The organism is Streptomyces yokosukanensis (assembly GCF_001514035.1).
Classification (GTDB): Bacteria; Actinomycetota; Actinomycetes; order Streptomycetales; family Streptomycetaceae; genus Streptomyces; species Streptomyces yokosukanensis.
Genome location: NZ_KQ948207.1, coordinates 513131 through 569415 on the forward strand (window position 1 = coordinate 513131; position 56285 = coordinate 569415).

Consider the following 56285-nt stretch of genomic DNA (forward strand, 5'->3'; position numbering starts at 1 on the left):
ATTTCCTCCTCATGTGACCACGGTGTGTAGCGCGACGCTTCCGTACGGTAGACCGTAGTGGGGGCTGGAGTCTGGCGAATCCCGTCGTTCGACACCGGGACCGGTCAAAGGCGTCCGTCGGCCCCCGGAGCCGGGTGGCCGTCCGGCGTGCCCGACCGACACCGATCGATGGCAGGCACCTGGTCGAGGTCGGTTTCGCGCATGATGCGCCGCACGGTCTCCGGCAAGGAGCTGCCTGCGTCGATGACCGTCTCGATCCCGCTGGGGAGCAGGTCCCGCTCGCGGTACCAGTCACCCAGGTGCTGGTCGGTGACCTGAGTCAGGTATGTCGGGTCGGGCTTCGTCCTGTGCCGGGCGAGGGTCTCCTGAAGGGGCACGTTCCTCAGGGCCGTCGGGACGTCGGCGCGGCGAGGTAGTCGCCGTGTTCTATGTCGTCGAGCAGTGACGGGTGAGTGGGTGACCAGTCGAGCAGCTCTTGGGTGTGGGAGGCGGAGACGGGGCCGTCGAAGCCGTAGAACGTCGAAAGGGAGGGGCTGGGGAAGTGGGCGGCGGCCTCGTCGGGGGTCAGTGAGACCGTGGGCAGGTCGAGGCCGCGGGCGATCGTCTCCGCGATGGACTTGAAGGGGACGCCGCTTTCGGCTGCTCCGTGCAGCACGCTGCCCGCCGGAGCCTTCTCCAGTGCCAGGCGGAACAGGACGGCTGCGTCGAGCCGATGGACCGCGGGCCACCGGTTGCCGCCGTCGGCCACGTAGGCGGACACGCCGGTCTGGCGTGCGGTGGCTGTCAGCATGCCGATGAAGCCGTGGTCACCAGGACCGTGGACCGTGGGAGCGAGTCGGACCACGCTCGCGCGTACGCCTTGCGGGGCGAAGCTCAGGCATGCTCGCTCGCCCGGGATCCGGAAGCCGGCGACCCCGGCGGGATCGGGATCGTCGGCTTCGCCGCTCACTCGGCCTGCGGGCATGACCAGGGTGCCCGAGGTGCTGATGAACGGCCGGTCCGAGTGCTCCAGCGCGTGGCCGAGGGCCTCGATCGCGGTGCGGTCGCGCCTCATCATGTCGTCGGGGTCGGCGAAATCGCCGCCGAAGGCCATGTGCACGACGCCGTCCGCGGCTTCGGCGCCGTTGTGCAGGCTGTCGAGGTCGTCGAGAGAGCCGCGGTGAGGTGTGGCGCCCAGTGACTCCAGCCGTGCGGCGGCGGTGTCCGAGCGTGCGAGGCCGGTGACGGTGTGGCCGGCCGCGAGGAGTTCGGCGACGACGGCGGGGCCGGTCAGGCCGGAGCCGCCGGTGACGAAGACATGCATGCGGCACTCTCCTTCTACGTCAGTGGATGGCGCTACTTAGTGCCATTCACTGACGGTAAGTAATGTCAGTCACTGGCGTCAAGTAGTGTCGGTCACTGGCATATGGGATATCCTCAGGAGGTGCCACGTAGCGGAGCAGAAGCGCGCCGCCGCCTCCAGCAGGCGGCCTTGGAGCTGTATCGGGAGCAGGGGTTCGACCGGACCACCGCGGCTGAGATCGCCGCCCGGGCCGGTGTCAACGAGCGAACGTTCTTCCGGCACTTCCCGGACAAGCGCGAGGTGCTCTTCGACGGCGAAGCCGACCTGCGCGCGGCCCTGACGCAGGCGGTGGCCGAAGCGCCCGCTCCGCTGCAGCCCCTCGACACGCTGCTCTGGGCCTTCCGGAAGGCCGGACGGATCCTTGAGGACAACCGCCCGTTCTCCGAACCGCGACTGGCAGTCATCGCGGTGACACCGGCGCTCCGTGAACGCGAGTTGGCCAAGCACGCGTCGCTCATCGAAGCCGTGGCGGAGGCGCTGCGGCAGCGAGACGTCCCCGACCGGCTGGCCGGCCTGGCCGCTCAGACCGGCTGGGCGGCCTTTCACCACGCCGCCCAAGCCTGGATCGACGACCCCGCACGGAGTCTGGACGCGCACCTCTCGCGAGCCTTCGACGATCTGCGCGCCCTCTCCGGAACCGCCCAGGAGGCGAAGTACGCGGCGAGGGCCGACTAGGTCGCGGGACGTGAGGGCCAGCGCTGGTGGGGGCGCTGGTCAGGGCGCACGCGAGGGTTCCGGCGGGTCGCGTCTGCGGCCGGTTCGACGAAGAGCACGAGCGGCCCGGACCGTGGACGAGTGCCGCGGTCCGGGCCGGCTCACGCCTGATGTCAGACGCTGTGGCGGTCGACGCAGGTGGTGGGGGGTCAGGGAAGCAGGACGGCCTTGCCGTGGTTGCGATGGGCTTCCAGGTCGGCGTGGGCCTGCGCCGCGTCCGCCAGGGGATAGGAACGCCAGATCGGCACGGTGAGCTTGCCGACGGCGGCCAACTGCACCAGCTCCTGGAGGGATTGCCCGGCCTGGTCGCCGCCGCCCGCGCTGAAGCGGACACCGTGCTCAGCGGCGGACATGTCGGCGATGGTGATGACATGTGCGCTGTCGCCGGTCAGGGCGACGGAGTCCGCGAGCACGCCGACACCGGAGGCGTCGAAGACGAGGTCGACTCCCTGGGGGGCGGCGGCTTTCACTCGCTCCAGCCATCCGTCGCCGTAGCGGACCGCGGTGGCTCCGAGTGCGGTGACGCGCTCGATGTCGTGCTCACCGGCGGTTCCGACGACGGTGATGCCGCGGGCTGTGGCCAACTGCACGGCGATGGTGCCCACGCTGCCGCCGGCGCCGTGGACGAGGAGGGTCCGACCCGCTCGTGCCCCCAGCTGGTCGAGGACGCGGGACGCGGTCCGGCCGACCGTGACCAGTGAGGCCGCGACCTCCCACGACAGGGCCTCGGGTTTGGCCACCGGCTGGTCGAGCAGGGCGTACTCGCCGTAGCTGCCGCCGACGGCGGAACCGAGAACCTCGTCTCCCACGGCCGCGTCGACTCCCTCGCCGACGGCGTCGACGACACCGGCGGCGTCCAGGCCGGGAGTCACGGGGAAGCGGGCCGGGATCGCACGGGCCATCAGACCGGACCGGATCTTCAGGTCGAGGGGGTTCACGGAGGCGGCCCGCACTCGGATCCGGACCTGGCCGGGTCCGGGGTCCGGTGCGGTGACCTCGGACAGCTGCAGTACCTCGGGCGCGCCGTACTCGGAGAATGTGATCGCTTTGGGCATCAGGAACTCCCTGGTAGGAGGGGTGGGAGGGGAGGGGGGCCGTACGTGCCGTGCTGCACTGCGCGGCCGTGACAGAGGGCTGCGTCGCTCAGCCGGTGAGGGTGGGGTAGTCGGTGTAGCCGCGGTGGTCGCCGCCGTAGAAGGTGGCCTGGTCCGGGGTGTTGAACGGACCGCCGTTCGCGAGGCGGCGGGGCAGGTCGGGGTTGGCCAGGAACAGGGCCCCGTAGGAGATCATGTCCGCGCTCCCGTCCTCGATCAGCTTCAGCGCGTCGGGGCCGGTGGCGTCGGGGTGGGTGAAGGGGTTGAGGACGAACGTGCCGGGCCAGGCGTTGCGCAGCCGTGCGGTCAGGTCGCGGTCGGGACCCTCCAGCAGGTGCAGGTAGGCGAGGTCCAGGTCGACGAGTCGGTTCAGCAGGGCGGGGTAGACCTCGCGCGGGTTGTCCTCGGAGATGTCGTTGTACGGGTTTCCGGGTGAGATCCGCAGGCCCACGCGGCGGCCGCCGATCGCCTCGGCCACGGCGGCGACGACCTCCACGGCGAAGCGGATCAGGCCTTCGGTGGTGCCGCCCCAGGCGTCGGTGCGCTGGTTGGTGCCGGGCGCGAGGAACTGGTGGATCAGGTAGCCGTTGGCGCCGTGGATCTCCACCCCGTCGAATCCGGCCTCGACGGCGTTGCGAGCGGCGTCGGCGAAGTCGGCGATCGTCCGGCGGATCTCCGCTTCGCTCAGTTCCCTCGGCGTCACGAACTCCTTCGGCCCGGCAGGGGTGAAGACCTGGCCCTTGGCGGCCACCGCCGACGGTCCCACCGGCAGCAGACCGTCGGGCAGCAGGCTCGGGTGGCCGATCCGGCCGGTGTGCATCAGCTGGGCGAAGATCGCGCCGCCCTCGCGGTGCACGGCGTCGGTCACGGCCTTCCAGGCCTGCACCTGCCCGGCCGTGTGCAGACCGGGGGTGTCGGGGTAGCCCTGCCCGACCGGCGAGGGCTGGATGCCCTCGGTGACGATCAGCCCGGCGCCGGCGCGCTGTGCGTAGTACGTCGCCATCAGCTCGGTCGGCTCGGCGTTGGGCCCGAAGGCACGGCTGCGGGTCATCGGCGCCATCGCGACGCGGTTGGCCAGGCGCTTGCCGCCCAGCTCGATCGGATCGAAAGCAGTGGTCATGGCCTCTTCCTCGGGTTGCGTGCTGTTGCGCGGTCCGGTCGTTCCGTCGCCCGCACCGCGGAAATTACCTGTCCGAACAAGTAAATCACCTGTCCGAACAGGTAAATGCTGATGATTCATTCCTGGCATGAATGTGAGGTACGTCACGTGCCTCGACATGGCCCTCTGTGGACGGCCCCTCCGTCGAAGCTTGGGGACTCCTTGGGGGCGGCCTACCGAGAGGTAGGATGAACTTGCTCGGGCAGGAAAGTGAGGGAAGAGATGGCGCAGTCCACACCGGAGGGTGGATCCGGATGGGGTCCCCCGGGGGCAGGGCAGGAGGTCACCGTCCCGGTGCCGGCCGCGGCCGGCAGTGGTCCGATCAGTCACGCGATCTTCCGCCTGGCGCGTCTGCATCGCATGTTCGCGGGACAGCTGCTGCGGCGCATCGGCCTTCATCCGGGCCAGGAGCTGGTCATGATGCACCTGTGGGAGCTCGGCCCCCAGCGTCAGGCCGACCTGGTGCGCCTGATGGACTCCGACGCCGCCACGATGACGCGCACCGTCCGGCGCCTGGAGCAGGCCGGTTTCGTCCGCCGCCGCCCCTCACCCACCGACAAGCGCGCCTCGCTCATCGAACCCACAGCGGCCAGCCATGCCCTGCGCCGCGAGGTGGAGCAGGTCTGGAGCCAGCTCGAGGATCTCTCGACGGCGGGCCTCTCGGACGACGAGTGCACCGCGGCTCTGCGGACCCTGGAGCGCCTGGAACGCAACCTCGTACAGGCCGCCGCCGATTCCACCGGAGCGAACAGGGAGCGTTGACGCGGGTCTGGACGCTGCTGGACCTGGTGCACCACCTGATGGGGGTGCACCGGCGCTCGGCCGCCATCGTCGCCGCAGACCTGTGTGCCGTCGCCCGGTACCAGCTCCAGGAGGTCGCGGTGCACACCTGCGCGCTCCCGAGGGGATCGAAGCCATCGCGGAAGTGATCCGCCATCACCGCAGCGCGACCGGCCGAACGAGCGAGCCGGCTCCCTCCGATCGGCTGACATGAATCCGTTCGGCGCTGCCCCCTGATGCCGACGGGGCTGGGCATCCGTACTTTCTGTCGCGTGAAACTGACGAACAGTCACCGGCGTGCGGGCGTGAGGGTCCGGCGTCTTGTCGTGACTCTCACCGCGCCACTGGTCATGCTGCTGGCGGCGGTGCCGGCGGCTGTCTCTGCCCCGGCGGGGCCCGCGCCGGTGTCCCCGCGGCAGGTGGAACTGCACCGTTCTGCCACGTACAACATGCGCTACAAGTGGGAACGTTGGCAGCATGGAGTCTTTCCGCTGGCCAGGCAGGCGGAGATCCTGGCCCTCCAGGAGGTCCCGGACAGTCTGCCCCCGGACACGGAGCCGGCGGACGGGAGGCACGTGGGCGCGCTGACGCCCATGCCCAACGGGTTCACCGTCGAGCGCTATCGCTGGGTGAACTGCCGTCCGCCCAACCCGCAGAGCCCCTGCATCATCTACCGGATCGTGACGCAGCGCCGCAACCGCTCGATCGCCATTGTGGTCAACCAGCCGGACGACGACGTCGTCGCCGTCAACGTCGTCCCACCCCAGGCCCCGGAGGACGACGCCAAACCCGCGCTCGGGATCCAGCTGTCGGACGGGACCTGGTTCTACTCCGTGCACGCACGGAACAGGGTGGGCGTCCGCCAGGACAACGACGCCCCTGACCTGGTGGCCGCGATCGACCGGGTGGCGGGCGCCCACTGGGCGGTCTTGGGCGACTTCAACCGCACGCCGGACTCGTGGGAACGGCGACAGCTGGCCCCGGGTATCGGGATCAACCGCACGGACCTCGCCACCTACCCGGTGCCGGCGCCCAGGTCCGAACTCGACTACATGGTCTACAGGGGCCTCTCGTCACTCGCGGCGTACAGCGCCCACCGCCTGACCTATGTCGACGGCTCCGACCACTACCCGGTCGGCTTCTGGTACAGCCCGAACGGCAATGTCGAGTACCCCTGCGATCCCGGCGACGCCCAGCTGCGCGCGGCCCGGGCCAGGTGCGCGCCGAAGACGGCGATCGTGTCGATGGGCGACAGCTACATCTCCGGCGAAGCCGGCCGCTGGGCGGGCAACGCCAACACCACCCCGGCGGGGACGGACTGGGGCACGGACCGCGCCGCGACCAACTGCGTCAACGAGACGAGATGCCAGACCGACCTCGACCGGGTCTACGGCCTCACCTCGTACGCCGAGGGCGGCAACCGCTGCGACCGATCCGACACCGCGCCGATCCTCGCCGCCTCCTATCCCTTCTCCGAGTGGCGGCACTTCAATCTGGCCTGCTCCGGGGCCACGACGGACGAGATCAGCCGGCCGTTCTCCGAGAAGGGCCAGCCCGCCCAGATCGATCAGCTGAAGGCGGTGGCCTCGGCGTACCGGGTGGCAGAGATCGTCGTCTCGATCGGCGGCAACGACCTGGGGTTCGAGGACATCATCAGCTCATGCGCCAGAGACTTCCTCTTGTCCCCGCCGTTCTACTCGCACTACTGCAAGAAGGGGTGGGGCGACCAGAGCACGGAGCTCGACACCGTCGGAAACAAGGTGACGCGGTCCCTGAAGGACATCCAGGAATCGATGTCCGAGGCGGGCTATGCCCCCTGGGAATACCGACTGGTCGTCCAGAACTACCCGCAGCCGCTCCCGCCGGGCAACGCCTACCGGTACCCCGAGACCAACGCCGCGCGCTACGGCAAAGGCGGCTGTCCATTCTTCGACGCGGACACGGACTGGGCCCGCGACACCATCGTGACCGGGATGACCAGGGAACTCCAGCAGGCTGCCGAACGGGTCGGCGCCACATTCCTGGACGTGCAGGACGCCCTCGCCGGGCACGAGCTGTGCAACAAGAACGCCCAGCAAGCCACGAGCGCCAACACTGCTGCCCAGCCGCTGAATTCACAGTCGGCCGAATGGGTACGCTGGGTCTCCTACCTCAAATTCCAGAGTGCGCTCTGGTCCTCGCAAGGAGCCAAGCAGGAGGCGATCCACCCGAACTTCTTCGGTCAGCTGGCGCTGGGCGGCTGCCTCACCGAGCTGGGCACACGGCCGGCCTCGGGCTTCTACTCCTCGTGGGTCTGCACCAATGACGGCCTGCACGGTATCGACGGCATGCAGGTCCACAGGGCATAGCCGACGGCCGGAACCCTGCATTGCGCGCCGGAGCACCACCGGCGGTGCTCCGGCCGCCGACGGGGGTGACCGGGATGGGGTACGTCTCGTGCACCAGCGCGTGCGGAACCCACGATGAAGAGGACCCAACACCTGATGTCCATATGGCCTTCCGTCGTCGCCGTACTCGGTACCCTCGCCGGTACCCTGACCGCCGGGCTCCTCCAGCACCGCTCGGCACGCACCGCACGCGCCGAGGAGCGCGCCGACAGCCACCGCCAGGACCAACTCGGTGCCGTCACCGACTTCGCGGCCGCCCTGGACGCGCACCGCTCGGCGATCTTCCATCGGGAGCGTCTGGCCCTGACCGAGGCAGGCACCGAGCACCAGTTGGAGGCCCAGACGAGGTCCCACGACACCCGGACGGCGATCACCGCGCCGCACATCCGACTTCAGGTCCTGGTCCCCGAGCTGGCCGGACCCGCCCAGCAGGCCGCAGACGCCACGTACGCGCTGCGCAAGGCCACCGACCGGGCCGAGTTGGACGCCCAGCGGCATGCGGCCAAGGAAGCGTCCGTCGCCTTCATCGCCGCGGCCGCCACACTCCTGAGCCCCGACAACCGTTGACCGAGGGCGACCAGAACCGCTCTTGGAGATGACCTACGCGGCCGGCCCGTAGGAGCGTCGCTCAGCGCAGTACCGCCGCCAGCAGGTCCGGGCCCAGCGCCGTGAGGTCCAGCGACACCGGATCCGAAGGGATCGGTTCGGCCGCAGCATGTCCACGATGATGCAGTCGCCGCCCGGTGGGGCGTCCCTGCCGTCGCCGCGGGCTCCGTGGTCTGCACCCTGGCATCGATGGTGCCGGCGGTCGGATGCCCCGCCACATCGCCCATGTCGCCGGGTGGCTCTCGAGTGTCACAGCAGGCCGATGTTGGTGAGTGGGACGTTCCAGTCGCTGCTCTCCATGTGGCCATGGCCGTCCAGAGCCGTTGCGGGCAGCGTGAACTGCAGCAGCCCGGCCACGACAACGGCCACGACGGCGACGACACTTCGCTTCACGGTTCCTCCTCGACGACGGCAGTACCGACCACCCTGCTCCGAGGCGGCAGTCCCCGCCTGTGCAGCCACGCCGCCCGGCAGGTGGATTCAGCCGCTCGGTGGTGCCGTCTCCCTCGGTGGGCCGTCGGCATCGGCCTCACCCGTGGATCCAAGAACTTGTCGCCGACGAGCTGCCCAGCAGGCGCAGCGCGTGGGCGGACGCGCTGTCGGGTTCGGCGGTGTAGAGGTAGAGGTGGAGGTGGAGGGCCTGGTCCGGGTCGTCGGGCAATGTGAGGGACTCATAGTCCAGGGCCAGTTCGCCGATGAGGGGGGGATCGCTTGGTGCCGTGGGTGTATTCGAGGACGCCGTGGTCGGCCCACCACCGGCCGAAGTCCGCGCTGTGCACGGACAGTTCGCCGACCAGCCCGCCGAGGAACGGGACCGGATGATCGGAGGACTTGCGCGAAGAGGTCGCCTCCTCCGGTGTGCGCGTGATCACCATCGCCCCCGGCGCCGTGGAGACCGAACTGCTGTCGCACACCTGCAACGAGCGGATCAAACAGGACTACGAGGCATGGAAGAAGTCCGCCGGCGGTGCCCTGGACCGGCAGGCCGTGGCCGAGGCCATCGCCTACCGGCAACCGCAGAACGTCACCGTCCGTGAGATCGTCCTCGCCGCCACCGGCCAGGAAGCCTGACCGGCCCTGTCAGCGGAGATGGGCCGGGCCTCAAGCGCCGGACAGCCCACGCGAACGAGGCCTTGTCGCCTGCGCGGGTCGCAACAGGTCGAAGCGGACGTCGTGCCACAAGGCGCGGAGCCCGGACGTGCCGTCGGCGGTCAGATGGTCCTTGGGGACGGCCCAGGACTTGACTGGCGTCGTGTCGGGGGTGAGCGCCGGCCACCCCGGGTCACCGGTGGCCGCGAAGGCGGCCCAGGACAGGAGCATGCGGCGGGACAGGGCGTGGTCGTGTGCGTCGGGGGCACTGCCGATGAGGAAGTCCGCGCCGACGGCGTCCAGGTTGCCGAAGGCGAAGGGGATGTCCGCGGTGTGCCAGGGCCTGGCCCCTTCGCGCCTGCGGGCGAAACGAGCCAGGTGCGCCCGGCCGCCGGCCCTCGCGTGGTGCTCGGCGAGCCGGGTGGTGTACTCGCCGAACTGCGCGTCGCTGAAGAGCGCGAGGTAGCGGTCGAGTACCGGGGCGCCCGGCATCAACGCGCGGTAGCCGTCGACCAGGTGGGCCGGGAGGGCCAGGGCATCGGCGAAGTCCGCCAGTTCCGCCTCGGTGGTGACCTCCCGGACGGCCCCCACCGCGTGGAGGAACCAGTACTCCTCCAACGTGTGGCACACCAGCAGGTCCACCTCCCGCGCCGCCCCGGAGGCGAGCATGCGCAGTGGGTCCGCGGGCAGCACCTCGCCGTCGACGACGGGTTGAAAGATCACCGGGTCGAAGGCGTGGACCGGCGTCACGGGCTCGGTCCCACAGCGTGCGGCGGCCTTGTCGGAGGCGGCCACCAGCGCCTGGGGCGGCACGGACAGCAGCCCGTGCGCCGTCGGGGCGACCCCGGCCTCCGCCGCGATCCGCTCGGTGACCGCCGTGGCCAGCTCGACCGTGTAGAAGGCATGGGGCACGCTGTGGGCGATGGCCCGCCGGAACAGCCCTCGTGTCTGCTCCATGCCCATCAGGCAGACGACAGAGCCGCCACCTGCGGAGTGCCCGGCGACGGTGACGTTGCCGGGGTCGCCGCCGAAGGCCGAGACGTTGTCCTGGACCCAGCGCAGCGCGGCGGCCTGGTCCAGCAGTCCGCGGTTGTCGGGAAAGCCGGGCACATGGCCGAAGCCCTCGAAGCCCACCCGGTAGTTGCAGCTGACCACGACCAACCCGGCACGGGCCAGGACCGTCCCGTCGAAGTCGGGCTGGGCGGAGGAGCCGAACGTGTAGGCGCCGCCGTGGATCCAGAAGAACACCGGCAGCGCGCCGCCGTCCGCGTGCTCCGGCGCCCACACGTTGACGGTGAGGATGTCCTCGTCCCCGGGATGCCACACCGGGGATCCGGGCAGCTCCGCCGACTGCGGGGAGATGGGACCGAAGGCCGTGCAGTCCCTGATCCCGTCCCAGGCCGCTGCCGGTCGCGGTTCCCGGAACCGGCGGGCACCGAAGGGCGCGGCCGCGTAAGGGATACCGAGGACGGCGGTGATGCCGTCGCCGGCCTCTCGGCCACGTACACGGCCGCTCGTCGTCCGGAAAGCCGCTTCAACACCACATGGTCGCTCACTCATCGCACGCCAGTCTCGCCGATCAGCCGGCGTCGGCGCGACCGGGTTCGGAGCGGCGTTGCGAGCGGTGGCGGCGCGACGGCGTTGCTCGTCCGGCGCCCGCCGATGGATGAGGACGCCGGTTCGGGGAACTCGGAGGGCCAGGGGGAACGGCCAACCTCGGGAGGCACGTCATGATCGCTCTCGGCATCATTGTGCTGATCATCGGATTTCTCACAGGCATATCGATCCTGTGGACCATCGGCTTGATCCTCACCCTGATCGGCATCGTCTTGTGGGTCATGGGATCCGTAGGTCACGCGGTCGGTGGCCGACGTCACTATTGGTGAGCGCCCGGCAGGCTGTCGTCCTTGATCGCCAGCTCCCGGTCGCCCTGCCGGTAGCCCACGGTGCGAATGCCGAGCGCGGCTTTGAGCCGGCGGGCGGGGACGACCTGGGGGGTGGGGGCGGGGGCGCGTCCCGGCTTCGGCAGTGGGTACGCGGTGGTGGTGGCCGAGTGGAAGGTGATGTTGCCCTCCGTCTTGCTGAACAGCTGGTGGACGTGTCCGTTGAGACAGGTCACCGAGGAGAAGCGGCGCAGGAGCGCGATCACCTTCAACGCGTCGTCCGTGCTCCAGCCCCACTGGGGGTACATGGCGAACAGCGGGATGTGGCTGAAGACGACGACCGGGGTGTCCGACGACAGTCCCGCCAGGTCCTTGCGTACGAAGTCGATCTGCTCCGTGCCGAGGTGGCCCAGCTTCTCCAGGCTCAGGGTGTTGACGAGGGCGATGAAGTGCACTCCGTGGGTGTCGAAGCTGTACCAGCCGTCGCCGAGTGTGCCCTGGCCGAAGATCTGCCGGTATGCGCGGCCCGCGTCGCCGATGGAGTCGTGCTCGCCTGGCACGGTGAAGACGCGGTCCGTCCGCAGCCCGGACATCATCTGCCTGACCTGGTCGAACTGGCCGGGCGTGGACAGATGTGTCAGGTCGCCGCTGTGCATGACGAAGTCGGGCCGGAAACCGAGCGTGTTGACCTGGCCGATCGCTTCGGTGAACGAGCCGACCACGTCCATGTTCGCCGGCCCGTGGAAGCCGATGTGGCTGTCCGAGACCTGTACGAACCGCAGGGCGCCGCCGGAGGCCGCGGCAGCCTCGGCGGCGGTGCCCCCGGAGCCGGCGATGTGGCTGATCACCTCGCCGCCGGCCACGGTCAGCACGACGGCCCCGCCGAACCAGCCCGCGTGGCGCATGAGTTGACGCCGTGTCATGCCGTGTTCCTCGGCGGGCCGGTCGTCGGCGCCGTACGGCACTGGATCCTGGGCGTCACGGTACCCGGTCATCGGGTCACCTCCACCTTGGCCGTCATGAAGGGATGGATGGTGCAGAGATAGGCGTAGGTGCCCGGCTCGGTGAACCGGTAGCTGTAGGTGGCGTGGGTGGCCAGCGCGGGTGAGTGCAGCGGCCCGCCCGATCCGGCGCTGGTGACGGTGTGGGCGTCGGTGTCCTGGTTGGTCCAGGTCACCGTCGTACCGGCTTTGACCTTCAGCGTGGTGGGGGAGAACGTGAAGTTCTTGATCGCCACGGAGTCTCCCTTCACCGGCGCATCGGCCGCGCCCGTCTTCGGCGAGTTCATGGGCATGCTCATGCTTGGCATCGGCGAGGCGCCGGACGCGGTGCTCGCGGGGTGCCCCGGGGCGGAGGCGCCGGGCATCCCGGCCACGTGGCGCTGACCGGGACCGGGCGTGATGGCGCCGGCCGCGGAGGAGCCCGGGGACTGGCCGCACGCACTCAGGAGCCCCAGGGCGACCGCCGTCACCGCTGCGAGCCCGGCCGCGACGCGTGAGCGCCGGCCGACATGATCAAGGTTCGGGTTCATGGTGTTCGTTCCTCACCGATCAGGACAAGGGGGAAGGGTGGCGGCCGAGCGGGCGCCACGACCCGACGAGGGTGACGCTCGTCGACGATTTGCCGTGTATCTCAGCTCTTGTCCGGCTCCACGGGCGACGGTGCCGTTCGGTTCGATCGACGCGCTGCCTTTGTCGGCCGTCTTCGCGATCTCCTCGGATCGAACCCGTTGCCACAGGTGCCGCACGGAACGCCGCACGACAAAAGTGCGTATGTGCGGAATGATCGACTTATGCCATGGAATGCCCGCAAACGTGGCCAAACAGCTGATACGGATCGCTCCGCGCGCCGTGTCTCTGGTGAAGGGGTCGTTTCGGCCGCGGACGAGGAGCTGATCCGCGCTCTGCACGCCGAGCATGCGGGTCCCCTGTTCCACTACGCGCTGCGCCTGACGTCAGGAGACCGGGAGTGGGCCGAGGATGTCGTACAGGAGACGCTGCTACGGGCATGGCAGCACCCCGCCGCGTTCGACCCCGGACGCGGTCCTGCCCGGGCCTGGCTGTTCACGGTCGCCCGGCACCTGGTCATCGATGCCCACCGGGCCCGGCGGGCCAGGCCTCCGGAGACCGGCGGCGAGGCCCTGGAGCGAGCCGCCGAGCAGACGGTGGGCGAGGACCAGATCGAGCAGGCACTGCAGAGCTGGGCGGTGGCCGACGCCATCCGGACGCTGTCTTCGGACCACCGCGCCGTACTCGTCGAGACGTACTACCGGGGCCGGACCATGGCGGAGGCCGCGGGCGTGCTGGGCATCCCGCTGGGCACCGTCAAGTCGCGGACGTACTACGCCCTGCACGCCCTCCGGCTCGCGCTGCAGGAACGAGGCATCGAGCCATGACCGAGGCATGGAGGAGGTGCCGGCCATGAACACGGACCACGACGCCCTGCGGATGGCGCTGGGAGGGTACGTCCTCGGCGGGCTGTCCCCGGCCGAGACGGAACAGGTGCGCGCTCACCTGGCGACATGCGACGCATGCCGGGCGGAGTACGAGCAGCTGGCCGGACTGCCGGCGCTGCTCGCGATGGTCACGCCGGCCGAAGCGGCAGGCCGGACGGCGCCCGCGGGCCACGAGGACCTGGCCGACCGCCTGGTGCGGCGGGCGGCCGAGGAAGCGCAGGGCGCACCGCAGGAGCCGTCCGGCATACCGTCGGCGCCTCAGGCTCCCGAGGCGGGGCTGATCGACAGGATGCTCCAGCAGGCCGCGGCCAGGCGCCGCAGGACCTGGCGGTTGCAGTTGGCCGGTGCGGCCGCCTCCCTGATGCTGGTCGCGGCGGCGGCCGTCGGCGGCACCTGGTTGGCGGCCGGTACGTCCGTGACGAGTCAGGGCAAGCAGCCCGGACCCGCCGCGCCGACGCCGTCGCGCACCTTCTCAGGAACTGATTCCACCACCGGCGTCACCGCCTCGGTGAAGGTGTTCTCCTCGGCCTGGGGCAGTGTCCTGCAGGTCTCGGCCCATGGTGCGCCGGCCGGCGTGATCTGCCGATTGCAGGCGATCGGACCCGGCGGGACCAGGGCGGACGCCGCTACCTGGCGAGCCGGGGCGTACCCGCCCGGAACGAAGATCCCAGGGGCGGTCCCCATGACTCCGGGGGCGATCGAGCGCTTCGAGATCATCGCCGGGAACGGCCAGAAGCTGGTCACGATCCAGGCGTGAGGCCAGCCGGAAGCCGGAAGCCGCAAAAAACGGGAAAAAGGTGCGGATTGCTCGAACCATTTGCCACTCGTCGTTCGTATTACCGGATGAGCGCTCACATACAGGTTCCGGCGTACCGACCGCCTCCTCGTTCTCGGCAGTCCCCACCTCGATCCAGCCTTCGGACCCACACAGAAGAGCCAGAAGACCATGTTTGTGACCGATTCCGAGCGCACCAGCTCGGGGCCCTGTTCCCATCGGGCGACGCTGACCCTGCCCGCACGGGAGGCTCATGTGTCCGCCGCGCGTCACTTCACGGCGGATCTCCTGGAGTGCTGGAGCGTTCCCGAGAGCGAGCGTGACTCCGCCGTTCTCATCGTCGACGAACTCACCGCCAACGCCGCCCAGTACGGCCGCGAGTGCATGACGCTGGTACTCGCCCTCGACCACGACGCCCTGTACATCGTGGTCAGTGACTCGGGAACCGCGGTGGAGCGCGGACCGCACGACGTCGCACCGGACGAACACGGCCGCGGCACCGGCATCGTCACGTACCTCGCGCAGTCGACCGAGGTCCACCAGACGTGCAGCGGCCGGGAGGTCCGCGCCTGCCTGCGGTGCTCGGCATGACGGGCCCCGGCACGCTGCGACGACTCGTTCGTGGCGGGAACGCGGCGGCTCCTCAGGAGCCGGTCGACATCCTGTCGTCGTAGTCCAGGTCCTGGCTGCTGTCGTCCTGCGAGCCGAAGTCGATGGTGGCGAACTCCTGCCCCGGTGACTGGGACCCGTCGGACATCTCGACGTCCGAGCCGCTTTCGGAACTGCTCTCGACGTCGGAGAAGTCCGGCTCCGGGGCGTCCTTCAGGGTGTAGGTCGCCGCGGCGCCGCTGCCGCCCTTGGTCACCCAGCCCGCCTTGATGTACGACTCGATCAGCTTGGTCCGGCGGTCCTTGGGGATGTCGCTGCGGGTCATGCCCTGCGCGTGGGTGTCGGCAGTGCTGGCGGCGGGGGTCGTGCCGTTGGCCCTGTTCTGTTCGTACTCCTCGTGCCAGAGGGCGGTGCCCTTGTCACCGGCCAGCGCCACCAGGGCGAACTCGTCCATCTCGGCCTCGGTCAGCGTCGTCGTGCCGTTCAGGCGTTCCTTCGTCCTCATGTAGAAGTGCGCGAGGTCGCTCGGGTCCTGCCCCGACCTGATCAGGTCGTTGACGTCCGGTTCGTTGTTCCAGGTGTCGTAGTGGACGTTGTTGAGGGTGATGTCGATCCGTTCCGGGATCATCACCCGGCGGTGGTTGCCCTGGGCAGTGCCGTAGTGCACATCGAACTGGAGGTCGCCCGACTTCGCCGCGACCATCTTCCGCTCCATCTGGCGCCACATGCCGGTGCCCTGGTTCAGGGACCACTGCGGGACGATGTTCACGTCCACATCGCTTCCGCCGACCTCCAGGCCCATCACGTGACCGCGGTCGTAGCCCGCCCCGCCGAACAGGTCCTTCCAGATCTGCTTCTTGTCGGGTGCCCCCTTCGACCCCATCGCGTTCCTGTACGACGTCACGAGCGAGGTGACCGCGACCGGCTCCGGCGCCTGCTTCCGGTCGGAGGTGCCCGTGGGCTTGATCTTGCCGGTGACCCTCCGCGGGCGCTTGACGGTCAGGTTCTGGGCGAGCCGGGCACCACGTTTGCCGGGGTGGTAGTGCGAGACGACCGCGTCCTCCAGCTGGGTGGAGCTGGCCCGTTGCACCACGTCCGCCCCTGCCGCGACGGGCGGCCCGGCCTCCGCGTGGCGCTGGACGTCCGGCACCGGACCCGACATGACCCTGCGCGCATTGGCCTCGGCGGCCTTCTCGAAGCGGTCGCCCGGGTCGGACACGGAGAACCCCTGGCCGGTGTCGGTGCCCGAGACCGGCCCACTGCGCTGCTGGACGACATGGGTGAGTTCATGGGCCAGGGTGTGCTTGTCCCCGCCGCCCTCGCCGATCACGACATGGCTGCCGGAGGTGTACGCACGGGCACCCAGCTCGGCCGCCGACGTCCTGGCGGCACTGTCGGTGTGCACACGGACGTCGGAGAAGTCGGCACCGAGCCGGCGTTCCATCTCGTTGCGTGTCCTGCCGTCGAGGGGACGACCCGCGCTGCGCAGCACCCCGGCGACGGAGGAGCGCTGCACCGAGGGCGCGCCGGCCTCCCCGTGGCCGCAACCGGGACCGTGCCGGTGGGTCTCCCTCGCCTCGGTCGCCTCCGCGACCTCGGTGCTCCCGATGCCCTCGATGTCCTCGACGCGCTCGGCCCGGCGGAGCATCTGCACGACGGCGGCGTTGCCCACGGCGGCCTGGAGAGCCAGCATCCCCTGTGCGCCCTTCGGGCCGGTCGCCTCTGCCGGGGCGCGCCTCGACTCCCGTCGCCGCCCATGCCCGGCCGAAGTGTGGTCGGATTCCTGAGCGCGCATTCATGGCCTTTCTGGACGGTCGAGACAGCTCTCCCCTTGTACGCCGCGACCACCCGCCTTGACCAGGGATGCAGGGGCACACTTGTCTGCCCCGCCGGACAGGAGGAGTGGTTCTGCGGGCAGAGGGGCCCTCCGTCTTCCTCGCGCCGACTCTGCGCCCCGCACACCTTGCGTCGCGCGGGGCGCAGTGACGTGCTCCGTCGTTCAGGGCGTCGTGGCCGGGTTGTTCACGCGGTCCACCACGTCACGGATCGCCGCGTCGATGTCCGGTGTCGCCAGGCCGATGTCCGTGTAGTGGACGTACTCGACCGCCGCGACGGATCCGAGGCCGCGGACGAGAAAGCCGTACTCCTCCTCCCTGCCCGCCTCCAGCAGCAGCACGATGGGTTTGCCGAAGGCGCTGGCCCAGCCGATCTCGACATGAGTGCCGGGGGAGGGCGGGATGCCCGGAATGGCGACGAAGACGTCCGCCTTGCGGATCTCCTGCTGGTCCAGAGGTGTGCACTCCTCGGGGGCCAGTACCTGCGCACCCCAGGCCTCCCGGCGGTGGGCGTTGTAGACCTCCAGGCCGTGTTTCTCGAAGTGCTCGATGAGCGTGAGGAACGGAAGCTGTTCGGTGGTCGGCATGCTGTTGGTCTCCGGATTGACCAGGCCCATGAAGGGACCGGCGAGGAAGACGCTGCGCACGCCGTCGAGGACGGGCTCGGGGGTACTGACGGTCATGGTCACGAGGTTTCCTTCAGTCCTTGTAGAAGCACTGGATGTAGGCGTTGCCGCTGGTGCCGTAGGTGTATTCCGTGGTGTCGTACGCCTGGTACGCATGCCGCTCCACATGGATCCGGCGGAAGTGGTCGACGTACTGCCAGCGCAGTTCGGGTTTGGTGCTGAAGAACGGGATGAAGACGCCTCCGGGCCGCAGCACGCGAACCACCTCGGGCACCGTCCTCGCCCACAGCTCCTTGTCCTTCCACACCTCCATGTCGAGGGCCGGGTCGAAGAACATGCCGTCGAAGCTCTCGCTCGGCAGTTCCTTGATCCGCTGGAAGAAGTCGCCGCGCTCGATGGACAGGCTCGGCGGCAGAACGGGGTTGGCCGTGCGGAACAACTCCTCGACCTCGCCGAAGAGTTCCAGGACGGTGTGGCTCCGGGTGGCCGGATTGCGGGCGATCCGCAGCGCGGACAGACCAAGGCCCAGCCCGACCTCGTAGAAGTCCTGTCCGTGCCGGCACAGGAGGTCGGCGCTGGCCCACATCAGGTCGCGTTCCCAGGCCTGCATGGCCTGCTCGCCGCCGATGCTGAGCGTCACCTCGCCGTCCTTCTCGATCAGCTCGATGTCCGGTGCCGCGGCCTGCGCGGTGGTCGGTCCGTTGCTGTGCTCCATGTGTCCTCCTCGGGACGGAAACGAGGCCGACGGCTGTCAGCCCTGCCGGGGAACGACTCCGAAGTGCCGGCGGGCGGTGGAGACCGCCAGGTCCTGCACCGCGAAGACGGTGAAGTAGTAGGCCTGCGGCGCCGTCTGCTCGGCGAACCGGACCCGGAACGCCACGTCCCTGGTGGTCCGGTCCGACCCCTTGACCTTGACGATCGCCGGTTCGACGACGGTGTCCTCGCGCAGATACGTCGGTACGAACAGGCCGAGTCGCACCGGGCCGGGCCGGGCGGCGGTCAGTTCGGCACGGACCTCCAGCACCCCGCCCGCCGGGACCTCGTCCGGGGCGAAGGCGAGCAGCTGCGGCGAGTCCGGTACCCGGAAGGTGACATCACCGCAGCGCAGACACACCACGCACACGGTGTCCAGGACGTGCGGCAGCAGGCCGCGCCGGGTGAACCGCTGTGCGGGCCGACCGCAATGGCAGGTGACCTCGTCGACCCGCTCGTCCAGGCGGCTGCGGTCACCGAAGTGCGCGGGATAGTTCATCAGCTCGGTCTCCGGGTTCTCGGTGACCTGCTCGGCGACGACGTGGTCCAGGGACTGCAGATCGGCCTCCAGGGAGGCACGGATCTCGTGTTCCGACTGGTCCGCGGAGTGCGTGGGACGGGCCACCCACAGGTCCACCTTGCGGGCGAGCTTGGCCAGCCGGGGACGCAACGGGTGGTTGTGCGGCAGCAGTTCCCCGGTCAGCAGCGCGGTCAGCCGTGTGCCCGCCGTGAGGAGCAGCGCGTCGGGCCGGTGGTCCGACGACTCGGGCGGGGGGCCCGCCTGTTCCCCGGGCAGGCCGAAACGCATGAAGGCGGGGTAGGGGTGCGAGCCGGCCAGGCTGGCGTTCAGGGTGTCGACGGAGTCGGCCCCGGCGGCGGCCGCGCGCATCCAGGCCGCGTTCTCGGGCCGGTCGGAGTCGTGCACGGAGACCGCCGAGACGACGGTGCGGGCCGGGCCGTCCAGTGCGTTGAGGAGAATCTGGTAGCGGGGGTCGTAGAGCGCGAGGTCGGACAGCGGTCCGCTGTTGCAGGCGCTGAGGACGACTTCGGCGGCCGTCACCTCGTTCAGGGGTACGAGCTTGTCCTCGGGCTTGTAGCACGGCAGGCCGTAGGCGCAGCGCGGGCCGAGGAGCCCGGCGTCCCTGGGGGCCGTGTCGTTGAGCCCGCAGATGGTGAACTCGCCGAGATTGATGCTGTCGTCCTTGCCGTGGCCCTGGAAGACGACCTTGCGCCAGGCGGTGTCGAGGATCTCGGCCTGGATGTCGACGCGCTCGAAGTCCCGGTCGTCGTAGACCCGCACCCGGTCGGTGGAGCCGGGTCGGTCGGTGTCCGTGAACAGCCCGAGGCGGGTGAGGGACGGCCGCGTGCGCGCGTACTGCTTGGCCGTGTTCCACAGCAGGGAGACCGGGTCACGGCCGCTCAGGAAGGACAGGCCGAGCCCCGCGGCCCGGTATGTGCTCTGCAGCAGATCGCGCACCGGGTCGAGACGCAGCCGCTCGTAGGTGCCCACCACCAGGAGCGTGCCGCCCAGTTCGTGCCCGAACCCGCGCAGATCCTGAGGAGCGAGCCAGGTGCGGGCCAGCGGCGCGAGCAGATCGGTCAGACCGTCCGGCAGCTCCTCACCGCCCAGGACGACGCCGTGGTCGAGCGGCGCGGGCGGGCATGTGCCGTCGTACAGGCGGCTCGCCAGCTCGATCGAGCCCTCCAGGTCGGCGCGGCCGTCGGTGAGGACGGGCACCGGTGTGCTCGCGGGTGCCGCGAGGAACTCCTTCACCGCGGTGCTGAGGTGACTCGGCGGCACCGGCCGGAAGAGCGGCTGATGCGCGGACGCGCTCTGCTCGGTGGTGCGGGCGTCGGTGTGGGCGGACTGCATCTGAGGTGACCTCTGTCCTTGATCTCAATTGCTGGACATGCGAACGGGCTGTGGCATGGCGGGTGTTACGGGGCGCGGGCGCTGTCTTCCTCGGGCGTGCGGCCGGGTCAGCAGGCACCGCCCGTGTCGGCGGTGGCGGGTACGGGCCGGGTCCGGGTGAGCAGGCCGCGGCAGGCGAACGCCCCCGCCGCGGCGAGCAGCGCCGCGCCCACCGCCACCGCGAAGACGCCGTGCGGCCCGAGCGGGCCGGTCAGCAGACCGCCCGTCTGCTGACCGATCGCCTCGCCCAGCACGGTGGACAGGGACGCCCAGGTGAACGCCTCGGTCAGCAGCCGGTCGTCGGCGAGCGTGCCGACCAGAGTCATCTCGGCGGCGGAGACCAGAGCGATGGGCGCGCCGCCCACCGCCAGCGCGAGACCGAGGGCCGTCTCGGACGTGGCGAGCAGGGGTACGGCCGTACCCGCGGCGAAGGCGAGCACCAGCCAGGGGAAGCGGCGGTGCACGGGCCGGTCCGTCTGCGTCCCCCCGAGCCACAGCGCTCCGACGGCGCTTCCGATGCCCCAGCATGCGTACACGAAGCCGGTCTGGCCGGCCGTGCCGTGGGCGTCGACGAAGGCCGGGATCGCGAGGGTCATCAGACCGATGGGCACGGCCGAGGCGGCCATCACCGCGAGCAGTCCGAGCAGGGCCCGGTTGCGCAGCGGGCCCAGCAGACCTCCGGGCGAGCCGCCCTGCTCGGCCGCCGCCCGGTCCCGCTCGATCACTTCGGACGGCAGCGGGGTGAGCGCCAGCCCGACCGCACCGATGCCGCCGAGCACGGCGACCGCGGTCAGCGCGGAGGCAGCCGAGCCGACGGTCATCAGAGCGGCGAGCACGACCGGGGTGCCGATGACGAGGAGTTCGGTGAGCAGCGCCTCCCAGAGATAGGCGGTGGCCCGCTCGTCCTCGGTGAGCGGTAACCGCGCCCACAGGCCGCGCATACAGGCGTTGGCCGGGGGCAGGGCGGCACCGGCGAGCACCGCCAGGACGAGCTGTGCGGGGTCCGCCGGACCGGTGGCCCACACCAGGAGGACGAGAGCGGTCGGATAGACCGCCCCCGTCGCGAGCAGTACGGGCCGTCGGCCGATGCGGTCGACCCGGCGGGCGACGAGCGGGCTGCCCAGGGCCATGCCGACGGTGTAGAGGGCGGAGACGAGGCCCGCCTGGGGGTAACCGCCGCCCTGCTCACGCACCACGAGGACCATGGCGAGGGACATCAGGTAGACGGGCAGCCTGGAGACCACGCTCCACCAGGCGAGCCCGGCGATGTGCGGGCGCGCCAGCAGGCGCAGGAACCTCCGTGGCATCCCTGTCATGGTGGGTCGTTCCTCCGTGGGTGGTGGGTCCTGAGTGGTGGGTCATGGCTCGGGGCCGGGGGCCGGTGCGGGGCGCCGGGTCGACTGCGACGGTGCGCGGGTCAGGGGGAGGGAACCGGTGCCGCCTCCGTGCCCGCGGCGACCTCGATGCCGAAGACGTCCAGCACATGTCTCATGCGCTCTTCCACCTCGGCGGCCGTCGCGCCCTCGACATGGACGTGTCCGCACGAGTTGTGCGAGGCCCGGCGCGCGGTGACGTACGCGCCGGGGGAGGTACGCAGGGCGGCCGCGATGACGCCGGGCAGGCTCAGCAGCTCCTCCTCGGAGGTCAGCGCGGTGACCGTGCCCGTGCCGGGCAGCGGCAGCAGCAGGTCGCCGACGCAGCGGCGCTCGCCGTACTCCAGGGCCGGGCGGCGGCCGGCGTACACGTCGAGGGTCGCGCCGAAGACGTCGAAGCCGTAGGCGTGCCCGTGGTTGGCGGCGATCTCGCAGCCGGCCATCCGGATCCCGACCTCACCGGCGTACATCCGGCCGTCGATCTCGAAGAACTCCATGTGCAGATAGCCGTGGTCCAGGCCCATCCCGCGGACGATGCGCCCTACCGTGCCGGTCACGTCGCAGGCCGGTCCGGGGCCGGAGGCGACGCTGATGTTCGCGTTCATGGCCCCGTCGACGATGTCCAGGGGACGGCACGGCATCGCACTGGGCCAGACGTCCAGGACCTCGCCGTCCAGGATCAGCGCGCACGCCTCCCACTCGGTGCCGCCGAGGTACTCCTCCACCATCCAGCGGCGTGCGGTGAGATCGACCCGGCCGATGTCGGCGGGCTCGCGCAGGAGGTACGTGTCCACGCAGGCGAAGGAGTCGACGGGCTTGAGCACCACCGGCCAGCCGTGCGCGGCGGCGAAACCGGTCACGTCGGCGGCTGTCGCGATCCGGGCGTAGCCGGCGGTGCACAGCCCCAGCTCCCGGAACTTGTCCTTCATGTCCGCCTTGTTGCGCACCCACCGGACTTGACGTGGCGTCAGATGGGGCAGGCCCACGAGCCCGGCGAAGCGCTGTGCGATCTCCTGACGGGGCTCGGACGGGTTGCAGAAGCGGGCCGGACGGACCGGCTGCCGGCCGATCCAGTCGAGATAGCGCTGGGCCTCGGCCTCGAGCGGTGCGCCGCGCCGGACCCAGAAGGCCGGCAGATGGGCGGTCTCGTCCAGGTACTGTGCCGACATGTCGGCACGGGCCTTCTCGAAGCGCAGCAGGACCAGGCCTTCGGCGCGGTTGCGGGCGGCGTAGCGGGTGAAGGAGGAGGCCCGGTCGTCCGCCAGCAGAACGGCCTCCGCGGCCCCGGTCACAGCGACTCCAGCGTCTGCCGGAGCGTCTTGGCCGCCACCCGCTGCTCGGACTCCGACAGCTCGGGGGAGAGCGGCACGCACAGGGTGCGCTCCAGCAGCGAGCGGGTGCGGGCGAAGCCGTCCCTGCTGAGGGCGTGAGGGATCCCGTCGGCGAGGTTCCACGGGAAGCCGTCCGCGTACAGGGAGTTGCGCGAGGTGAGCACCGGGTGCTCCGGCAGGAAGTACTTGCCGAGGGTCCAGTGGGCGATGCCCCGCGCGCTGAGCCGCGCCACGGCCGCGTCCCGCAGCTCCCGGCTCTCCAGCCGCAGCCGCAGACTGATCTTCGCGTCGCCCCCCGACCGGGGCAGCAGCGCGATGTCCCCACGGGCGGGCAGTTCCTGCGCCGCGATGGCGTAGTGGCTCTCCAGGCCCGCCAGGATGTCGTCGAGGTGCCGGAACTGCTGCAGCTGGACGGCGGCGACCTCCTCGCTCGTGACGAAGTTCTCGCCGTAGTAGGCGCCTTCGTTCCATGTGGGGTAGCGGCCGGGCACCCGGGCGGAACCGTGGTCGTGGTAGCAGCGCATCACCTGCCAGGCCGCACGGTCGTTGGTGACCAGCAGCCCGCCCTCGCCGGAGGTCAGGATCTTGTTGTGGTGGAAGCTGAAGGCACCGGCGTAGCCGCGGGTGCCGACGCGACGCCCGTCGGGGAAGACGGCGCCGAGAGCCTGGGCCGCGTCCTCGACGACGTACGGGACGCCCTCGGGCAGCGCGGCGACCGCGCCCTCCATGTGGGCGACGACGACCCGCTGAGCGTCCGACGGCAACAGGGACACGTCCAGCGAGAACGAGTCGTCGACGTCGACCGGCACCGGGATCAGCCCGGTGGACAGCACCGCACCGGCCACCGCCACGAAGGTGACGGCCGGGATGTGCACGACGTCGCCGGTCCGCGGCCGGGTGGAGATCAGCGCGAGGCGCAGCGCCTCGGTGCAGTTGTGCACGGCGAGCGCGTGGTCCGCGCCGAGCTGTTCGGTGACCCGGCGCTCCAGCCTGTCGGCCATGCTCTCGGTCTCGGTCTGGTAGCGGAACAGCACGCCCTGCTCGATCGCGTGGCGCAGTTCGCTCATGTCCGACCAGTCGAGGTAGTTGGCACCGTAGGGCAGGAATCGCTGTCCCAGCCTCTTCTCGAGCGTCATCGTGCACCCTCTCCGGTGGCCGACGTCCGGTTTTCGGTCATGGCGGGCGCGTCCCGGAAGGCGTGCGCCGCGGCGGATTCGGTGAGGGGGCAGACGCTGTCGTCGACGAGCATCTCCTCGCCGCGGAAGTTGCGCAGTGCCAGCCCGTCGGGTGTTTCACGGTAGTACGGGCGGGCCATGGGGATTTTCCCGATGCGGGTGGTCAGGACGTACTGCGGTACGCCGAAACCGGTGATGTGGCCCTGCAGGCCCTCCATGATCTCCCAGCCCTTCTCGACCGAGGTCATGAAATGGGAGACACCGGTGACGTTGTCGCAGTGGTAGAGGTAGTAGGGGCGCACGCGGATCCGCAGCAGTCCGGTCATGAGCCGGCGCATGGTGTCGACGTCGTCGTTGATCCCGCGCAGCAGGACGGTCTGGTTGCCCACCGGAATGCCGTGGCGCAGCAGCCGGTCGACGGCTGCTTCGGCCTCCGGGGTGATCTCCTTGGGATGGTTGAAGTGGGTGTTCAGCCAGACGGGGTGGTAGCGCGCGAGCATCTCGCACAGCTCCGGTGTGATGCGCTGCGGAAGCAGGACCGGGAACCGGCTGCCGATCCGGATGATCTCCACGCTCGGGATGGCCCTGAGGCCGGCGACGATCTCCTCCAACTTGCCGTCCCGGTACGACAACGGGTCGCCCCCGGTGAGCAGCACGTCCCGGATCTCCGGATGCGCGGCGATGTAGCGCAGGTCCTCGCTGAAGTCCTCGCCCTCGTTGCGTTCGAAGTACGTGCCGTCGACGTTCGTGGTGTGGAACTTGCGGGTGCAGTGCCTGCAGTAGACCGGGCACGCCTCCGTGATCAGCATGATCACCCGGTCGGGGTACTTGTGCACGACGCGGTTGGTCCTGCGGTAGTACATGTCGCCGACCGGGTCGACCTCGGCGCCGCTGAACTCCATCAGCTCGCCGAGCGCGGGCACGGCCTGCTGCCGCACCGGGCAGCCGGGGTCGTCCGGGTCCATCAGCGAGGCGTAGTACGGCGTGACGGACCAGCGGTACTTGCCGGCCGTCTCCGCGATCGCCTTCTCCTCCAGGGGCGTGGGCCGGATCCACTCGCGGGCCTTGTCGAGGTTGGTGATGCGCTTGCGCATGTGCCAGCGCCAGTCGTTCCACTGTTCGTCGGGGATGTCTTCGCGACGGGTGAGGGCAGGCCTGATTCCGTCGGGTTCCGTGCTCATCTGGGACATCGCAACTCCGGTCCAGCGACTCGGGTCGGAAGAATTCCTGCATGGGTCGGGTGCACCACCCGGCGCGGCCGGGGTGTGGCTGCTCTGGGGACAGTGCGGCGGGCAGGGAGGTCAGAAGGCGATGGGGGCGAGGGCGAGTTGACGGAGCGTCCGGGCGACGCGCTGGGCGCCGCGCAGGTCGTCCGGACCGAGCCCCGACCACGCCGCGCGGGCGTCGGCGTCCGACGGGGCCCACAGCGCGGGGTCGGTGGGATCGTGCACCGTCGGCAGGCGTACGGCCTGAAGGGCGCGCCGGGCCAGGTCGTCCTGGTCGTGGTCGAGGGGCGGGAGAAGGGCGAGCGGGGCGCGGCGGGACTGCGCCAGCGTCAGGGCGGTCAGCGTCGGGGAGGCGATGAACACACGGGCCGCCGCGTGCAGGGCGTCCACGTCGGCGGTGGCGGCGTCGTGCACGTGGACGCAGGCGGTGTGTGCCAGCGCGGCGGCCGTGATCGTCGCTTCGCCGTCGCACACCACGTCGCACCGGCCCGTGTGACGTACCGCCTCCTCGGCCAGGGCGCGCAGGGGACCTTCGGCGAAGGCGGCGAGGTCATGGCCGGGCACCCGGTGCGCGGAGACCAGCAGCAGGCACCCCGTCCGGGCGCGGTCGCGCGCCAGGCGGACCGGCGCGAGCGGGCCCGTGGGGCGGGCGCCGTCCGGTCCCATCGACCGGGGAAGCGGCAACCAGGGCGGGGCGTGCACGCGTACGGTGGCCGCCGCGACGGCGGGCAGCGCCTGGGACCGGTGCCCGGAGTGCAGATACACCACCGGCACTCCGCGCTCGGTCAGTCCCTGTGCCACGGCGGGAAGGTCGCAGACCAGGGCGGCGTCCGGACGGCCGGCGACCCGCCCGCTCCACTCCCTCTCCTCCCTCCCCCCGCTCTCCTCGACCAGGTCCATCTCGCCGAGGTGGGCGGCGATCCGCCGACGGGCGGTCACCGAGTCGAGGCGCCGGGGTGCGGCGACCAGCAGCAGACGCCGGCGTGCCGGCGCCGGTCCGTGCGCCGGGAACTCTCCTTCGCCGTGGGAGGGCATCAGTCTCCTTACACCTGGACGGACGGGGACCCGGGCCGACCGGGAGGGTCAGTACTGCCATGGCTGTGCGCCGCCCAGCCGGGCGACGTCGTCGCTGTACCCGGCCGCCGTGGCCGAGCAGCCGTTGCAGACGCGCGGCCCCTCGGTGCGGAAGAAGTCGGCATGGGCGTGGAAGGCCGGTGTGTCGAGCCGGATGACGCCGTCCTCACGCAGCGGTGCCCCGCCCGGTGCCTCGTCCCCCTCGCGATGCGGCAGGCAGCTGCAGGCGTACGCCCGCCCGTACTTGCCGTCGAGATAGATCACGTCGTCGACGACATGGCACAGCGGTTCGCTCGCCCGCGGTGTGACGGAGTCCGAGAAGTACCGCTCCTGTTCCTCGGGGGTGTCGCCGTAGAACCGCTTGCCGAGCGGGACCAGTACCCGCTCGGGGTCCGCGTCGTAGATCGGGTCGCACAGTGCCCGCACGTGGTCGGGGTCGGGGTAGCGGATGGCGCGTTCGAGCTTCAGGGCCGACAGTTCCCACTGCCGCACCCCGGCCTCGGTCAGGACCTTCTGCAGCTGGGGCATCTCGGTGTAGTTGTGCGGCCCCACGACGCTGTTCACGCGCGGCAGCACGCCGAGCCGGGCGGCGGCGCGCAGCCCGCGCAGACCGTTGTCGAACATACCGGGGGAGCGGCGGTAGACGTCGTGGGTGGCGGCCGAGCCGCCGTCGAGGCTGACGATGACCTGCGCGAGACCCGCGTCGGCCAGCCCCTCGATCTGCCGGGGCAGCATCATGCCGTTGGTGATGATCGACATCTTCATGCCCGCGTCGGTGCCCCGGCGCACCAGCTCCGCCACGTCCGTGTGCATCAGCGGCTCGCCGCCGGTGAAACGGATGTAGCCGACCCCGGCCTCCACCGCGCGGGGCAGCAGTTCGTCGAAGTCCTTCACGGAGAACCGGAACGTGTCCCGGGAGAGTGCGAACTCGCACATGAAGCAGTCCGCGTTGCAGGCCTCCAGCAGACGGATGAACAGATACCTCTCACGCGTACCGACGCGTCCTTTCGGTACGCCGGGCCGGGGTGCCGATTCCAGGGTCATGGCGGAACCTTCCTGTTGGCCGGTGGCGGCCGGTCTGTGGTCGTCCGCTCAGCCGCGGGCAGCGGTCGGGGCGCGCAGGACCAGATCCAGGACGTGGTCGGCGACCTGGGCCGCGCCGCCCCGGCCGACGGTGTCGACGAGGCCGGTCCAGCCGGCGCCGGCACGGGCGCGGCGGAGCGCGGCGAGGATGCCGTCGCGCACCTGGGTCCGCGTGTGTGTGCCGTGCTCCTCGGCCGCGGCGGCGATGCCCGCGTAGATCAGCCGGAGTGCGGCTTCCTCGGAGGTCGTGCGGTCGCGAAGGACGTCGGCCTCGGCGAAGACCTGGTCGGGCCAGCCGACCCGCACGTCCGCGCCGACCGCCCGGCTGTGGAAGCGGCCGTTGAAGATCTGGCTGAGGTTCTGCGGCGGCAGACACACGGTGGGCGTGGCTCGCGCACCGGCCTCCAGCAGGGTGGTGAGTCCCGGTGAGGTGAGCAGGACGTCGGTGTCCGCCAGCCGGTCGAGGAAGGCCTCGTGCCCGAGAGGGCCGTAGCTGACACGCATCGGCGACGGAGCCTTCGCGCCGGGGGAGAAGCCGGCCGGGAGATTGCCGGCCACGTGGACCTCCTCCACGCCGAAGGACTCCAGCGCGCTCAGCGCGGCGGGTACGACGAGGCGCGGATAGGAGGTCCAGTCGGCGAGGGACGGCGACCGCAGCCCACCCAGGCTGACCAGCGCGCGGCGCACGGGTATGCCGCGGCCGGACCCGGCCGCCGGAGCGGAGGATCCGTCCCCCTGCGGCACTGCAGTGACGGCCTCCACCCACCGCAGGTTCGTGATCGAGGCGAGCACCTCCCGGCACTCGTCGGGCAGGTCGACGCACCGCTGGGCGCAGTACACCGACACATCGGTGGGAAGCGAGTCCCGGTCCCCCTTGGTCCACAGGAACGGCAGGCTGTCGACGAAGACCGTGGGCACTCCGGCGGCCTCCAACGCGACGGCCGCGGGGCCCTCCAGCACGACCAGCCCGGCTCGGACGTCCTCGCGGCGGGCAACCTCCGCGACCGCCTGGCCGTCGTCGGCGGGAGCGTCGTACCAGTGATCGATCCCGTGCGCCGACAGCAGCGAACGGCTCAGTCCGGAGGCGATGCCGACGAACCGCAGCGGAACGGGCGAACGGTCACGGAGAGTTGTGATCAGGGAGCTGAGCTTGCCGGTGCTGCCCCAGCCGAACTCGGCTCCTGCGAGGGCGATGGTGACGGTGGGAACGGGTGACTGCATCTGCATGAAGCGTGCGGGCCCTTCCTCGCGCACGGCCGCATGTACCGACCGCATCACGGATTTCCGGAGTCCTCATGCTCAGCGAGGCCGGAAGCGGCAGGCAAGGGAGTCATGGCAACTTCTAGCCACCGATTCGCAGCTACAACCCATGTGCATTATCGGGGAGTTCGGTCGCTCCTCCGGCCGCTGCCCGAGGATCGCCCGACTACCAGACGTGGCGACGCTCGGTGACCGAAGTGGATGGGTCGGCCTTGGCGCGAAAGGCCGACACGGCTCAGGGGCCTACGCCTGACACCGTCCGGGGCCCATGCCTGTCCGGAACCGGCGCACCTTCCCGGGCCCGCGCGACCGACCTCGGACAGCCGCCCTTGGTGAGCGTAGAAGCAAGTGCGAGGTTGGCTCATATCGGAGGGCCGGGTTCATCGTTGTGAGTGAATGTCCATGAGTGCAGCGTGGTGCAGCGCGGTGCGGCCTCGGCAGAGACCGCACCGGTGACCGGTTGCACTTCAGCGGCCGCTGCTCGCGGTGGAGGTCGGCCCCCGGTCCTGGAGTTGCTGGTCGTAGAGGCTGTTCGGCAGGACGTGCGCGCCCGGCGACTGGACCTGGCCGTCGCTGCCGTTCTGCAGCGTTCCGGTGCAGCCGATGGCCCAGTTGTGGGCCGTGGGCGGATCCTGGGCCTTGTAGCTCTGCGTGGCGCAGTTGTACGCGGTGCTGTTCGCGTCGGACCAGCCGTGGCCGCTGCCGCGCGTGCCGTTGTCGACCAGCAGCAGGGAACCGGCGACGGTGACGTCGTCGTAGAGCGTGCCGCTGCCCCAGCGCTGGTGGCCGCCGGCGTCGTAGGTGACCTTCACCAGGCTGGCCCTGCAGCCGCTGAAGACGTTCGGACCGGCCTGGCGGCCGTAGGTGGTGAAGGCGTGCACCTTGGTCGCGGTCACCGCGCAGTCCTGCACCAGGTTCTGCTGTCCCTGGAGCAGATATGCCTCGGAGCGGGCCGAGCTGTCGGTGGTGAGCATGTCGAGGGCCTGGGTGTGCAGGACGGAGATGCGGCGGGACTGCGGGCCGAGCGCGGTCTGGCCGCTGCCGCCGAAGTGCCGCCACACGACGTGCGAGATCCAGGAGTCCTGGACGGCCTGGAACTCCCAAGGGGCGGCGTTGTAGAAGGTCTTGGCGTAGTCGGGCGCGGACGCCATGGCCTCGCCGTCGAGGGAGAGGTCCTCCAGGCCGACGTGATCGATACGGGGGAAGTCGTAGCGGTAGACGGTGGCCTGGGTGTACTGCTTCTCCAGCGCGTTGGTCAGCGGTACGTCGAGGGTGAGGCTGTGGCCGTGGACGGCGGTGATCCGTCGCTCGAAGCGCAGGCTCCAGTTCGGGGTGAAGACACCGTGCATGCCGATGGCGTCGATCCATGCCTGAGTGGCCGGACGCTCCACGACCACCTGGTCCCCCGCCTTGAGGCCGGAGGTGCCGGCGACGGTCAACTGCCGGGCGCCGACCGGGACGTAGGCGTCGGTGACCTTGGTCGGCGTCCCGACGGTGGTGTACGAGGACTTGTCGCCGATCGTGACCAGAGTGCGGGCGGAGGCCTTGTCGGCGACCAGCGTGGTGCCGGACGCGCTCGTGCCGGTGCCGCGCACCACGACGCCGCTGGTGTTGATGTGCAGCTGGCTCGCGATGTGGTAACTGCCCGGGGCCAGTTGGACGGCCCCGCGCAGTCCGTGGGCGTCCGGTCTCAGGGCGGACACCTTGTCGATGGCCGCCTGGATCGTGGCGGTCGCATCACCCTTGCCGGGCGCGGCAACCTTCACCCGCACGGGCACCTTCGGCAGCGGCACCCCGCCACCTTCGTAGCCCGCATAGGAGAAGTCGGGTATGCGGTTGCCCTGTGCGTCGTGTCCGTAGACCAGATGCCCACCGGACATGCTGATCCACTTCCCGCTCACCGCACCGGAACCGACTCCAGCGGGGTGCGACGGGCTGCGGGTGCTGCCCTGCGCCCCTGTCTGGATGACCGCGGCGGATGCGGTCCCTGCCAGCACGGCGATGACCGACGCGTACATGTACCGGCGCCTGGACGCCCGTCTCCTGCCCCGAACCACGCGTGGACTCCTTGTCCTTGTGCCACCTGAGGAAGTCATACGCAGGCCAGGATGGCCGATCCTGCAGCCAATCGGAGCCCAAGGGTTCCGATGTCTGACGAGGTTTGCCGAACCTTTCTGAACTTTCCCGATCACTGCAACGGCGGTACGGCCACGTCATCTGCGGGAAAGCGTGAGTTCACGGAGGGTCGGCGCGCGGTCGGGGTGGGGGTCATCGGATGACTGCTGGCGTACTCCTCGGCCAGGACGGTGGGCGTCGGCTGGAATCGGTATGTGAAGCGAGGCACCCCGGCACCGGGGTGGCCGCACGGTGTGGGCCACCCGAGGATCGAGGGGATGACCCGTTCCGGTGAGGGTGGGGAGTTCGGTCCGTGGCGCGGCCAAGTCGCTGTCCGGGGCGGGGTCGAGGCGGCGGTGGAGCGTGATGCGGAACAGGCCGGACCCGGCGAACAGCGTCGCGTCGGCCGGACGCGAAGTGGGGTCGGCGAGCGTTTCGTTCAAGCGCCCGCGTGTGGGTCGGGACCACGATCACGTCCATGAAGGCAACCGTCGCCGTCGCACTGGCCGTCTTCCTGATCGCCGTGGGGATCGGGCACTTCCTGCTCCCCGGATACTTCCGGACCCTGGTGCCGCCCTGGCTGGGCCGGGCCGGACTTCTCGTCGTCGCCGGCGGGGTCGCGGAGATCGTCGTCGGAGCCGTGATTCTGGCACCGGCGGGCCGCGCCGTGGGCGCCTGGGCCGCGGCCGCACTGATCACGGGCTATCTGGTCTGCCATCTGGACGCCCTGTGGCGGGCTTCCGGCGACCGGCCGCGCCTGCTGGAACGCCCCGTCGGCGCTGCCCTTCGGCTGGCGGTCAACCTCGTCTACATCGGCTGGGCGGTCACGGTCGCACGGGGGGCCGCCTGAGCGGCTCGGGCGGGCGGCACGCCAGGCGCTCAGCACGGGCTCGATCAACGCCGAGCGGGCATCGGCCGGATCACTCGAACGCGCAACACCTGAACCGGACGCACCCCCAATGAGGGTGCGCGACCAGGCGCGCGTCGGCCGGTACATGGATCTCTCGACCCGGCGAGGCCGCGGATCGCCGTACGCCGAACTCCCACGACCAGGGGAAACTCGGTCGTGTCGCCCACACCGCGACGGCAAAAGCCGCTATCCCGGTCTGGCCCGGACAATCAGCCGGAGAACAAGGGGACGACACATGAAGCCAGTCCGCAGCACCCTTCAGACGTCGCGGCGCGGCCTGCTCCTCACGGGCGGCGCGCTGGCCTCCGCCCTGACCGACGCCCCGGTGGCACAGGCTCTCACCCGCGCCCGGGACGCACGCGGTGGAGTTCCCGGGGCGCTGCAGCACCCTGTGGTGACGCGCCCGGCGGATTGGCTGGCCGTGGCCGAGGAGCTGGACGGAGCCGGGCAGTTGGGCGCGGACGGCATCGTGTACCGCGCCACGTTTCCGCGGTACGACCTGAACCTGTCCTCGTACGGGGTCGGCGGACTGGTGGAGGCGTCGTACGCGGCGTTCGCCCGCTACCCCGACGGCCGTACGATGCTCATGGGCGACGTGGTCGCCACCGAATCCGAGCTGCAGCGGGTCACCGACACCGTCCAGGCCCATGAACTGGAGCAGACGGCGATCCACAAACATCTGCTCGCCCACCGGCCCACCCTGTGGTGGACGCACATCCGGGGAGTCTCCACCGACCCGGTCGCGCTGGCCTTCGCCATGCGTGCCTGTCTGAACGCCACCGCCACCCCCGCGCCCAGGGAGCCCGACAGGACCCCTCCGGCCGGTCTCGACACCGCCGCGATCGACACCGTGCTCGGCGCGAAGGGCGTGAGCGCGGACGGCTACCGCTTCTCCTTCGCCCGCAAGGAGACCATCAGCGACGGCGACTGCGTGGTGCCGCCCGGCATGGGTGTCACGACCTCCTTCACCTTCTACTCCGCGGGGCACGGCCGTGCCGCGGTGAGCGGGGACTTCGTCATGACCGCCGGGGAGGTCCAGCGGGTCATCAAGGCCCTGCGGCACGGCGGCATCGAAGTCGTCGAACTGCACAATCACGCTCTGAGCGACAACCCCCGCCTCTTCTACCTCCACCTGTGGGCCGTCGGCCACGCCGTATCCCTGGCCCGCACCCTCCGGACAGCCGGCGCGGCGACCAACCTCGCCGCCACTGCCTGACGCACACCGTGGCGACGGTCCGTCAGGCGCGGCTCGGTGCCGACTCCGGCTCCGGCTCGGAGGGAAGCGGCGTCGCGCGGCGGGGGAGCAGCAGCGGGGTCGCCAGCAGGAGTACGCCGGCCAGGCCGATGGCCGTACGCAGCCCGACCAGGCTGCCCAGCACGCCCCAGACGGCCGTCAGGAGAGCGGTCGCGGCCTTGGTCGTGACCGTCCAGGCGGACAGCGTGCGGGTGACCCGATCGGGCGCGGTGCGCTCGAGGCGGTAGGTGGCGTAGACGGGGTTGAAGACCCCGCAGCAGAAGATGAGCCCCAGCTCGACGCCCATCACCACCAGCAGCCCCGCGGTCCCGGGGCCGGGGAAGGCCAGGCCGATGGACCAGATCGCGCGCAGCGTGCCGACCACGACCAGGACCTGGTGCTGCCCGAACCGGGTGGCGAGCGGTCGGGCCAGCCGCGAACCGAGCAGCCCGCCGATCGAGGGCGCGGCGAAGGCGAGGCCGTACTGCCACGGCGTGAACCCCAGTCGGCCGAGCATCAGGACGGCCAGCAGCGGCTCGGAGGCCATCACCAGGCCGTTGAACAAGGCGGTGTTGAAGAACAGCGGGCGCAGCGTCGCGTCGGCGAGGATGTACCGCCAGCCGTCGAGCAGATCCCCGGCCCGCATGCGCGTGGCCTCCCGGCGTTCGGGCCGCGGCTCGTGCCCGCCCGTCGCGCGGATGCCCAGGGCCGAGAGCAGGTAGCTGACCGCGTCGGCCACCACCGTCGCCACCGGACCGAGGAGCCCGATCGCCGCGCCGCCCAGCGGCGGCCCGATGATCGTGGTCGTCCAGGCCGTGGACTCGAACCGGGAGTTGGCGACGAGCAGGTCCTCGGCCGGCAGCAGCGTCTTCAGGTATGCGCCGGAGGCGGCGCGGAAGGTGATGTCGGCCGCCGCGACGACGACCGAGACCAGCAGGAGCTGAAGGAAGGTGAGCACGCCGAGCGCGAACGCCACGGGGATCGTCAGCAGCGCCGTGAACCGCACCAGGTCCATCGCGATCAGCACCGGCCGCTTGCGGCGGAACTCCACCCACGGGCCGAGCGGCACCGCCACGGCCGCTCCCACCGCAACCCCCACGGAGGAGAGCACGGCGACCTCGGCCGGCCCGGCGTGCAGCACCCGGACGGCGATCAGCGGGAACGCGCCGAAGGCGAGCCATGTGCCGAGCGCGCTGGTCCCGTACGCTCCCCAGAGCCACCCGAACCGCCGCCCCAGCCGATGTCCGAGCAGATGCCCCAGCCGGTGTCCGCTCCTCATGCCCGACGCCCCTCGTCATTCACCTGCACAACCGATGCGCGATCGGGTCCATCAAAGCGAGTGCCGTACCTGGGGATCAAACAACCGGAGCGACGTCGGGCACAACCAATGGTTGTACCCGTAGGGTATCGGCATGGGTATCGGCATGGACCTCGACACCGTACGGACCTTCGTCGCAGCCGCCGACGCGGGGCAGTTCCAGGACGCGGCCGCCGAGCTGGCGGTCACCCAGCAGGCTGTCTCCAAGCGCATCGCCGCGCTGGAGCGCACCCTCGGCGTGCGGCTGTTCACGCGCACCCCGCGTGGCGCCCGGCTGACCATCGACGGGCAGGCGTTCCTGCCCCACGCACGCGAGCTTCTGCGCGTCGCCGAGCGCGCGGTCGCGTCCGTGCGCACCGGCCGCCGACCGCTGCGCGTCGACGTGATCTCCTCGCGCGGCGCGGCATCGGGCCTGATGCGCGGTTTCCACCGTGCGCACTCCGAGATCGACCTCGACGTGCTGATGCTGTTCGACATCGAGATGGCCGTCGCCGCCATCCGGTCCGGTTCCATCGACGCGTCCTTCCGCGCCGTCGCCGTACCCGGCCGGCCCCTTCCCGAGGACATCGAGTCTGTCCGGGTGGTCGACGAGCCGCTCGAACTCCTCACCGGACCCGCCCACGCGCTTGCGGGCGCCCGTTCGGTGACCATGGCTCAGCTCGTCGGGCACCGGATCTGGATGCCCGGCATCGTCCCCGGCACCGAGTGGGGCGCCTACTACGACGACCTCGTCGCCGAGTTCGGCCTCACCATCGAGGCGACGGGCCCGAACTTCGGCTCCGACGTCCTCCTCGACACCATCGCCGACACCCCGGCCCTGGCCACCTTCATGGGCGGGCAGACCCGCCTCGTCTGGCCCGCCGGCTACGGCCTGCGCCGCATCCCGGTGACCGACCCGACCCCCGTCTACCCGCACTCGCTCCTCTGGCACCGCGACAACCCCCACCCGGCCCTGGCCACCCTCCGCGCCCACCTCGCCGCCACAGCGACCGGCCACGACGCCGCCGGGACCTGGCGGCCGGACTGGGTGAGTCCGCGCTGAACACCGCCGCGCCCTCGCCCACCGCGGGCCGGCCGACGGACGGTGACACGGGGTGGTCGCGCGCCGCCCCTATTGCCAGTGCTGCCGACCGTTGCGTGGGATGTGACCCGACCGCACCGATGCCGGGGCTGATTCGGCAGTTCTGCGTCATCACCGTCGCCGTACAAGGGTGATGTCGCTGACCTGCCAGCCTCGTGTACGAGGGTCCTGTTGAACTGATCGTGTAACGACAGTCCCTTCACAGGACGGAACTCATGGCCTCAACAGACACCGGCACCACGCTCCAGGCCGGAGCGGCCGGGCCGGCGAACCGATCTCCGTTGGTCGGGTGGCTGGCCGTCGTCTCGGTGATGCTGGGAATCTTCGCCATCGTCACGACGGAGATCCTGCCGATCGGCCTCCTCACCAAGATCGGCTCCAGCTTCGCCATATCCGACGGCATGGCGGGACTCATGATGACCATGCCGGGATTCCTCGCAGCCGTCTGTGCACCAGTGGTCACCCTGGCAACGGCACGCGTCGACCGCCGGCTGATGCTGTGCGCGTTCATGCTGCTGCTGGCCGTCGCGAACTTCCTGGCCGCGGCTGCACCCGGCTACTGGCTGGTGCTGGTCTCCCGCGTCATCGTCGGGGTGGTCATCGGCGGCTTCTGGTCGATCGGCGCCGGACTGGCCGAGCGACTGGTGCCGGCGGAGTCGGTCGGCCGTGCCACATCAGTGATCTTCTCCGCGGTACCGCTCGGCTCCGTGCTCGGCGTACCGGCGGGCACGTTCATCGGAGACCTCGCCGGGTGGCGCACCTCCTTCGTCGTGCTGGGCGCCCTCAGCGTCGCCGTGCTGGGCATGCTCGTCCTGGTCGTGCCGCCGCTGCCGCCCGGCCGGTCGATGCGCCTGAGCGTGCTGCGCGACATGCTCAGAGGCGTCAACACACGTTTCGCACTGCTGCTGACCTTCCTGGTCGTCCTCGCGCACTTCGGGACCTACACCTACGTCACCCCGTTCCTGGAGCAGGTCACCGGCGCCGGCCCGCAGCTGATCACGGTCTTCCTGCTGGTCTACGGCGCCGCGGGAATCGTGGGCAACTTCCTGGGCGGAGCGGCGGTCGGACGCCACCCCCGGGCCGTCTTCGGTCTGGCAGCCGCGATGATCGCCGCCGTCACCCTGTCGCTGCCGTTCCTGGGGCGGTGGCAGATCGGCGCCGTGCTGCTGCTCGTCGTCTGGGGCATGGCCTATGGCGCCGTCCCCGTCTCCTCCCAGACATGGTTCGCCAAGGCAACCCCCGACACGCCCGAGGCGGCATCGGTGCTCTTCACCGCCTCCTTCCAGGCGACGTTCTCCGTGGGCGCGCTGGTCGGAGGAGTCGTCGTGGACCGGACCTCCCCGTGCACGGTCATGACATGGGGCGGCCTCGCCGCCGTGTGCATGGTTCTGGCCGTTCGGGCCCACTTTGCCCGCCGTCTCACCTGGCCGGACCGCACCTGAATTCCGGGGACACCAGCCCGCGTCCGCGGATCGCGGCGGGTTGTCATGGCAGGGCGAGGACTTCCTCGATCGCGGACCGGATCTCCTCGTCCTGCAGGAACGCTCGGTAGTCCCGGTGCGGCGAGAGGCGCCGGTCGAAATCGCGTGCCGTACGCAGGGCCGCCCGCACCGCTGGAGAGACCGTGCCGATCCGGGCGAGAGCCCTCAGCGCGATGAGGAAATGACCGTACGAGTCATCACCGTCGGCGATGGGAAGCAGGCAATCCCCGACGACGGACGCGCTCGGCTCCGACTCGCCCGTGATCGACCACAGCGCGACCGCCGCCTGCAGCCGCGTCCAGGTGTTGCCGTGGTCCATGACATGCCGTACCCGGTCGGCACAGGGCCCGGCCGCCGGGCCGAAATCACCGAGGAGGCCGACGGGGCCGTAGGAGGGTTCCGCTTCGGTCAGCACGGCCTCGCCGATGAGTCGCAGCGCCGCGTCGCGGTCGCCGCCGAGGCGCCAGGCGGCCCACGCCACCTTCCGATGGTTACCGGGGAAGTCGAGGACCGTGCATCTGCGTACGGCGGGCTCGGCGCAGGCCGCGGCCGGTCCCATCGCCACCAGCGCGTCGACCGCGTGCAGTGAGTACCGGGTGTCGGCCAGCAGGGCCACCACCTCCGGCAGCGCCGGCGCCGCGGCAGGCCCCCATGCGGTGAGGACTTCGAGGAAGGAGCAGGTGAGCGGGCCGCCCGCGCCGTCGTCGCGGAGCAGCTTCCGCACCGAGGGCAGCAGGACCTCGGCGTGGTCCCGCAGTGGCGTCAGCACGTCCTCGACTTCTGGAAGGCGCGGGTCGCCGCTGACGTACGCCCGGGAGTACTGGCCCCGGTACGGCTCGTACAACCGCTCGATCAGCCCCGGCAGGGCGCGCGGGTCGCCGACGCGGGTCAGCGCCCAGCGGGCGTGGTCGCCGACGGTACCCTCCAGGAACTCGGCCTCGCCCGGGTCGTCCAGGAGCGCGGCCAACGCATCGGCACAGGAAGCCGCCTGTGATCCCAGGACCGCGAGCAGGTGGGCCGCCCGGTACCGTACGCCGTCGTCCGGGTGGGAGAGCAGCGTGCCCGCGAGTGGCAGCAGCGCGGCTGCCGTGGACGGCCGGAGCACCAGCAGCCGCCACGCCTTGTCCAGCGCGACCCGGCACAGCAGGGTGTCTCCCGTCGTGTGCGCCGCGCCGATGAGCCGGACCACGAAGGAGAGCGCTGCGGCCGGCGCGCTCTCCAACAGGGAGGCTGTCCGGGAGACGACGTCCTCACGGGTGAAGGCACCGTCGACGTCCGGCACGTACCAGATCGCCTCGAACCGCGGACGTACGGAAGGGTCGGACAGAATCTCCGACAGCAGGTCCAACTCCCGGACCGGCGCCTGGGGATCGAACGCGCCCCAGGCATGCACCGCGGCGACCCGCATCACGGGAGCCCCGGCCCGAAGCACTTCGGTCACCACCGCGCGCACCCGGTCCCCCGTGTCGGCGTCGGCGGAGCCTGCCGCGGCGGCCCCCAGCGCGAGCAGCACAGGCAGCCGCACCGTCGGGTCCGTCTCGGCATGCCACCGCTCAAGCAGCGAGCCGACCCCGTCCGCGAGCGGCAGAGCCTGCCGCCGCACTTCGGGCCGGGGGTCCGCGAGCAGCGCCCGGAACCGGGGGCGCTGGCGCCACCAGGTTTCGTGCCACCCCGCGTCCACCACGCTCGGTTCGGCTCGGGCCGCCGTCTCGGCCATGCCGACGAGCAGTTCGACGAGCGTGGTTCGGGCGCCCATGCCCGGATCGCCGGCGAGGGCAACGATGAACGGCAGCGCGGCGGTCGTGGCGGGGGCCACGCGTTTCGTGCCCAACGCGAGGCAGTCGAACAGGGGATGACAGTCTTCCTCGGTCGCGGCCTCACCCTTGAGCGCCAGGCGCCGCAGGGCGCGACGCATCTCCTTGGCCGGATGGTGCTCGAGCGCCGACTCCAGCCGATCCCACGGCACATCATCCAGCGCCTCGAGCGAAATGTCTGCCACTCGTCCCCCATGGCCTTCCCCGAATCGGCTCCCGGACGGACATCCTGCCATCGAAGGGCGGCCGTCGGCCTCCTCGACGGGATCGCGCTGACGCGGAAGCCCGACCGCCGTCCCACTGGCCCCGCGGAGGTCGACGGCGTAGGTCCCAGGTTGGCACTCCCCGACACATCGGACTCGACCGCAGGTGGCGCACGGCCGCCGCGCGCAGCATCCGACTCGCCGTCGGCTGTGTGGTGCCGGTGGTGGTCACTGGTCGGTCCACAGGTGCGCGGTCCGGCTGGACTGCTTGATCACACACTCCTCCTCGACGGGGGCCTGCCACACCTGAATCCGTACGGCCTCGGTCGGGTCGCCGTCCTCACGGGGGTCGCCGTCGTCACGATTGCGGGCGGACACCCGGATCCGGTAGGTGCCGGGGCCGGGCATCACCAACTGCTGCGCCTGGTCCTCCCCGTCCCCTGTCGTGCCGAAGTCCAGCAGCGGGGACCGCCAGTCGACGGACACTTCGGCGATGTCCTGCCAGGCTTCCGCATCGGTGGCACCCATGGGAGGACGTCCGTCCCACAGCTGAGCGATGACGTGGATGCCGGCGATCTCCTGCCCGCAGACGATGCGGACCGCGTCCCCGGACGGGGCGGCGGCCACCAGACCGCCGACCCACTCCTCGGGCTGGTAGTCGGTGAACAGGTCGGCGCCCAGCAGGTCCACGGTGCTGGCGTCGATGTGGACCTGGCTGGACGTCTGTCGTACGAGGCCGACCATGCGGAAGCTCCTGTCGTCATACGGGTGCGCGCCCGGCCTCCAGGATGGGATGCCGGGCGCGCGGGTGCCATGGGTTGGGCGTGGTTCAGGACTCGACGCCGCAGCCGACAGGGCCGCGCAGCTGGTCCAGCTTCTGCGGGGTCAGCGTCGCCGGGATGTTGATCACCTCGACGTAGAACGGGTCGTTCTCCAGGACGCGCTGCCCGTTCAGCGACGCCTTGCGGTAGCTGCCTTCACGGCTGTTGTCGCGGCCGTTCAGGAACTCGCAGGAGTAGTCGGGGTTGCGGCCGGCGCCCTCGTAGGACTGGGCGAAGGGATACTCGTCGCAGGCCAGTCCCGGCCTGGGCGGCCGAGGCACGTCAGGGCCGCACGCGGTCCGGCGGTTGTCCGCGATCAGCGACTGGTCGAAGGTCCGGTGCAGCGGGTACCGGGTGCCCTTGACGCCCCACGGGTGGGCCAGGTTCTTCTGCGCCCACAGCACGTGCCAGCCCACGCTGTCCACGCGCCAGTCGGTGACGTCGATCTGCCACAGGCCGGGGACGTCGGGGTAGACGCAGCCGCCGGTGACGGCGGGAGTGATGCGCGGGGTGCTGTCGCAGCGCGGGCGGAAGATGTCGCCCAGATAGGCGCTGCCGTCGTCGAAGCCCGGCGCCGAGAAGTCCCCGTAGGGGACGATGTTGTCGTTGACCAGGTCACGGCCCGGCGACGACAGCGTGAAGTCGAACGTCTGGGTGACGTAAGGGATCAGGATGCGGGTGGGTGCCGTCGACGCGGTGGCGCGCCCGGTCTGGTACTTGACCGTGGCGGACACCTCGGCGGCGGACGGCGTGGTCGGATCGGTCAGCTTCAGCTCGACCCGCTGCTTCCACTGGTAGCGGTCGCGGGTGTCCAGCTGCGCGGTTGCCTTGCTGTGCAGGACGGCGGAGCCGGCGGGCTCACCGTCGACCAGGAACTGCACGGGGATGCGGTAGTTGGAGCAGGACGATGTTCGGTCGTGGACGGTTGTGCCCTCGGCGCAGTCGACGGCTTCGGCCCCGGCAGCCTCCGGCTTGACGGTCTTCGGCTTCTCCGGTTCGCCGAGCACGATCCGCGTACCGGACCGCGTGCTGGACTGCTTGCCCGTGACGGGCTGGTGGCTGTCGGCGTGTGCCTGGCCGACGAATCCGACGGGCACCAGTAAGGCCGCGGCTGTCGCGGCCAGCAGGACCCGCCCCCGTGATGATCTGTTGCGCATGGCGGTGTTGCTTCCTCTCCACAGTCGGGTTGGATGCGAACCCCGCCAGGCGACCACCGAGCCAGACACAGGTCAACCGATCGTTGACCAACTAGCGTGAAACGGCGCACAGTTCACACACGTCCCTCAGATGCGGAACGCGGGCCTACACCCCGGCAATACGACAGATGCCCCACGGCCGTCCTGCCCGCCGACGAAACCCGGGAGCCTGTGCGAAAGGCGGCCGATTCTCGACATCCGTGGCTCCGGGCTCCAGCCTCCGGCGTGATCCCGTTTCGTATGCTGGCGCCTTCAAGCGCTGGGCGACTGAGGGGGGTTTGCGCATGCCGCTGCACAAGGGCGACCCGAGATCCGTCGGTGGGCACAGACTGGTCGACCGGCTCGGGGCCGGCGGCATGGGCATCGTCTACCGGGCCAGATCGCGTTCCGGACGTGAGGTCGCCGTCAAGGTCGTGCACGCCGAGTACGCCCAGGACCCCGTCTTCCGCGCCCGGTTCCGACAGGAGATCGAGGCTGCCCGCCGGGTGAGCGGCGCCTTCACCGCGGCCGTGGTGGACGCCGACCCGGAGGCCGAGCCGCCCTGGATGGCCACCCAGTACGTGCCGGGCCAGTCGCTCGCCGCGCGCATCCGCGACCACGGCCCGCTGCACGTCACCGAGTTGCGGCCACTGGCGCTGGGCCTGGTGGAGGCGTTGCGGGACATCCACCGGGCGGGGGTGGTGCACCGCGACCTGAAACCGGCCAACGTCCTGTTGGCCGAGGACGGTCCCCGTGTCATCGACTTCGGCATCTCCCGGGCGGCCGAGAACCACCACGCCCTCACCGAGACCGGGCAGGTGATCGGAACCCCGCCCTTCATGTCCCCGGAGCAGTTCACCGATGCCCGAACGGTCGGCCCCGCCTCGGACGTCTTCTCGCTCGGCGCGCTGCTGGTGTACTGCGTCACCGGGCGCGGCCCCTTCGACGCCGACAACCCCTACCTGTCCGGCTATCGGGTGGTCCACAACGAACCCGTCCTCGACGGGGTGACCGGATCCGTGCGCGCGGTGCTGGAGCGCTGTCTGGCCAAGGAGCCCGCCGACCGGCCCCAACCGGACGAACTGGCGCGGGAGTTCGCCGACATCCTGCCGGAGGCGTCGCCCGGCGAACCGGAGACGCTGATGCTGCGGCGGCCTTCCGGGCGCTCCGGTGGCCTGCCCCTCGCCGGTGCCCCGACCGCAACCGGCCACCGCCCCCGATGGCGCGGACCGCGGATGCTGCTGGCCGTGTCCGGGGTGCTGGCCGCGGCCCTGACCGGCTACCTCCTGCTGGGCCCACCGAGCGGTGACGACACGGCACGGGCGAACTCCGCCGTGTCCCGCTGGGGCACTCTCCCCACCGGCTGGAAACCGTGGCAGACGACCGCGTCCGCGGTCGCCGAGCAGGGCGTGAAGAAGGCGCCGGGCTACGAGGGGAGCAGGGCACCGGCCTGCTTACCGGGCGACGGCGCCCTCTACTGCGCCGGCAGCGCGCTCCTCCCGGAGCGGATCGACGCCACCACCGGACGCACCCTGTGGCGCTCCGGCATCGCGCCCGCCGGGATCCCGGCCGACCGGTACGTCACGACCGTCCTCGGCGCGTACGAGGGCAGGGTGCTCGTGGAACTGACGATCACCGGTGAGGACGGCACCGGACAGGCGCAGTCCGTCCTCGCGCTCGACGACGCGAGCGGCCGGAGGATCTGGTCCCACGCGATACGGACCGACACCCTGGGCTCGGCCTATGCCGCCGGAGTGACGCTGACGCAGGAGGACGACGGCAGTGCGGTGACCGTCCGTTCGGCGCGCGACGGCACGGTGCGCCGGAGGGTGCCCGTGCCCAGCGGGTACGACTGCTCGCCGCTCGCCGCCGATGGCCGTCCGTACGTGGAGTGCACCACCGAGGAGGAGGGCTCGCACGCCACGAAGTTCCTCGTCGTCGATCCCGGCGACGGCTCCGTGCGCGCCCTGACGTCCCCCGCCCAGCAGAGGAGCTTCGTCGGTGTCCGCGACGGACAACTGGTCTTCGTGGAGTCGGACGACCGTCCGGTGACCAACAGCCCCGACCTGATCTACACCCGGATCGTGCGCGTCGACCCGCTCACCGGGAAACGCGTGGTGACCGAGCTGGCCGATCGGTTCCGGGGAGGGATCCCGACCCTTTCGCACGGCACGCTCTACTTCGCCACCTCCAGTGGCCTGGTCACGGCCGTCTCGCCGCTCACGGGAGCCCGGCTGTGGCAGAGCCGCACGAGCCTGGAGACGCCGGGCACGGCCTCGGTGGACGAGAGCGGGCGCACCGTGTACCTGGCCGGCGGGAGCGGCCGGGTGGCCGCCCTCGACGCGGCGCGCGGCACCCTGCTGTGGGAGTCCTCGGCCCGCGCGGACGTCATGGACAGCGGGCTTCTGCCCACCGTGTGGTTCGACAAGGGCGCCCTGGTGCTGGCGACCTCCGACGGCACCCTCTTCACCCTCGACCCGGCGCACCCCGACCGGAAACCCGTCCCGGTGTGACACGGAACGTCTGCCGAGGGCGGAGGGTTTCCGGCCCGCTTGGCAGGCTCACCACGCAGCGCTCCGCAGGGGTCAGCGTGCGATGCGGTACCGGTGTTCGGGGCGACCGTTGGTGCCGTAGCGGAGTTCGAGGCGGACCGTGCCCTCCTTGACGAGGTAGGACAGGTATCGCTGGGCCGTGGCGCGGGAGACACCGGTCGCCTCGGCGGCTTGGGCGGCGGAGAGAGCGGTGTGCGCGGTGCGCAGGGCCTGGTGGATGGCGGTGAGCGTGGGTGCGGAGTGGCCTTTGGCCGGGATCCGGGGGACGGCGGGTGGGCGGGCGGCGCTGAACAGGGCGTCCACATCGGCCTGGTCGGCGGTGGTCGTCCGGCTGAGTACGTCGACCCGGTCGCGGAGCTGGCGGTAGGCGTTGAGCCGTTCGGCGAGGTCGGCGGAGCCGAACGGCTTCACCAGGTAGCCGATGGCGCCGAGTTTCATCGCGGCGCGCACGGACGCTATGTCGTGGTCGGCGGTGATCATGAGGGCGTCGGGGCGGGCGTCGCCCTGGTCCTGGCTCAGCCGCCGCAGGATGTCGAGGCCGCTGCCGTCGGGCAGGAAGACGTCGAGCAGCAGCAGGTCCGGGTGCAGGGTGCGTACCGCCGCGAGTGCCTCAGCCACGGTGGCCGCCTCGCCGACCACCTCGAAGCCCTCGACCCGGTGCACATAGTCGCTGTGGATCCGACTGACCCGGAAGTCGTCGTCCACCACCAGGGTCCGGAACATCAGCTCTCACCTCCCATGGGCAACGCCGTCGTGAACAGGGCTCCCTGCGGTGCCGGTGCCGTGTCCGGCAGCGGCAGCGCGACCGTGAAGACCGCGCCGGGGCCTTCGCTGACCGTGACGGTGCCGCCGTGCCGCTGCACCAGCCGGTGCACCAGGGCCAGTCCCAGGCCGCGGCGCGCGGTGCCCCGCTGGGGGCGGGTGGACCAGCCGTCCTCGAAAATCGACCGGGACGTGTCCGCGGCGATGCCCGGACCACTGTCCGCCACACGTACGAGGACCAGTTCGTCGCCCTCGGTGAGGGTCAGCCGGATCCGGCGTCCGCCGTCGGCGGGTGGTGCGTCGGCCGTCGCGTCGATGGCGTTGTCGAGCAGGTTGCCGACGATGGTCAGCAGCCGTCGCAGGTGCGGCGGGTCCGAGCTGAGCGCGGAGTCTTCGGTGAGGACGATCCGTACCCCGCGTTCGGCGGCGACCGTGGTCTTCGCCACGACGAGCCCGACCATCAACGGGTTGCCGATGTGCCGGCGTACGGCCTCGGTCAGCGCCTGTCCGGAGCGGGCCGTCTCGATGGCGTACTCGTACGCGGACTGGTGTTCGCCGATGTCCAGCAGCCCGGCCAGTGTGTGCATCCGGTTGGTGAACTCGTGCTGCTGGGCCCGCAGGGCGTCGGTCAGCCCGCGTACGGAGTCCAGTTCGCGCAGCAGGCCGATCAGTTCGGTGCGGTCGCGTACGGTGACGACGGCTCCCAGTTCATGGCCGTGCAGGGCGACCGGCATGCGGTTGACGGCGAGACAGTGGTCGTCGGTCAGGACGCTGACGTCGGTCCCGGTCAGGGTGCCGTCCAGCGCGCGGCGCAGTCGGCCGTCGGGCAGCACCTCCTCCAGGCGGCTGCCGAGCGCGGTGCCGAGGCCGAGCAGCCGACGGGCCTCGTCGTTCACGACGGTGATCCTCCCGTCGGGGTCGAAGGCGACGACGCCCTCCCGAATGCCGTGCAGCATCGCCTCACGGTCCTGCAGCAGGCCGGCGATCTCCTCCAGCTCCAGACCGAACGTGGTCCGCTTCAGACGCCGTGCCAGCAGATAGGCCGCCGCGGCGCCGAGCGCCGTGGCGATGGCGGCGTACAGCCCGAAGGTGGGCAGTTCGCGCCACAGCTCGCCGAGTACGTCGTGTTCCGGGATGCCCACCGACACCTCGCCGACCAGTGCGCCGGAGGGCCCGCGCAGCGGAGCCTTGCCGTTGGCGGACCGCCCGGTCGCTCCCTGGTCGGTGCCCACGTGCGGCTGCCCGTCCCGCGCCGCGACGGGCTCGTCCACCGGCTCGCCGATCAGAGCGGGGATGGGGTGCGAGTGCCGTACGCCCCGCAGGTCGATCACGACTACGTACGACGCCCCCGACGCCCGGCGGATCCGTTCGGCGACCGTCTGCACCACGTCGCCGCCGCCTCCGTACTCCATGGCGTGCTGGATCTGCGGCTCCGCGGCCGTGGTCTGCGCGATCGCCAGGGCCCGCTGTTCGTAGGAGCGGTCCAGCTCGGCACGTTGCGCGAAGGCGAACAGGACGAAACCGATCAGGCCGGTGAGCGCGAGGATGACGAGCTGGTTGGCGAGGATCCGCGTGGACAGCCTCCGCCGCCCGCCGCGGCCTGTCCGGAGACGGATGCGTGTCACAGGTGCCTCTTCGTTGCGGTCGTACGTCGTGCCGGGCAGGCTCATGCACGTGCCCGGGTGGCGCGATTGTGCCTGACGGCCGGGATGCTGCCCACCCCCCGTCCGTTGAGCAGAACGAGCAGAAGCCCGGGTAACGCGACTATCGCGGGATAGCTCGGAAACAGCGACGTCATACGCGGCTGCCCCTAGCGTCTGCCTTCCTCGGCCTGCGGGGGACCCCGACGAATCCCCCGGGGAACTCCCGAGGAACCTCCGAGGATCTCCGAACGAAGGAAGGAAGCGGCCCCACATGGCTTCGCGAAACGATGTCGCGACGAGCCCGGGCGCCGGTGCGGCGGACCATGCGAACGCACGCATCGAGATATCCGGGCTCACCAAGCGATTCCTGACCCCCGCCGGTGAGGTGTTCACGGCGCTGCACGGTGTTTCGTTCACCGTGGAGCCCGGCCAGTTCTGCGCCGTCGTGGGTCCCACGGGATGCGGCAAGTCGACGACCCTGAGCATGGTCTCCGGCCTCGACCGGCCCAGCGAGGGCTCGGTCAAGGTAGGCGGCCGCGAGGTGAGCGGCATCACCGACGGCGTCAGCTTCATGTTCCAGACCGACGCGCTGCTGCCCTGGAAGACCGTCCTCGGCAACGTGCTGATGGGTCCCGTGTTCCGCCGCGTGCCCAAGCACCAGGCACAGGCCTCGGCGCGGGACTGGCTGCGCCGGGTCGGCCTCGCCGGATTCGAGGACCGCTACCCCCACCAGCTGTCCGGCGGCATGCGCAAGCGTGTGGCCATGGCCGCGGCCCTGATCAACGAACCCAAGATCCTCATCATGGACGAGCCGTTCGGCGCCCTGGACGTGCAGACCAAGGCCATCATGTCGACCGAGCTGCTGAGCCTGTGGGAGCAGATCCGGCCGTCCGTCGTCTTCATCACCCACGACCTCGACGAGGCGGTGGCGCTCGCCGACCGGGTGGTGGTGATGACCTCAAGTCCCGGCTCGGTCAAGGCGGTCTTCGACATCGACCTGCCCCGCCCGCGCGGTTCCGTCCAGGAGATCCGCTTCCAGCCCCGCTTCATCGAACTCCAGCACCAGATCTGGGACACGCTGCGCGAAGAGGTGGAGCGCGCCTACGCACTCACCGCAGGAGGCAAGCAATGAGTACGACGTCCACCGTTGCCGCCGCCCCTGCCACCGACGGCGGGAAAGGCCCGGCCGCGACCGCCGCACAGCGCGCCGCCAAGCGGCGGGTCGCCCAGGTGTGGGCCGGCCGGATCGGCCTCGCGGTCTTCGTGATCGGCGGCTGGCAGGCGTTCACCACCTGGGGCATCGTCGATCCGTTCTTCTTCGGACAGCCGTCGGGCATCTGGCAGCGGCTGATCGACCTCTTCCAGCACGGCACCCAGTTCGGCTCCTTCTACCAGAACATCTGGACCACCATCGAGGAAGCGCTCGTCGGCTTCGTCGTGGGATCCCTCACCGGCGTCGTCTTCGGTGTCGCGCTCGGGCAGAGCCGCTACCTGTCCGACGTGCTCGGTCCCTACATCAAGATGGTCAACGCGATCCCGCGCATCGTCCTCGGCTCGATCTTCATCGTCGCGTTCGGCATCGGCGTGACCCCGAAGATCCTGCTCGCCGCGGTACTGGTGTTCTTCATCGTCTTCTTCAACGCCTTCCAGGGCGTGCGTGAGGTCGACCGCAACGTCCTCGCCAACGTCAGGGTGCTCGGTGCCTCCCGGATGCAGATCACCCGGCACGTCATCGTGCCCTCCGCGCTGACCTGGATCATCGCCAGCCTGCACAGTGCCTTCGGCTTCGCCGTCGTCGGCGCGCTGGTCGGCGAGGTGCTCGGTGCGCAGAGCGGACTGGGCCTGGTCATCAAGACCGCGCAGAACAACTTCGACCCCAACGGTGTGTTCGCCGCGATGCTCGTCATCGCGGTGATCGTGCTCGGCGCGGAGTGGCTGATCGGCAAGCTCGAACACCGGCTGCTCTCCTGGCGCCCGCCGACCCCCTCCGAGACGAACGTCATCTGATCCCGGACTCCCTCCGTCCGCGTCCCACCCTTGCTTCTCCTCAGTCCCGAAAGGTGTGTGTCTCGCCATGCTCAAGACACCTCTCACCGTGTCCGTCGTCACCGTCCTCGCTCTCGGCGCCGCCACCGCGTGTTCCAGCAACTCCGGCAGCTCGGGGTCGTCCGGCTCCGCAGGTACGCCGACCGTCCGCCTCATGGTCGGCGGCATCGACAAGCAGATCTACCTGCCCTACCAGCTCGCCCAGAACCTCGGCTTCTACAAGAAGTACGGCGTCGAGGTCGAGCTGAGCACCGAGCAGAACGGCGGTGTCGGTGCCGAGGAGGCCATGGCCTCGGGGCAGGTGGACATGGCCGGCGCCTGGTACAACCACACGATCGAGTTCCAGGCGAAGGGGAAGGCGGTCGAGGACGTCGTCCAGCTGTCCGGCGCCCCGGGCGAGCGGGAGATGTGCACCGCGAAGAGCGGCGTGAGGACGGCCGCCGACTTCAAGGGCAAGACGCTCGGCGTCACCGACCTGGGCTCGGGCACCGACACCCTCACCCAGTTCATGGCGGCGAGGAAGGGCGTCAAGAACAGCCAGTTCCACCGGCTCGCCGTCGGTGCCGGCTCCACCGCCGTCGCCGCGCTGCAGAACGGCAAGGCCGACTGCGTCATGACGACACAGCCGACGGTCGCCGCGATCCAGAAGAAGGGCGTCGGCACCTCCGCGATCGACCTGGCCACCACCGACGGTGCCAAGGCGGCGCTGGGCGGCGTGTTCCCGGCGGCCGGCGTCCTCGCCCGCACCGACTGGGTGACCTCGCACAAGGAGGCGGTGCAGAAGGTCGTCGACGCGCTCGTGGCCACCATGCACTGGATCCACGACCATGACGCCGCCGACATCGCGAACAGACTGCCGGCGTCGTTCGTGCAGAACCAGCTGGTCACCAAGGCCGACTACGTCACGGCCCTGACCGAGGACAAGGGCCAGTTCCTGCCGGACGGGGTCATGCCGGCCGGCGGTCCGAAGACCGCGCTGGCCACCGAGCAGATGGTCGGCACTGTGACCTCGTCGGTGGATCTCGGAAAGACGTTCACCAACGCATTCGCCATCGATGCCAACAAGAAGGAGGGCTTCACGACCACCACGACCCCGGCCGGGTCCGACGGCTGAGGCCACCGCGCGCCCCGGGGCGGCCCGGGGACGCACTCCCTTGACCGAGCCCGTGGTTCCCGTCGGGGCGCAACGTCCGACCCATGGCCGTCGGGCGTTGCGCGGAGGCGGTTGCCGTCTCCTTCCGGGCACCGCTTAGTCTTACAACTTGTAGAAGTTGTCGGGAGTGCTGGTCCGCCCCGATCCACGGCCTTCGTCGCGCACCGTGACGGGGCATGTGTGTCTCGCCGTGGCGGGCGGGTCTGGGCCTGGCTGAGGAGTGGCGATATGAGTGAGCACCGGCGCCGTCCGTCGGGAAGAACACGGCCGTCCGGCTCGGACGGCCCGCCGCAGGGCGGCCGTGCCGAGGTCCGCAGGGCCGCCGCGGCCGACAGTGGCCGAGGCCGCCGCGCGGCCGGCACGCGACGTGCGGATGCCGCACGCTCCGGTCGGCGCGCGGCGGACAGGGGTGCCACGGGCACCGGGCGCGGCGGCCGGCGCGTTCTCATCGACTACCCGCGGGCGGGCAGGCGGGGCGTTCGCCGGTGGCTGCCCTCGTGGAAGCAGGTGCTCAGCGGATTCCTGCTGGTCTTCGCCGGCCTGCTGGGCCTGTTCGGGTACGCCTACGCCACCACGACCATCCCCAGTCCGAATCCCAGCACTCAGAAGCAGAGCAACACCTACTACTGGTCCGACGGCTCGGTGCTGGCCACGCAGGGGTCGACGAACAGGCAGAACGTCGACCTCGCGCAGGTCCCGAAGCTGGTGCAGTGGGACTTCCTCGCCGCGGAGAACGCCACGTTCTACACCGACCCGGGTATCGACACACAGGGCATGCTCCGCGCCGTCTACCACATGGCCACGGGCGGCGAGGTGCAGTCCGGGTCCACCATCACCCAGCAGTTCGTGAAGAACACCTACCTCAGCCAGAGCCAGTCGGTCACCCGCAAGCTGAGGGAGATCATGATCTCCCTGAAGATCGGCAACCAGCTGTCCAAGCAGGAGATCCTGCAGGGCTACCTCAACAGCTGCTACTACGGCCGGGACGCCTACGGCATCGAGGCCGCGGCCCGTGTCTACTATCACGAGCACGCCTCCCAGCTGACCGTCGGCCAGGGTGCGTTCATCGCCGCCACGGTCAACGAGCCGAGCCTGCTCATGCACGCCGACACCGACCCGCAGGCCAAGGCTCAGGCCGAGGCGCGCTGGAAGTACGTGCTGAGCCGCATGGCCGCGATCCACAAGATCAGCCAGGCGCAGGAACAGCAGTACCTCGCAGCCGGGTTCCCCACCCCCAAGCCCTACACGCCGTCGGGGGGGATGGCCGGGCAGACCGGCTATCTGGTGGACACCGCGCAGAAGTACGTCGAGGCCCACTCGTCCCTCACCGACCAGCAACTCGGCCACGGCGGCTATCAGATCTACACCACCTTCGACAAGAAGAGGGTGAACGCGCTGTCGGCATCCGTCGCGGCGATGGAGAAGAAGCACCTCGACCCCAAGCACCGCTCGGCCGACAGGGACGTCCAGGTCGGCGCGGCATCGATCGATCCGTCCACCGGCGCGGTCGCAGCGCTGTACGGCGGGCCGGGCTGGAACAAGGGCCACTGGACCGACAACGCCGACGCCACGGGTGTGCCGGTCGGCTCCACCTTCAAACCCATCGACCTGGCGGCCGCCCTCGACCACGGCGCCGTACTCTCCCCGGGCCGGACGCCCTCACCGATCACCCCCGACTCCAAGTTCAACGGTGACGACGGCATCACGATCAAGAACCAGCAGGGCCAGGAACTGCCGGACTCCGGCGACCCCACGGGACTCCTCCACCAGCGCAACGACGTCCCCACGAAATGGGGCTACATCACCCTGCGCAAGGCCATGGAGCAGTCGGTCAACACCCCCTACGTCCAGCTCGGCGAGTACGTCGGCTACCAAAATGTGGAGAGCGAAGCCCTGAAGGCGGGCCTGCTGCGCAAGAGCCTGCAGTACGACACCCCCGGCTTCTACATCGGAACCTCCACCCCGTCGGCGATACGCATGGCCGACGCGTACGCCACCTTTGACGACGGCGGTATCCAGCACGAGCCGTTCTCGGTGACCAAGGTCATCGACGGCGGTCGGCAGCTGCCCGGCTTCGACAAGCCCAAGGGCACCACGGCCCTGCCCTCCTCGACCGCTGACACGGTCACCGACGTGCTGCAGGACGTCGTCAAGAAGGGCACGGGCACCAACGCCCAGGCCCTGGGCCGACCGGTCGCCGGAAAGACCGGCACCACCGACGACTACAAGTCCGCCTGGTTCATCGGATACACCCCGCAGCTGGTCACGTCCGTCGCCATGTTCAAGGAGGACCCGAAGAACGCCGGTCTGCAGTCGATGCAGGGCGTCGGCGGCTACTCCAAGGTCTTCGGCGCCGACATGCCCACCGAGGTGTGGACCGGCTACATGACCGCGGCCCTCCAGGGGCAGCCCGTCCAGCAGTTCCCGCCCCTGCCGCAACTGGGCCAGGGCACCGACGAGTACGGCGCCCCGTCGCCCACCCCGTCCGCCACCGTGAGCACCCGGCCGGCCACCCCGACCGCACCGGCCACGCCGAGCCCCACCGGGCGAGCGTGCCAGCACCGCAAGAAGCTCTGCGCCGGCCCGAGCCCGACCGGCACCCCCGGCACCACCACCGGTGGCACCGGCGGGGGCGGGACCGTCGGCGGCGGGGGCACCGGCGGTGCGGGCGGCGGGCTGATCGGCGGCACCACCGGCGGCGGCACCTCATCCACGCCCACGCCCACGCCCAGCTTCACCGGCCGCGGTCGGCGACCGTAGAAGGCCGCCTCAGAGGAGAGGGCCGTCAGGGGCGTGGGGCCTTCGCGCCGTGCACCGATGCCGGCGACGCGCCCGCGGCGGCCGCTCGGCGGCGCTGCATCTGCTCCACGCGCTCGGGGTAGTAGCGGCCGAGGGTTCGGCGATCGGCGTCCGTGGCGGCTTCGGCGGGGCTGTCGCGTCCCGACGAGTGGATATCCGAGCCGTCGGGACGCGCACGACCGTCGCCCTCCGCGCTCACTCGGGGCGCGGCTGGGCCAGACCGTGGTCGTAGGCGAAGATGACCGCCTGAATGCGGTCTCGGGCGCCGATCTTGGCCATCACGCGACCGACGTGGGTCTTCACGGTGGACTCGGACAGGACGAAGTGGGAGGCGATCTCGCCGTTGGTCCAGCCCTTGCCGACGGCGACGAGGATCTCGCGTTCGCGCTCGGTGAGGGCGTTCAGTCTCGGGTCGTCCGCGGCGCCGCCCGGCCGTGCGAGCTGGGTGAACTCGCGCAGGAGGCGGCGGGTGAGGGCGGGGGCGATGACGGCGTCACCGACGGCGACGGCACGGATTCCGGCGAGCAGTTCCTCGGGGCGGGCGTCTTTGAGGAGAAAGCCGCTGGCTCCGGCGCGCAGCGCCGCGTGGACGTATTCGTCGAGGTCGAACGTGGTCAGCACGAGGACCCGGGAGCGATCGCCCGAGGCCGTGATGCGGCGGGTGGCCTCGATGCCGTCCATGCCGGGCATGCGGACGTCCATGAGCACGACGTCGGGACGGAGTTCGGCCGCCTTGCGGACCGCTTCCGCGCCGTGTGCGGCCTCGCCCACGACCTGTGTCTCGGGCACCGAGTCGAGAAGCATGCGGAAGCCGTAACGCTGCAGCGGCTGGTCGTCCACGATGAGAACGGTGGTCATGGAGCACCGCCAGGCGACACGAGGTTGAGGACGGCCTTCACCGTCCATCCGCCGCCGGTGGGACCCGCGCTGAGGCTTCCCCCGTACAGAGCCGTCCGCTCCTGCATGCCGACCAGACCGTGTCCTTCCTCGTTGGCTCGGCCGGGTCGGCCGGACGTGGGGTCGGCCGGGCCGGTGTCCTGGACCTGGACGGAGACCTGTGTTTCCTCCACCACGATCGCCAGGTTCACCCCGGTGCCGGCCCCGGCGTGTTTCAGCGTGTTCGTCAGGGCTTCCTGGACGATGCGGTAGACCGTGAGCTGTACCCCGCTGTCCAGTGCGTCGACGTCACCGGCGGTCCGGTAGACGACATCCAGGCCGGCGGCGCGCACCCCCTCGCACAGTGCGTCGACGTCGGTGAGACCGGGCTGCGGGGTGAGTTCCGGCGACTGCCGCGTGACGTCCGACGCATCTCGCAGGACGCCCAGCACGCGCCTGAGTTCGCCGAGGGCCTGTCGGCCTGTGTCCCCGATGATCTGCAGGGCTTCTCTGCCACGGTCCGGAGCGACAGCGGTGGCGTAGACCCCGGCGTCGGCGAGGGTGATGATGACGGACAGGTTGTGGCCGACGATGTCGTGCATCTCGCGGGCCACTCGGGCGCGCTCGGCCGCTACGGCGAGTCGGCCGCGCTGGTCGCGCTCGATCTCCAGGCGGGCCGCCCGGTCGCGGAGCCCGGCGAGCTGAGCCCGTCGGATGCGCACCACGAGCCCGAGCGCGAGGGCCGCGGTCGCCGTGCTCAGCAGGAAGAACAGCGCGTCCCAGACGGAGACCGCCGCCGACGCCCGTACCGCGACCAGCAGCATGGCGCCCGCCATGATCCCGCAGGCCCAGGGCAGCTGCCGTAGCCGTCCGTGCAGGGCGAGACTGTACAAGGCGATGAACAGGGCGATGTCCGCGCGCAGGGCGGCGCCCAGCGACCACTGCAGGACGAAGACGGCCGCGACGGCCGCAAAGGCGACCCGGGGCCGGCGCCGGCGCCACAGCAGGGGCAGTACGAGCCCGGCCTGGAACGTCAGCATGCCCGCGACCGGCAGTCGGGTGAAGGCCAGTCGGAAGCGGCGCGGTCCGTCACCGTCGCCGCCACCCGCGTGCAGCAGGTCGGGCAGGCAGAACATCACGAAGACCAGCACCACCACCGCGGTGTCCAGCACCCATGGATGCGCCCGGTCGGCCTGCCGCAGCCGCTGGCCGCCCCGCGACAGGCGGGCGACCAGCGGTCCCATGCCGCCGATGTCCTCGGCGGGCACGGCGGCCTCGGGGGCCAGGAGGCTCACGGCGTTCACCCGCTCATCATGCAAGGTGTCATACGTCGCTGCGCAGCAGCCGGTATGCCGCCCCCGCCAGCGCGAGCGCGGTCCAGCCGAGGAAGACCAGCAGCCCGGCGCCGGGCGACAGGCTGGTGGCGTCGTGGGTGAGGGCGAACATCGACTCGCCCGCGTTGCTGGGCAGATAGGGGCTGATGTCGTCCTGCCAGGAGCTGGGCAGCAGCGAGACCAGTCCGGGAACCAGCATCAGCGTGGCGACCAGGACCGAGATGCCGCCGGCCACCGACCGCAGCAGCGAGCCCAGAGCGGTGCCGATCACACCGACAAGGCCCAGGTAGAGCCCGGCGCCCAGCAGGCTCCGTACGACACCGGCGTGCGAGAAGTCCATCGCCGCGGGCGTGCCGGAGACGATGCGGCTGCCGAACAGGAAGGCGACGAACACCCCGAGCGTCCCGATGACCAGCGCGACCACGCCGAACACGGCAGCCTTGGACCAGAGCACCGGGAGTCGGCGCGGCACCGCCGCCAGGGTCGAGCGGATCATGCCCGTCGAGTATTCCCCCGCGGTCACCAGCACACCGAGGACGCCGAGGGCCAGCTGGGCGAAGTTCGTACCGAAGAGCGACAGGCTCACGGCGGTCGAACGGGCGAAGTCCCGGTCCATGTGGCCGGATCCGATCCCGGACTTGTACCGGCTCGAGGCGATCAACCCGAACGCGACCAGGAACAGCAGCCCCAGACCGAGCGTGATCCAGGTGGACCGCAGCGACCAGAGCTTGGCCCATTCCGAGGTCAGCACGCGCCGTCCGGACACCCGGTAGACGGGACGGCCGGGTGCGGCGGGAGGCGCCTCGGTGGGCGCGGTGAGGGTGCTCATGCGGTCTGCTCCAGGGAATCGACGGTGTCGGAGCCGGTCGTGGATCCGTGGTACTCCACGGCATCCTTGGTCAGGTCCATGAACGCCTGCTCCAGCGACACCTGGCGTGTGCTCAGTTCGAACAGCGCGATGCCGTGCTCGGCGGCCTTGAGACCGATCTCGCGCGCGCTCACCCCGGTCACCTGCAGTTCCTCGGAACCGATGCGCCCGGTTACGTCGACCCCCGGGCCGGCCAGGACGTCCCGCAGCCGCGCCGGGTCCTCGGTGGCCACGTGCACGGTGTCGCCACCCGCCTCGCGGACCAGGTCCCGCACGGTCGTGTCGGCCAGCAGCCGGCCGCGCCCGACGATGATCAAGTGGTCCGCCACCAGCGCCATCTCGCTCATCAGGTGCGACGACACGAACACCGTGCGTCCGTCCTCTGCGAGCGATGTCAGCAAGTTGCGGATCCAGAGCACGCCTTCGGGGTCCAGCCCGTTGACGGGCTCGTCCAGCATCACCGTCTGCGGATCGCCCAGCAGTGCCGCGGCTATGCCGAGGCGCTGGCCCATGCCGAGGGAGAAGGCACCGGCGCGCTTCTTTGCCACGCTGCCCAGACCGGCCAGTTCGATGACGTCGTCGACGCGGCGGCGCGGGATGCCATGGGTCAGTGCCAACGCCCTGAGGTGGTTGTAGGCCGAGCGGCCCGGATGGATCGACTTGGCCTCCAGAAGGGCACCGACCTCCTGCAGCGGTGCACGGTGCCGGGCGTAGTGGTGGCCGTTCACCGTCACGGAACCGCTCGTGGGGGCGTCCAGACCGACGATCATGCGCATCGTCGTGGACTTCCCCGCTCCGTTGGGTCCCAGAAATCCGGTCACCGTGCCCGGCTTCACGGTGAAGTCCAGACCGTCGACGGCTGTCTTGTCCCCGTACCGCTTGGTCAACTGCCGTGCTTCGATCATGGGACCTCTTTCTCTCGTGCCCGGAGTCCGTCGTGTCGGGCGCCTCACCTGCCACGCTAGGTTCGAGACGGCCGTCAGCCGGTGGTACCGGAGGCTGAACCCGACCGCCGGGGTGGTACCCCGGTACTACGCGGGTCCGGGGGCGGATCCGTCGCAGGGCCGGATCACTGCTGGCCTTCCTTCGGCTCGCCGGCCCGGCGGCTGCGCAGAAGCTCCAGGAGGAGAGGGGTCAGCGACACGACGACGATCAGCGCGACCAGCGGCAGCAGGTAGTGGTCGACGTTGGGCACCGAGGAGCCCAGCCCGTACCCGGCCAGGATGATCCCGACGGTCCAGACCACACCGCCGACCACCTGCCACAGCGTGAACGTCCGGGTCGGGACCTCCAGCGCGCCCGCGATCGGGTTGAGGACCGTGCGCACCACCGGGATGAACCGGGCCAGTACGACGGCCTTGGCGTGCCCGTACCGCTCCAACAGCTCCTCGGCCCGTTTGACGCCCTCGTGCAACCGCGGCGAACGGCTGCGGGAAATCAGCGTCCCGCCCGCCTTGCGGCCGATCAGGAACCCGCACTGCGCGCCGGCCAGTGCGCCGACGGCCGCCACGACCAGCAGCGGTGCGAGGGACAGCTTCACAGGCCGGTCCGCGGCTCCC

The 56285-nt window shown here is 70.7% G+C and carries 50 protein-coding genes and 1 pseudogene (1 of these 51 cut by a window edge); 19 read left to right on the forward strand and 32 right to left on the reverse strand.

All coding sequences use genetic code 11. The features are described 5' to 3' along the window. Positions 1-104 precede the first annotated feature (104 nt). On the reverse strand, positions 105-377 hold the full coding sequence (locus AQI95_RS05455) for a P-loop NTPase family protein (RefSeq protein ID WP_067118139.1): 273 nt from the start codon (positions 375-377) through the stop codon (positions 105-107). Between the two features lie 5 nt (positions 378-382). Next, a complete protein-coding gene (locus AQI95_RS05460) occupies positions 383-1303 on the reverse strand; it encodes an SDR family oxidoreductase (RefSeq protein WP_067118142.1) in 921 nt (306 codons plus the stop codon). A 120-nt stretch (positions 1304-1423) separates the two neighbouring features. Here AQI95_RS05460 and AQI95_RS05465 point away from each other — a divergent pair, with 120 nt between their 5' ends. Further along, positions 1424-2017, forward strand: a complete 594-nt coding sequence (locus tag AQI95_RS05465; RefSeq protein ID WP_067118145.1) for a TetR family transcriptional regulator — start codon at positions 1424-1426, stop codon at positions 2015-2017. A gap of 188 nt (positions 2018-2205) precedes the next feature. On the opposite strand, the gene AQI95_RS05470 is transcribed toward AQI95_RS05465, so the two are convergent. After that, the gene (locus AQI95_RS05470) at positions 2206-3111 is read right to left on the reverse strand and encodes an NADP-dependent oxidoreductase (RefSeq protein WP_067118148.1); all 906 of its coding nucleotides are present in this window, start codon (positions 3109-3111) and stop codon (positions 2206-2208) included. A gap of 88 nt (positions 3112-3199) precedes the next feature. Continuing rightward, positions 3200-4270, reverse strand: coding sequence for an alkene reductase (locus AQI95_RS05475; protein ID WP_067118151.1), 1071 nt, complete (start codon positions 4268-4270; stop codon positions 3200-3202). A 261-nt stretch (positions 4271-4531) separates the two neighbouring features. Between AQI95_RS05475 and AQI95_RS05480 the strand changes: the two genes are divergently transcribed. The 4 genes from AQI95_RS05480 to AQI95_RS05490 all read left to right on the forward strand — a co-directional run bounded on the left by AQI95_RS05480 (position 4532) and on the right by AQI95_RS05490 (position 8043). Further along, positions 4532-5071, forward strand: a complete 540-nt coding sequence (locus AQI95_RS05480) for a MarR family winged helix-turn-helix transcriptional regulator (protein ID WP_067118154.1) — start codon at positions 4532-4534, stop codon at positions 5069-5071. Next, entirely contained in the window at positions 5068-5238 is a 171-nt protein-coding gene (locus AQI95_RS47160; RefSeq protein WP_159056457.1) for a hypothetical protein, read from the forward strand. The genes AQI95_RS05480 and AQI95_RS47160 overlap by 4 nt, the downstream gene beginning before the upstream one ends. A 177-nt stretch (positions 5239-5415) precedes the next feature. After that, positions 5416-7437 carry an endonuclease/exonuclease/phosphatase family protein gene (locus AQI95_RS05485; protein ID WP_067118157.1) on the forward strand — a complete coding sequence of 674 codons (2022 nt, stop codon included), beginning with the start codon at positions 5416-5418 and terminating at the stop codon, positions 7435-7437. A 135-nt stretch (positions 7438-7572) separates the two neighbouring features. Next, positions 7573-8043 (forward strand): hypothetical protein, encoded by a 471-nt coding sequence (locus tag AQI95_RS05490; RefSeq protein WP_067118159.1) that lies wholly within the window; start codon positions 7573-7575, stop codon positions 8041-8043. A gap of 288 nt (positions 8044-8331) precedes the next feature. On the opposite strand, the gene AQI95_RS47165 is transcribed toward AQI95_RS05490, so the two are convergent. Both AQI95_RS47165 and AQI95_RS50300 read right to left on the reverse strand, forming a co-directional pair. After that, complete coding sequence (locus AQI95_RS47165) at positions 8332-8475, reverse strand: hypothetical protein (protein WP_159056458.1); 144 nt, start codon at positions 8473-8475, stop codon at positions 8332-8334. Positions 8476-8611: 136 nt separating this feature from the next. Further along, positions 8612-8957 (reverse strand): annotated as a pseudogene (locus tag AQI95_RS50300) (MmyB family transcriptional regulator). On the opposite strand from AQI95_RS50300, the gene AQI95_RS05495 reads away from it, so the two are divergent. After that, complete coding sequence (locus AQI95_RS05495) at positions 8914-9153, forward strand: SDR family oxidoreductase (RefSeq protein WP_208614089.1); 240 nt, start codon at positions 8914-8916, stop codon at positions 9151-9153. The pseudogene AQI95_RS50300 and the gene AQI95_RS05495 overlap by 44 nt on opposite strands. 30 nt (positions 9154-9183) lie before the next feature. Here the strand turns inward: AQI95_RS05495 and AQI95_RS05500 are convergent, their stop codons facing one another. Next, positions 9184-10731: a carboxylesterase/lipase family protein gene (locus tag AQI95_RS05500; protein ID WP_067118162.1), complete on the reverse strand. Its 1548-nt coding sequence runs from the start codon at positions 10729-10731 to the stop codon at positions 9184-9186. Between the two features lie 170 nt (positions 10732-10901). Between AQI95_RS05500 and AQI95_RS47890 the strand changes: the two genes are divergently transcribed. Next, on the forward strand, positions 10902-11057 hold the full coding sequence (locus AQI95_RS47890; RefSeq protein ID WP_167361925.1) for a DUF6131 family protein: 156 nt from the start codon (positions 10902-10904) through the stop codon (positions 11055-11057). On the opposite strand, the gene AQI95_RS05505 is transcribed toward AQI95_RS47890, so the two are convergent. Together AQI95_RS05505 and AQI95_RS48730 are read right to left on the reverse strand one after the other, a co-directional pair. Continuing rightward, the gene (locus tag AQI95_RS05505; RefSeq protein WP_067118164.1) at positions 11048-12049 is read right to left on the reverse strand and encodes a metallophosphoesterase family protein; all 1002 of its coding nucleotides are present in this window, start codon (positions 12047-12049) and stop codon (positions 11048-11050) included. The two genes, AQI95_RS47890 and AQI95_RS05505, sit on opposite strands and share 10 nt — an antisense overlap. Then, positions 12046-12585, reverse strand: a complete 540-nt coding sequence (locus AQI95_RS48730; RefSeq protein ID WP_244188633.1) for a cupredoxin domain-containing protein — start codon at positions 12583-12585, stop codon at positions 12046-12048. Before AQI95_RS48730 ends, AQI95_RS05505 begins: the two co-directional genes overlap by 4 nt. Positions 12586-12846: 261 nt before the next feature. On the opposite strand from AQI95_RS48730, the gene AQI95_RS05515 reads away from it, so the two are divergent. From AQI95_RS05515 to AQI95_RS05525, 3 genes are all read left to right on the forward strand, one after another. After that, positions 12847-13449 (forward strand): sigma-70 family RNA polymerase sigma factor, encoded by a 603-nt coding sequence (locus tag AQI95_RS05515; protein WP_079071061.1) that lies wholly within the window; start codon positions 12847-12849, stop codon positions 13447-13449. A 25-nt stretch (positions 13450-13474) separates the two neighbouring features. After that, positions 13475-14266 carry an anti-sigma factor gene (locus tag AQI95_RS05520; protein ID WP_067118785.1) on the forward strand — a complete coding sequence of 264 codons (792 nt, stop codon included), beginning with the start codon at positions 13475-13477 and terminating at the stop codon, positions 14264-14266. Between the two features lie 189 nt (positions 14267-14455). Beyond that, entirely contained in the window at positions 14456-14875 is a 420-nt protein-coding gene (locus AQI95_RS05525) for an ATP-binding protein (RefSeq protein WP_079071062.1), read from the forward strand. A 52-nt stretch (positions 14876-14927) separates the two neighbouring features. On the opposite strand, the gene AQI95_RS46310 is transcribed toward AQI95_RS05525, so the two are convergent. The 12 genes from AQI95_RS46310 to AQI95_RS49780 form a co-directional block, all read right to left on the reverse strand. Continuing rightward, the gene (locus AQI95_RS46310; RefSeq protein WP_107121547.1) at positions 14928-16688 is read right to left on the reverse strand and encodes an eCIS core domain-containing protein; all 1761 of its coding nucleotides are present in this window, start codon (positions 16686-16688) and stop codon (positions 14928-14930) included. A 204-nt stretch (positions 16689-16892) separates the two neighbouring features. Continuing rightward, positions 16893-17411 (reverse strand): nucleoside 2-deoxyribosyltransferase, encoded by a 519-nt coding sequence (locus AQI95_RS05535; protein ID WP_107121548.1) that lies wholly within the window; start codon positions 17409-17411, stop codon positions 16893-16895. Between the two features lie 16 nt (positions 17412-17427). Next, complete coding sequence (locus tag AQI95_RS05540; protein ID WP_067118166.1) at positions 17428-18069, reverse strand: class I SAM-dependent methyltransferase; 642 nt, start codon at positions 18067-18069, stop codon at positions 17428-17430. A gap of 36 nt (positions 18070-18105) precedes the next feature. After that, positions 18106-19980 carry a hypothetical protein gene (locus AQI95_RS05545; protein WP_067118168.1) on the reverse strand — a complete coding sequence of 625 codons (1875 nt, stop codon included), beginning with the start codon at positions 19978-19980 and terminating at the stop codon, positions 18106-18108. Between the two features lie 107 nt (positions 19981-20087). Beyond that, positions 20088-21326 (reverse strand): MFS transporter, encoded by a 1239-nt coding sequence (locus AQI95_RS05550; RefSeq protein ID WP_244188635.1) that lies wholly within the window; start codon positions 21324-21326, stop codon positions 20088-20090. 110 nt (positions 21327-21436) lie between these two features. Beyond that, the gene (locus tag AQI95_RS05555) at positions 21437-22684 is read right to left on the reverse strand and encodes an ATP-grasp domain-containing protein (protein WP_067118172.1); all 1248 of its coding nucleotides are present in this window, start codon (positions 22682-22684) and stop codon (positions 21437-21439) included. Then, on the reverse strand, positions 22681-23859 hold the full coding sequence (locus AQI95_RS05560; RefSeq protein ID WP_067118174.1) for a DegT/DnrJ/EryC1/StrS family aminotransferase: 1179 nt from the start codon (positions 23857-23859) through the stop codon (positions 22681-22683). Before AQI95_RS05560 ends, AQI95_RS05555 begins: the two co-directional genes overlap by 4 nt. Next, a complete protein-coding gene (gene blsG, locus AQI95_RS05565; protein WP_107121562.1) occupies positions 23856-25079 on the reverse strand; it encodes an arginine 2,3-aminomutase in 1224 nt (407 codons plus the stop codon). The genes AQI95_RS05560 and blsG overlap by 4 nt, the downstream gene beginning before the upstream one ends. 120 nt (positions 25080-25199) lie before the next feature. Continuing rightward, positions 25200-26159: a CGA synthase-related protein gene (gene blsF, locus AQI95_RS05570; protein ID WP_244188636.1), complete on the reverse strand. Its 960-nt coding sequence runs from the start codon at positions 26157-26159 to the stop codon at positions 25200-25202. Positions 26160-26207: 48 nt separating this feature from the next. Continuing rightward, entirely contained in the window at positions 26208-27242 is a 1035-nt protein-coding gene (gene blsE, locus AQI95_RS05575) for a cytosylglucuronate decarboxylase (RefSeq protein WP_067118181.1), read from the reverse strand. Positions 27243-27290: 48 nt separating this feature from the next. After that, positions 27291-28502 (reverse strand): hydroxymethylcytosylglucuronate/cytosylglucuronate synthase, encoded by a 1212-nt coding sequence (locus AQI95_RS05580; protein ID WP_067118798.1) that lies wholly within the window; start codon positions 28500-28502, stop codon positions 27291-27293. A 506-nt stretch (positions 28503-29008) separates the two neighbouring features. Further along, entirely contained in the window at positions 29009-30559 is a 1551-nt protein-coding gene (locus AQI95_RS49780) for a pectinesterase (protein WP_107121549.1), read from the reverse strand. A 575-nt stretch (positions 30560-31134) separates the two neighbouring features. Between AQI95_RS49780 and AQI95_RS47175 the strand changes: the two genes are divergently transcribed. Both AQI95_RS47175 and AQI95_RS05595 read left to right on the forward strand, forming a co-directional pair. Further along, entirely contained in the window at positions 31135-31506 is a 372-nt protein-coding gene (locus AQI95_RS47175) for a DoxX family protein (RefSeq protein ID WP_067118801.1), read from the forward strand. 295 nt (positions 31507-31801) lie between these two features. Further along, positions 31802-32782 (forward strand): LppY/LpqO family protein, encoded by a 981-nt coding sequence (locus AQI95_RS05595; protein WP_067118188.1) that lies wholly within the window; start codon positions 31802-31804, stop codon positions 32780-32782. 22 nt (positions 32783-32804) lie between these two features. Here the strand turns inward: AQI95_RS05595 and AQI95_RS05600 are convergent, their stop codons facing one another. Next, entirely contained in the window at positions 32805-34079 is a 1275-nt protein-coding gene (locus tag AQI95_RS05600) for an MFS transporter (RefSeq protein ID WP_067118191.1), read from the reverse strand. A gap of 145 nt (positions 34080-34224) precedes the next feature. On the opposite strand from AQI95_RS05600, the gene AQI95_RS05605 reads away from it, so the two are divergent. Beyond that, positions 34225-35160 (forward strand): LysR family transcriptional regulator, encoded by a 936-nt coding sequence (locus tag AQI95_RS05605; protein WP_067118804.1) that lies wholly within the window; start codon positions 34225-34227, stop codon positions 35158-35160. A 254-nt stretch (positions 35161-35414) separates the two neighbouring features. Then, positions 35415-36641, forward strand: a complete 1227-nt coding sequence (locus AQI95_RS05610) for an MFS transporter (RefSeq protein ID WP_167361926.1) — start codon at positions 35415-35417, stop codon at positions 36639-36641. 43 nt (positions 36642-36684) lie between these two features. Here the strand turns inward: AQI95_RS05610 and AQI95_RS05615 are convergent, their stop codons facing one another. The 3 genes from AQI95_RS05615 to AQI95_RS05625 form a co-directional block, all read right to left on the reverse strand. Next, complete coding sequence (locus AQI95_RS05615) at positions 36685-38679, reverse strand: hypothetical protein (protein ID WP_159056459.1); 1995 nt, start codon at positions 38677-38679, stop codon at positions 36685-36687. Positions 38680-38925: 246 nt separating this feature from the next. Further along, positions 38926-39441: a hypothetical protein gene (locus tag AQI95_RS05620; protein ID WP_067118198.1), complete on the reverse strand. Its 516-nt coding sequence runs from the start codon at positions 39439-39441 to the stop codon at positions 38926-38928. A gap of 85 nt (positions 39442-39526) precedes the next feature. Then, a complete protein-coding gene (locus tag AQI95_RS05625; protein ID WP_067118201.1) occupies positions 39527-40675 on the reverse strand; it encodes a hypothetical protein in 1149 nt (382 codons plus the stop codon). Positions 40676-40998: 323 nt separating this feature from the next. Here AQI95_RS05625 and AQI95_RS05630 point away from each other — a divergent pair, with 323 nt between their 5' ends. Beyond that, positions 40999-43206, forward strand: a complete 2208-nt coding sequence (locus tag AQI95_RS05630; RefSeq protein WP_067118205.1) for a protein kinase domain-containing protein — start codon at positions 40999-41001, stop codon at positions 43204-43206. Positions 43207-43278: 72 nt separating this feature from the next. Here the strand turns inward: AQI95_RS05630 and AQI95_RS05635 are convergent, their stop codons facing one another. Together AQI95_RS05635 and AQI95_RS05640 are read right to left on the reverse strand one after the other, a co-directional pair. Continuing rightward, entirely contained in the window at positions 43279-43968 is a 690-nt protein-coding gene (locus AQI95_RS05635; RefSeq protein WP_067118208.1) for a response regulator, read from the reverse strand. After that, a complete protein-coding gene (locus AQI95_RS05640) occupies positions 43968-45632 on the reverse strand; it encodes an ATP-binding protein (RefSeq protein ID WP_244188637.1) in 1665 nt (554 codons plus the stop codon). Before AQI95_RS05640 ends, AQI95_RS05635 begins: the two co-directional genes overlap by 1 nt. A 289-nt stretch (positions 45633-45921) precedes the next feature. Between AQI95_RS05640 and AQI95_RS05645 the strand changes: the two genes are divergently transcribed. From AQI95_RS05645 to AQI95_RS05660, 4 genes are all read left to right on the forward strand, one after another. Then, positions 45922-46782, forward strand: a complete 861-nt coding sequence (locus tag AQI95_RS05645; RefSeq protein ID WP_067118211.1) for an ABC transporter ATP-binding protein — start codon at positions 45922-45924, stop codon at positions 46780-46782. Next, positions 46779-47657, forward strand: coding sequence for an ABC transporter permease (locus AQI95_RS05650; RefSeq protein WP_067118213.1), 879 nt, complete (start codon positions 46779-46781; stop codon positions 47655-47657). The genes AQI95_RS05645 and AQI95_RS05650 overlap by 4 nt, the downstream gene beginning before the upstream one ends. Before the next feature lie 67 nt (positions 47658-47724). Beyond that, positions 47725-48810 carry an ABC transporter substrate-binding protein gene (locus AQI95_RS05655; protein WP_067118216.1) on the forward strand — a complete coding sequence of 362 codons (1086 nt, stop codon included), beginning with the start codon at positions 47725-47727 and terminating at the stop codon, positions 48808-48810. A 267-nt stretch (positions 48811-49077) separates the two neighbouring features. After that, the gene (locus AQI95_RS05660; RefSeq protein ID WP_107121551.1) at positions 49078-51609 is read left to right on the forward strand and encodes a transglycosylase domain-containing protein; all 2532 of its coding nucleotides are present in this window, start codon (positions 49078-49080) and stop codon (positions 51607-51609) included. A 234-nt stretch (positions 51610-51843) separates the two neighbouring features. On the opposite strand, the gene AQI95_RS05665 is transcribed toward AQI95_RS05660, so the two are convergent. The 5 genes from AQI95_RS05665 to AQI95_RS05685 all read right to left on the reverse strand — a co-directional run. Next, positions 51844-52506: a response regulator gene (locus AQI95_RS05665; protein ID WP_067118219.1), complete on the reverse strand. Its 663-nt coding sequence runs from the start codon at positions 52504-52506 to the stop codon at positions 51844-51846. Beyond that, the gene (locus tag AQI95_RS05670; protein WP_067118816.1) at positions 52503-53768 is read right to left on the reverse strand and encodes a sensor histidine kinase; all 1266 of its coding nucleotides are present in this window, start codon (positions 53766-53768) and stop codon (positions 52503-52505) included. The genes AQI95_RS05665 and AQI95_RS05670 overlap by 4 nt, the downstream gene beginning before the upstream one ends. A 79-nt stretch (positions 53769-53847) precedes the next feature. Continuing rightward, entirely contained in the window at positions 53848-54687 is an 840-nt protein-coding gene (locus tag AQI95_RS05675; RefSeq protein WP_067118222.1) for an ABC transporter permease, read from the reverse strand. Continuing rightward, positions 54684-55631 carry an ABC transporter ATP-binding protein gene (locus AQI95_RS05680; protein ID WP_067118225.1) on the reverse strand — a complete coding sequence of 316 codons (948 nt, stop codon included), beginning with the start codon at positions 55629-55631 and terminating at the stop codon, positions 54684-54686. Before AQI95_RS05680 ends, AQI95_RS05675 begins: the two co-directional genes overlap by 4 nt. A gap of 164 nt (positions 55632-55795) precedes the next feature. Next, a protein-coding gene (locus AQI95_RS05685; RefSeq protein ID WP_067118228.1) for a DedA family protein crosses the window boundary here: on the reverse strand, positions 55796-56285 show its 3' portion. Its footprint extends 176 nt past the window's final position; 490 of the gene's 666 nt are visible here — the last part of the coding sequence; the start codon falls outside the window, past its right edge; its stop codon occupies positions 55796-55798.

Excerpts from the sequence above, each read along its gene's own strand:
- AQI95_RS05460 (WP_067118142.1), bottom strand. The coding sequence starts at position 1,303 with ATGCATGTCTTCGTCACCGGCGGCTCCGGCCTGACCGGCCCCGCCGTC.
- AQI95_RS05470 (WP_067118148.1), bottom strand. The coding sequence starts at position 3,111 with ATGCCCAAAGCGATCACATTCTCCGAGTACGGCGCGCCCGAGGTACTG.
- AQI95_RS05475 (WP_067118151.1), bottom strand. The coding sequence starts at position 4,270 with ATGACCACTGCTTTCGATCCGATCGAGCTGGGCGGCAAGCGCCTGGCC.
- AQI95_RS05480 (WP_067118154.1), top strand. The coding sequence starts at position 4,532 with ATGGCGCAGTCCACACCGGAGGGTGGATCCGGATGGGGTCCCCCGGGG.
- AQI95_RS05490 (WP_067118159.1), top strand. The coding sequence starts at position 7,573 with ATGTCCATATGGCCTTCCGTCGTCGCCGTACTCGGTACCCTCGCCGGT.
- AQI95_RS05500 (WP_067118162.1), bottom strand. The coding sequence starts at position 10,731 with ATGAGTGAGCGACCATGTGGTGTTGAAGCGGCTTTCCGGACGACGAGC.
- AQI95_RS47890 (WP_167361925.1), top strand. The coding sequence starts at position 10,902 with ATGATCGCTCTCGGCATCATTGTGCTGATCATCGGATTTCTCACAGGC.
- AQI95_RS05505 (WP_067118164.1), bottom strand. The coding sequence starts at position 12,049 with ATGACCGGGTACCGTGACGCCCAGGATCCAGTGCCGTACGGCGCCGAC.
- AQI95_RS48730 (WP_244188633.1), bottom strand. The coding sequence starts at position 12,585 with ATGAACCCGAACCTTGATCATGTCGGCCGGCGCTCACGCGTCGCGGCC.
- AQI95_RS05515 (WP_079071061.1), top strand. The coding sequence starts at position 12,847 with ATGCCATGGAATGCCCGCAAACGTGGCCAAACAGCTGATACGGATCGC.
- AQI95_RS05520 (WP_067118785.1), top strand. The coding sequence starts at position 13,475 with ATGAACACGGACCACGACGCCCTGCGGATGGCGCTGGGAGGGTACGTC.
- AQI95_RS05525 (WP_079071062.1), top strand. The coding sequence starts at position 14,456 with ATGTTTGTGACCGATTCCGAGCGCACCAGCTCGGGGCCCTGTTCCCAT.
- AQI95_RS46310 (WP_107121547.1), bottom strand. The coding sequence starts at position 16,688 with ATGCGCGCTCAGGAATCCGACCACACTTCGGCCGGGCATGGGCGGCGA.
- AQI95_RS05535 (WP_107121548.1), bottom strand. The coding sequence starts at position 17,411 with ATGACCGTCAGTACCCCCGAGCCCGTCCTCGACGGCGTGCGCAGCGTC.
- AQI95_RS05540 (WP_067118166.1), bottom strand. The coding sequence starts at position 18,069 with ATGGAGCACAGCAACGGACCGACCACCGCGCAGGCCGCGGCACCGGAC.
- AQI95_RS05545 (WP_067118168.1), bottom strand. The coding sequence starts at position 19,980 with ATGCAGTCCGCCCACACCGACGCCCGCACCACCGAGCAGAGCGCGTCC.
- AQI95_RS05550 (WP_244188635.1), bottom strand. The coding sequence starts at position 21,326 with ATGCCACGGAGGTTCCTGCGCCTGCTGGCGCGCCCGCACATCGCCGGG.
- AQI95_RS05560 (WP_067118174.1), bottom strand. The coding sequence starts at position 23,859 with ATGACGCTCGAGAAGAGGCTGGGACAGCGATTCCTGCCCTACGGTGCC.
- blsG (WP_107121562.1), bottom strand. The coding sequence starts at position 25,079 with ATGAGCACGGAACCCGACGGAATCAGGCCTGCCCTCACCCGTCGCGAA.
- blsF (WP_244188636.1), bottom strand. The coding sequence starts at position 26,159 with ATGCCCTCCCACGGCGAAGGAGAGTTCCCGGCGCACGGACCGGCGCCG.
- blsE (WP_067118181.1), bottom strand. The coding sequence starts at position 27,242 with ATGACCCTGGAATCGGCACCCCGGCCCGGCGTACCGAAAGGACGCGTC.
- AQI95_RS05580 (WP_067118798.1), bottom strand. The coding sequence starts at position 28,502 with ATGCAGTCACCCGTTCCCACCGTCACCATCGCCCTCGCAGGAGCCGAG.
- AQI95_RS49780 (WP_107121549.1), bottom strand. The coding sequence starts at position 30,559 with ATGTACGCGTCGGTCATCGCCGTGCTGGCAGGGACCGCATCCGCCGCG.
- AQI95_RS47175 (WP_067118801.1), top strand. The coding sequence starts at position 31,135 with ATGAAGGCAACCGTCGCCGTCGCACTGGCCGTCTTCCTGATCGCCGTG.
- AQI95_RS05595 (WP_067118188.1), top strand. The coding sequence starts at position 31,802 with ATGAAGCCAGTCCGCAGCACCCTTCAGACGTCGCGGCGCGGCCTGCTC.
- AQI95_RS05600 (WP_067118191.1), bottom strand. The coding sequence starts at position 34,079 with ATGAGGAGCGGACACCGGCTGGGGCATCTGCTCGGACATCGGCTGGGG.
- AQI95_RS05605 (WP_067118804.1), top strand. The coding sequence starts at position 34,225 with ATGGACCTCGACACCGTACGGACCTTCGTCGCAGCCGCCGACGCGGGG.
- AQI95_RS05610 (WP_167361926.1), top strand. The coding sequence starts at position 35,415 with ATGGCCTCAACAGACACCGGCACCACGCTCCAGGCCGGAGCGGCCGGG.
- AQI95_RS05620 (WP_067118198.1), bottom strand. The coding sequence starts at position 39,441 with ATGGTCGGCCTCGTACGACAGACGTCCAGCCAGGTCCACATCGACGCC.
- AQI95_RS05625 (WP_067118201.1), bottom strand. The coding sequence starts at position 40,675 with ATGCGCAACAGATCATCACGGGGGCGGGTCCTGCTGGCCGCGACAGCC.
- AQI95_RS05630 (WP_067118205.1), top strand. The coding sequence starts at position 40,999 with ATGCCGCTGCACAAGGGCGACCCGAGATCCGTCGGTGGGCACAGACTG.
- AQI95_RS05635 (WP_067118208.1), bottom strand. The coding sequence starts at position 43,968 with ATGTTCCGGACCCTGGTGGTGGACGACGACTTCCGGGTCAGTCGGATC.
- AQI95_RS05645 (WP_067118211.1), top strand. The coding sequence starts at position 45,922 with ATGGCTTCGCGAAACGATGTCGCGACGAGCCCGGGCGCCGGTGCGGCG.
- AQI95_RS05650 (WP_067118213.1), top strand. The coding sequence starts at position 46,779 with ATGAGTACGACGTCCACCGTTGCCGCCGCCCCTGCCACCGACGGCGGG.
- AQI95_RS05655 (WP_067118216.1), top strand. The coding sequence starts at position 47,725 with ATGCTCAAGACACCTCTCACCGTGTCCGTCGTCACCGTCCTCGCTCTC.
- AQI95_RS05660 (WP_107121551.1), top strand. The coding sequence starts at position 49,078 with ATGAGTGAGCACCGGCGCCGTCCGTCGGGAAGAACACGGCCGTCCGGC.
- AQI95_RS05665 (WP_067118219.1), bottom strand. The coding sequence starts at position 52,506 with ATGACCACCGTTCTCATCGTGGACGACCAGCCGCTGCAGCGTTACGGC.
- AQI95_RS05670 (WP_067118816.1), bottom strand. The coding sequence starts at position 53,768 with ATGGGACCGCTGGTCGCCCGCCTGTCGCGGGGCGGCCAGCGGCTGCGG.
- AQI95_RS05675 (WP_067118222.1), bottom strand. The coding sequence starts at position 54,687 with ATGAGCACCCTCACCGCGCCCACCGAGGCGCCTCCCGCCGCACCCGGC.
- AQI95_RS05680 (WP_067118225.1), bottom strand. The coding sequence starts at position 55,631 with ATGATCGAAGCACGGCAGTTGACCAAGCGGTACGGGGACAAGACAGCC.